The following is a 54,658-nucleotide window of genomic DNA, read 5'->3' as shown; positions in this document are numbered from 1 at the left end:
AAAGAAATGATCGACCAGACCAAGCGTGCGGAAGGTCGAAAGGCCCGAGACAAAGCAAGACATCAGCCCCGACAGGATCAGGCCGAACAGGATCGGGGCAAAGCGGGCAGGAATCATCACGGTCCTCTGTTGTTTGGGCTGACCCTGTTCATAGGCGCGCGCTTTCTGCACGCCAACCCCGATTCCCCCCTTGATTTCCCCTTGGGGCTGCCGTAACTCCCCCACAGGCCTTAGGAGTTTAGCTCAGTTGGTAGAGCATCGGTCTCCAAAACCGAGGGTCGTGGGTTCGAGTCCCCCAACTCCTGCCAGGTCTGTTTTCCTGATATGTTTCAGTGTCACACAAGCCTGCGATGGCAGTGGAAACTTGGCATCAGGCGCTCCATATTCCACATTGGATTAAAACGGAGTGCGCCATGACCACCTATACCAAATCCGCCGCCCGCATCGCCGCCCTGACGCCTGAGCAGTTCCGTGTGACCCAGCAGAATGGCACCGAGCGTCCGGGTACGGGGGAATATCTGGATAACCATGCGGCGGGGATCTATGTTGATATCGTCTCGGGCGAGCCGTTGTTTGCCTCGGCCGACAAGTTTGACAGCCATTGCGGCTGGCCCAGCTTTACCAAGCCCATTGAGCCTGCGCATGTGGCCGAATTGCGCGACACCACGCTTGGCATGGTGCGGGTCGAGGTGCGCTCGGCGCATGGCGACAGCCATTTGGGGCATGTGTTCCCCGATGGGCCGCGCGACCGTGGCGGGTTGCGCTATTGCATCAACTCGGCCAGCTTGCGCTTTGTGCCGCGCGATCAGATGCAGGCCGAAGGCTATGGGGACTATCTCGATCAAGTGGAGGATGTGAAATGACCCGTGAAACCGCAATTCTGGCTGGCGGCTGTTTCTGGGGGATGCAGGATCTGATCCGCAAGCGCCCCGGTGTGATCGCGTCGCGCGTGGGCTATTCGGGCGGCGATGTGGACAACGCCACCTACCGCAACCATGGCAGCCATGCCGAGGCGATCGAGATCACCTTTGACCCCGCCGTGATCAGCTATCGTGAGTTGCTGGAGTTTTTCTTCCAGATCCACGACCCCAGCACGCCGAACCGGCAGGGCAATGACCGTGGGCCGTCTTACCGTTCGGCGATCTATTATCTGTCGGAAGATCAGCGGCAGGTGGCACTGGATACGATTGCCGATGTCGATGCCTCGGCGCTGTGGCCGGGCAAGGTGGTGACGGAACTCGCCCCCGCCGGGCCGTTCTGGCAGGCCGAGCCCGAGCATCAGGATTATCTGGAGCGGTTGCCTACGGGCTATACCTGCCATTTCATCCGCCCGAACTGGCGGCTGCCGCGCAGGGCCGCTGAGTAACACTTGGCGGCGGAGTGGCGGCCCGCAAGGCTTGCCGCTTGAAATCCCGGCGTGATGCGCGTATCTCGCCGGGAACCTCTTAGAAAGCGCGGAATCCGAAAATGGCAACGATCAATCCCGTCCAGTTCATGCAGCAGGTCCGCGCCGAAGTGGCCAAGGTCGCATGGCCGTCGCGTCGCGAAGTGGTGCTGACCACGGTGATGGTGTTCATCATGGCCGCGCTGACCGCGACCTTCTTCAGCCTGGTGGATTACGTGATCCGGCTGGGTCTGACGATGATCGTCACCGGGTTCTGAAGCTGAACCGTCAAGTCCAGTTGTTGCGCCAAATCTGGCCGATGATGGCCGAATTTCCTTGAAATCAGCGGTCTGGGGCGGTATCCCGCCCCAATCCAAAGGACAAAGGCGCGCAGCGATTCGGGTTGCGCGCTGTTTTTTGTTCGGGGCCTGGAACAGGCGCGGCGGGATAACCGCTTGAAAAGACAAAACATTCGGGCGCATCGGCGGTCGGGCAGACAAGGTGGAAGTGGGCATGGCCAAGCGTTGGTATTCGGTGAGCGTTCTCTCGAACTTCGAGAAGAAAGTTGCCGAGCAGATCAGAACGGCCGTGCTGGAAGCCAATCTTGGTGACGAGATTGACGAAGTGCTGGTGCCGACCGAAGAAGTCATCGAGGTGCGTCGTGGCAAGAAAGTGACGTCAGAGCGTCGCTTCATGCCGGGTTACGTGCTGGTGCGGATGGAAATGTCGAGCCAAGGCTATCACCTGATTTCGTCGATCAACCGCGTCACCGGCTTTCTGGGCCCGCAAGGCAAGCCGATGCCGATGCGCGATGCCGAGGTGAACCAGATCCTCAACCGCGTTGAGGAAGGCATCGAAGCACCGCGCAACCTGATCCGCTTTGAAACCGGCGAAAAGGTGAAAGTCACCGACGGCCCGTTCGAAGGCTTTGACGGTATGGTCGAGGACGTGGATGAGGCGCACAGCCGCCTGAAGGTGTCGGTGTCGATCTTTGGTCGCGCCACCCCGGTGGAATTGGAATTCACTCAGGTGTCGAAAAACCTCTGAGTGCATCTGTGGGAGGGACGCGCCTGCAAAGGTGACAACCCGAACCACTAAACCGCATCGCTCAATTCCGGGTCGATGCAGTGATAAAGGAGAGGCCAGATGGCCAAGAAGATTATCGGCAGCCTGAAGCTGCAAGTGAAAGCGGGCCAAGCCAACCCGTCCCCGCCGGTTGGTCCGGCGCTGGGTCAGCGCGGCCTGAACATCATGGCTTTCGTGAAAGAATTCAACGCGAAGACCGCTGATATCGAGCCGGGTTCGCCCACGCCCGTGATCATCACCTACTATCAGGACAAGTCGTTCAGCCTGGAACTCAAGACCGCTCCGGCGTCTTACCTGCTGAAAAAGGCCGCTGGCCTGCCGCCCGTCGGCAAGCGCAACCGCGCCAAAGGCTCGGTCAAGCCGGGTCACGCTGTTGCTGGTTCGGTGTCGCTGGCACAGATCCGCAAGATCGCAGAAACCAAGATGAAAGACCTGAATGCAAACTCGGTAGAGGCTGCAATGCAGGTGATCATGGGTTCGGCGAAATCCTGCGGCATCGAAGTGAAAGGGTAAGTCATGGCCAAGATTGGTAAACGGACTGCCGTTGCGCAGAAGGCTTTCGAAGGCAAGAACCTGATCACCGTGGAAGACGCAGTGGCGCTGATCAAATCGGCAGCTTCGGCGAAATTCGACGAAACCCTGGAAATCGCGATGAACCTGGGCGTTGACCCGCGTCACGCTGACCAGATGGTGCGCGGTGTGGTGTCGCTGCCGAACGGCACCGGCAAAACCGTGCGCGTGGCTGTGTTCGCCCGTGGTGCCAAGGCTGATGAAGCCAAGGCCGCTGGTGCGGACATCGTTGGCGCAGAAGACCTGATGGAAACCATCCAGCAAGGCAAGATCGAGTTCGACCGTTGCATCGCAACGCCGGACATGATGCCGCTGGTCGGCCGTCTGGGCAAAATCCTCGGCCCGCGCAACCTGATGCCGAACCCGAAAGTGGGCACCGTGACGATGGACGTGAAAACGGCCGTTGAAGCAGCCAAGGGCGGCGAAGTGCAGTTCAAAGTCGAAAAAGCTGGCGTGATCCACGCTGGTATCGGCAAGATCAGCTTCTCGGATGACAAACTGGCCGAAAACGTCCGCGCTTTCGTGGATGCAGTTTCGCGCGCACGTCCGGCTGGCGCCAAGGGCACCTATCTGAAGAAAGTCTCGCTGGCTTCGACGATGGGTCCGGGCGTGGCTTTGGATCTGGCTTCGGCTTCGGCCAAGTAAGCGATTTGGGTGCGTGAGATCACGCACCCTACCGAAATTCCCAACCCCTCGGGGAAGGGATGGTGGGGCAAAGGGGAAACCCGATGGCCCATCCTGTCCGAGACGGCCGGTGGTGCGCAAACGCCTTAATCTCCGGCCTGAGATGGGGAACGAGATGATGTCGCCTTCGGGGGATTTTGGCTCGGGAACCAATGCGGACCCGATGCTCGTCATAAGACGGGCTTAATTGAGCCGGGGGGAAACCCCCAACCTTGGAGTGAAACTGTGGATAGAGCCCAGAAAGAGAAAGTGGTCGATGAACTCGGCCAAATCTTCGCAAGCTCTGGCGTTGTAGTGGTTGCCCACTACGCGGGTATGACGGTTGCACAGATGCAGGACCTGCGCGCGAAAATGCGCGAAGTTGGTGGGTCCGTACGCGTTGCCAAGAACACGCTCGCCAAGATCGCCCTTGGTGGCAAGCCCTCTGAAAAGATGGGCGCGCTGCTGTCGGGCATGACCATGTTGTCCTTCTCGGAAGACCCGGTGGCTGCGGCCAAGGTCTGCGAGGCATATGCCAAGACGAACGACAAGTTCGTCATCATTGGCGGTGCAATGGGTGACACGGTTCTGGACCAAGCTGGCGTCAAAGCCGTTGCTTCCATGCCGTCGCGCGAAGAGCTTATCGCTCAGATCGTGTCGATGATTGGCGCACCGGGTTCGGCGATTGCTGGGGCCATTGGCGCGCCTGCTTCGAACATCGCGAGCATCCTGTCGACCATCGAAGAAAAAGCAGCCGCTTGATCTTCGCCTCGCGTGGGGTTGAACCCTCACCTCGTTGGAACCATCTTAACTGAACGGAACATGAAATGTCTGATCTGAACAAATTGGCCGAGCAAATCGTTGGCCTGACCCTCTTGCAAGCGCAAGAACTGAAAACCATCCTGAAAGACACCTACGGCATCGAGCCGGCTGCTGGTGGCGCTGTCATGATGGCTGCTGGCCCGGCTGCTGCTGCAGCTCCGGCTGAAGAGCAAACCGAGTTTGACGTTGTTCTGACCGATGCCGGCCCGAACAAAATCAACGTCATCAAAGAAGTCCGCACCATCACCGGTCTGGGCCTGAAAGAAGCCAAAGACCTCGTTGAGGCTGGCGGCAAAGTCAAAGAAGCAGTTGGCAAAGCCGACGCTGAAGGCTTCAAGAAAACCCTGGAAGCCGCTGGCGCCAAGGTTGAACTGAAGTAATTTGCGCCGGGGTTCGCCTCGGATGTAAGTAGATAGCTGGGTCGGGGTTATCCCCGGCCCAGCTTATCGCGTCTCGGACTGTGCTTTTGCGAAAGCCCAATCCAAGGTGCGGTTGCGGTTCGGGAGCCACCCTAAGGGACGGGTGGCATGAATAGAACCAAGATCCCCTCTCGCCAATCGGCAGCCTTCCGTGGCCCGACGGAAAGCCTGCCGGCGAAATGAAAGGTTACGACGCAGATGGCGCAAGCTTACGTTGGCCAGAAACGAATCCGCCGTTATTTCGGCAAGATCCGTGAAGTTCTGGAAATGCCGAACCTAATCGAGGTTCAAAAATCTTCCTATGATCTGTTCCTGCGCTCTGGCGACAGTGACAAGCCGCTGGACGGCGAAGGCATCCAGGGCACGTTCCAATCGGTGTTCCCGATCAAGGACTTCAACGAAACCGCCGTGCTTGAATTCGTCAAGTACGAGCTGGAAAAGCCGAAATACGACGTGGACGAGTGCCAGTCGCGCGACATGACCTATGCGGCACCGTTGAAGGTGACGCTGCGTCTGATCGTGTTTGATGTCGACGAAACCACCGGGGCCCGGTCGGTCAAGGACATCAAGGAACAAGACGTCTACATGGGCGACATGCCCCTGATGACCTCGAACGGCACCTTCGTGGTGAACGGCACCGAGCGCGTGATCGTGTCGCAGATGCACCGCTCTCCGGGCGTGTTCTTCGACCACGACAAGGGCAAGACGCACTCCAGCGGCAAGCTGCTGTTTGCCTGCCGGATCATCCCGTATCGCGGCTCGTGGCTGGATTTCGAATTCGACGCCAAGGATATCGTGTTTGCCCGCATCGACCGTCGCCGCAAACTGCCGGTGACGACGCTGCTTTATGCGTTGGGCATGGATCAGGAAGGCATCATGGATGCCTATTACCAGACCGTGATGTTCAAGTATCAGAAGAACAAGGGCTGGGTCACGAAGTTCTTCCCGGACCGCATCCGCGGCACCCGTCCGACCTATGACATCGTCGACGCCGCCACTGGCGACGTGATCTGCAAGGCGGGCGAGAAAATGACGCCGCGCATGGCGAATGATCTGGTCAAGGCTGGCAAGGTTACCGACCTGCTGGTGCCCTATGATCACATCATCGGCCGCTATGTGTCGAAAGACATCATCAACGAAGAAACCGGCGAGATCTGGGTCGAAGCTGGCGACGAACTGACGATGGAATACGACCGCGACGGCGAGCCTAAGGGTGGCACGCTGAAGCTGTTGCTCGATCAAGGCATCACCGAGATTCCGGTGCTGGACATCGACAACGTCAACGTCGGCCCCTACATGCGCAACACCATGGCGGCAGACAAGAACATGGGCCGCGATACCGCACTCATGGACATCTACCGCGTGATGCGTCCGGGCGAGCCGCCGACTGTTGAGGCTGCAAGCCAACTGTTCGACACGCTGTTCTTCGATAGCGAGCGTTATGATCTCTCGGCTGTTGGCCGGGTCAAGATGAACATGCGTCTCGATCTGGGCAAGCCGGACACCCAGCGCACGCTGGACCGCGATGATATCGTGGCCTGCATCAAGGCGCTGACCGAACTGCGCGACGGCAAGGGCGAAATCGACGATATCGACCACCTCGGCAACCGCCGGGTGCGTTCGGTTGGTGAATTGATGGAGAACCAGTACCGCGTTGGTCTGCTGCGCATGGAGCGCGCGATCAAAGAGCGTATGTCGTCGGTCGAAATCGACACGATCATGCCGCAAGACCTGATCAACGCCAAACCGGCTGCGGCGGCGGTGCGTGAATTCTTCGGCAGCAGCCAGTTGTCGCAGTTCATGGACCAAACCAACCCGCTGTCGGAAGTCACCCACAAGCGCCGTCTGTCGGCACTGGGGCCAGGCGGTTTGACCCGCGAACGCGCAGGCTTTGAAGTGCGCGACGTTCACCCGACCCACTACGGCCGGATGTGCCCGATTGAAACGCCGGAAGGTCAGAACATCGGTCTGATCAACTCGCTGGCCACCTTCGCCCGCGTGAACAAGTATGGCTTCATCGAGACTCCGTATCGCAAGGTTGTCGACAACAAGGTGACGGATGACGTTGTCTATATGTCGGCGACCGAAGAGATGCGTCACACGGTCGCTCAGGCCAACGCGGCACAGGATGCGGAAGGCCGCTTTACCGACGATCTGATTTCGTCGCGCAAAGCCGGTGACTTCATGTTGAACCCGCCGGAAGCCATCGACCTGATCGACGTGTCGCCGAAGCAGTTGGTTTCGGTTGCGGCATCGTTGATCCCGTTCCTTGAGAATGACGACGCCAACCGCGCCTTGATGGGCTCGAACATGCAACGTCAGGCGGTTCCGCTGCTGCAAGCCGATGCGCCGTTCGTGGGCACCGGGATTGAAGCGGTTGTGGCGCGCGACAGTGGTGCTGCCATCATGGCCCGCCGCTCGGGCGTGATTGATCAGGTGGACGCAACCCGTATCGTTGTGCGCGCCACTGAGATGCTGGAACCGGGCGAGCCGGGCGTGGACATCTACCGTCTGCGCAAGTTCAAACGCTCGAACCAGTCGTCCTGCATCAACCAGCGTCCGCTGGTGAAGGTGGGCGACACTGTTCTGCGCGGCGAAGTCGTGGCCGACGGCCCCTGCACCGACTTGGGCGAACTGGCCTTGGGCCGGAACGTCGTCGTGGCCTTCATGCCGTGGAATGGCTACAACTACGAAGACTCGATCCTGATTTCGGAACGCATTCTGAAAGACGACGTGTTCACCTCGATCCACATCGAAGAATACGAAGTCGCAGCCCGCGATACGAAACTGGGGCCAGAGGAAATCACCCGCGATATCCCGAACGTCGGCGAGGAAGCCCTGCGCAACCTTGACGAAGCGGGCATCGTGTATATCGGCGCTGACGTGCTGCCGGGTGACATTCTGGTCGGCAAGATCACCCCCAAAGGTGAATCGCCGATGACCCCGGAAGAAAAGCTGCTGCGCGCCATCTTCGGCGAAAAAGCGTCTGACGTGCGCGATACCTCGCTGCGCCTGCCGCCGGGTGCGTTTGGCACGATCGTGGAAGTGCGCGTGTTCAACCGTCACGGTGTCGACAAAGACGAACGTGCTTTGCAGATCGAGCGTGAAGAAGTTGAACGTCTGGCGCGTGACCGCGACGACGAATTGGCGATCCTTGAGCGTAACATCTACTCGCGCCTGAAAACCCTGATCACCGGCAAAGTTGCGGTGAAAGGGCCGAAAGGCATCAAGGCTGGCTCGACCATTGACGCTGAATTGTTGGGCACGCTGTCCAAGGGTCAGTGGTGGCAGTTGGCGCTGGAAGGCGAGTCTGACGCGAAAGACGTGGAAGCCCTGCACGACCAGTTCGAAGCGCAGAAGCGTGCATTGGACAACCGTTTCGACGACAAGGTTGAAAAGGTCCGTCGCGGCGACGATTTGCCTCCGGGCGTGATGAAGATGGTCAAAGTGTTCGTGGCGGTGAAGCGCAAGCTGCAACCGGGCGACAAGATGGCTGGTCGTCACGGCAACAAAGGCGTGGTTTCCAAGGTTGTTCCGGTGGAAGACATGCCGTTCCTGGCTGATGGCACTGCAGTTGACCTCGTTCTGAACCCGCTCGGCGTGCCGTCGCGGATGAACGTTGGCCAGATCCTTGAGACGCATATGGGCTGGGCCGCGCGTGGCCTTGGCATCCGCATCGACGATGCTTTGAAAGAGTATCGCCGCTCGGGTGACATGACCCCGGTGCGTGACGCTGTGCGCTACGCTTATGGTGACGAAACCTACGAGTCCGAATTTGCTGACCGGTCCGAGGCCGATTTCCTCGAACTGGCGGGCAACGTGACCAAAGGTGTGCCGATTGCATCGCCGGTGTTCGACGGTGCGAAAGAGTCTGACGTGAACGACGCGCTGACCCGCGCGGGCTTTGATACGTCGGGCCAGTCGGTGGTGTTCGATGGCCGTTCGGGCGAGCAATTCGCGCGGAAAGTCACCGTGGGCGTCAAGTACATGCTGAAACTTCACCACTTGGTGGATGACAAGCTGCACGCACGCTCGACCGGGCCTTACAGCCTTGTCACGCAGCAACCTCTGGGCGGTAAAGCCCAGTTCGGTGGCCAGCGTCTGGGTGAGATGGAGGTCTGGGCACTGGAGGCTTACGGCGCCGCTTACACCTTGCAGGAAATGCTGACGGTGAAATCGGATGACGTTGCAGGCCGCACCAAGGTCTACGAGTCGATCGTCAAGGGCGAGGACAACTTCGAGGCTGGCGTGCCGGAATCGTTCAACGTTCTCGTCAAAGAGGTCCGCGGTTTGGGCCTCAACATGGAACTCCTGGATGCGGAGGAAGAGTGAGGGTTTTCGGGGGGTGCGTGAAATCACGCACCCTACCGCGACCCGTAGGGTGTGTGCTTGCACGCACCCCACTTTCCCCCGCCGCCCCCAATTCATAGGATTGAAATGAACCAGGAACTCTCGACCAACCCGTTCAACCCGGTTGCGCCCGTCAAGACGTTTGACGAGATCAAGATCAGCTTGGCCTCGCCGGAACGTATTCTGTCGTGGTCTTTCGGTGAGATCAAAAAGCCCGAAACCATCAACTATCGCACGTTCAAGCCCGAGCGTGACGGCCTGTTCTGCGCGCGTATCTTTGGCCCGATCAAGGATTACGAATGCCTCTGCGGCAAATACAAGCGCATGAAATATCGCGGCGTTGTCTGCGAAAAATGCGGTGTTGAAGTCACGCTGCAAAAGGTCCGCCGTGAGCGGATGGGCCATATCGAACTGGCCTCGCCGGTTGCACACATCTGGTTCCTGAAATCGCTGCCAAGCCGCATCGGCCTGATGCTGGACATGACGCTGCGGGATCTGGAACGCGTTCTGTATTTCGAAAACTATGTGGTGATCGAGCCGGGTCTGACCGACCTGACCTATCAGCAGCAGTTGACCGAAGAAGAATACCTCGACGCGCAAGACCAATATGGCGCTGACGCTTTCACCGCCAACATCGGCGCTGAAGCCATCCGCGAAATGCTGGCCGCGATTGATCTGGAAACCACGGCTGAACAACTCCGCGCTGACCTCAAAGAGGCCACCGGCGAGTTGAAGCCGAAGAAGATCATCAAGCGTCTGAAGATCGTGGAAAGCTTCCTCGAATCCGGCAACCGCCCGGAGTGGATGGTGCTGACCGTGCTTCCGGTCATTCCGCCGGAACTGCGTCCGCTGGTGCCGCTGGATGGTGGCCGCTTCGCGACCTCTGACCTGAACGACCTGTATCGTCGCGTCATCAACCGCAACAACCGTCTGAAGCGTCTGATCGAACTGCGTGCGCCCGATATCATCGTGCGCAACGAAAAGCGTATGCTTCAGGAAGCTGTGGACGCGCTGTTCGACAACGGCCGTCGTGGCCGTGTCATCACCGGCACCAACAAGCGCCCGCTGAAATCGCTGTCCGACATGCTGAAAGGCAAACAGGGCCGCTTCCGTCAGAACTTGCTGGGCAAGCGCGTCGACTTCTCGGGTCGTTCGGTTATCGTGACCGGGCCGGAGTTGAAGCTGCATCAGTGCGGTCTGCCGAAGAAGATGGCTTTGGAGTTGTTCAAGCCGTTCATCTATTCGCGTCTGGAGGCCAAAGGGCTTTCTTCGACCGTGAAGCAGGCGAAAAAGCTGGTCGAAAAAGAGCGTCCCGAGGTTTGGGATATCCTAGATGAAGTGATCCGCGAACACCCGGTTCTGCTGAACCGCGCGCCGACGCTGCACCGTCTGGGGATTCAGGCGTTTGAACCGATCCTGATCGAAGGTAAGGCTATTCAGCTGCACCCGCTGGTCTGCTCGGCCTTCAACGCTGACTTCGACGGCGACCAGATGGCTGTTCACGTGCCGCTGTCGCTGGAAGCCCAGTTGGAAGCCCGCGTGTTGATGATGTCGACCAACAACGTGCTGTCGCCTGCCAACGGCGCGCCGATCATCGTGCCGTCGCAGGATATGGTGCTTGGTCTGTATTACACCACCATGAACCGCAAGGGCATGGTTGGCGAAGGCATGATCTTCACCGACATCGACGAAGTCGAACATGCGCTGGCCGCAGGTTCGGTGCATCTGCACGCCAGCATCCAGGGCCGTCTGCGCCAAGTGGATGAGCACGGCAATATCGTCTGGAAGCGGTATGAAACCACCCCCGGCCGTCTGCGCTTGGGCAACCTTCTGCCGCTGAACGCGAAAGCGCCGTTCGATCTGGTGAACCGTCTGCTGCGCAAGAAAGACGTGCAAACCGTCATCGACACCGTCTACCGCTACTGCGGCCAGAAAGAGTCGGTGATCTTCTGCGATCAGATCATGGGTCTGGGCTTCCGTGAGGCGTTCAAGGCTGGCATTTCGTTCGGTAAAGACGACATGCTGATCCCCGACACCAAATGGCCGATCGTCAACGAAGTGCGCGATCAGGTGAAAGAGTTCGAACAGCAGTATATGGACGGCCTGATCACGCAGGGCGAGAAGTATAACAAGGTGGTCGACGCCTGGTCGAAATGCTCGGACAAAGTCGCGGGCGAGATGATGGCAGAGATTTCCGCCGTGCGTTATGACGACGCGGGCGCGGAAAAAGAGCCGAACTCGGTCTATATGATGTCGCACTCGGGTGCTCGGGGTTCGCCGGCGCAGATGAAGCAGTTGGGCGGTATGCGTGGTCTGATGGCCAAGCCGTCGGGCGAGATCATCGAAACGCCGATCATCTCGAACTTCAAAGAGGGTCTGACGGTTCTCGAATACTTCAACTCGACCCACGGCGCCCGGAAGGGCCTCGCGGATACCGCGTTGAAGACCGCGAACTCGGGCTATCTGACGCGCCGTCTGGTGGACGTGGCGCAGGACTGCATTGTGCGCGTGCATGATTGCGGCACCGACCGCGGCATCACCGCCGACGTGGCTGTGAACGATGGTGAAGTCGTGCAAAGCTTGGCCGAGCGCGTGCTGGGCCGTGTCGCTGCTGATGACATCGTCGTGCCGCTGACCGGTGAAGTGCTGGTGGCGCGTGGCGAGTTGATCGACGAGCGTCGTGCTGATGCGATCCACAACGCTGGCGTGGCTTCGGCCCGCATCCGTTCGCCGCTGACCTGTGACGCCGAAGAAGGCGTTTGCGCGATGTGCTACGGTCGTGACCTTGCACGCGGCACCTTGGTGAACCAGGGCGAAGCTGTCGGCATCATCGCCGCACAGTCGATTGGCGAACCGGGCACGCAGCTGACGATGCGGACCTTCCACATCGGCGGCATTGCACAGGGTGGCCAACAGTCGTTCCTCGAAGCCAGCCAAGAGGGCAAGATCGAGTTCCGCAACGCCAACCTGCTGTCGAACGTCAATGGCGAGCAGATCGTGATCGGCCGCAACATGTCGATCGCGATTGTGGACGAAGCGGGCCAAGACCGCGCCGTGCACAAGCTGACCTATGGCGCGAAACTGCACGCCAAAGACGGCGCGATGGTCAAGCGTGGCACCAAGCTGTTCGAATGGGACCCCTACACTCTGCCGATCATCGCCGAAAAGGCGGGGGTTGCACGGTTCAAGGATCTGATCGCGGGCATCTCGGTGCGCGAAGATACCGACGAAGCCACCGGTATGACGCAGAAGATCGTGTCCGACTGGCGCTCGGCCCCGAAAGGTGGCGATCTGAAGCCGGAAATCATCGTGATGGACCCGTCCACGGGCGAGCCTGTGCGCAATGATGGCGGCCATCCGATCAGCTATCCGATGTCGGTGGATGCGGTTCTGTCGGTCGAAGACGGCCAGGAACTGGTTCCGGGTGACGTGGTGGCGCGTATTCCGCGCGAAGGTGCCAAGACCAAGGACATCACCGGGGGTCTTCCCCGCGTGGCCGAATTGTTCGAAGCCCGTCGTCCGAAAGACCACGCGATCATCGCCGAGGCCGATGGCTATGTGCGCTTTGGCAAAGACTACAAGAACAAGCGCCGCATCACGGTCGAGCCGGTGGACGAAACCTTGCAGCCGCAGGAATACATGATCCCGAAAGGGAAGCATATTCCGGTGCAGGAAGGCGATTTCGTCCAGAAGGGCGATTACATAATGGACGGCAACCCCGCGCCGCATGACATCCTGCGTATTCTGGGTGTCGAAGCGCTGGCGAACTACATGATCGACGAAGTGCAGGACGTGTATCGCTTGCAGGGTGTGAAGATCAACGACAAGCACATCGAGGTGATCGTTCGCCAGATGCTGCAAAAGTTTGAGATCCTCGACTCGGGCGAGACCACGCTGCTGAAGGGCGAAAACGTCGACAAGCACGAGCTTGACGAGGCCAACGACAAGGCGGCTTTGCACGGTATGCGTCTGGCCACGGCAGAACCGATCCTTCTGGGGATCACCAAGGCCAGCTTGCAGACCCGCAGCTTCATCTCGGCGGCGTCGTTCCAGGAAACCACGCGGGTTCTCACCGAGGCTTCGGTGCAGGGCAAGCGCGACAAACTGGTCGGCCTGAAAGAGAACGTCATCGTCGGCCGTCTGATCCCGGCAGGCACTGGCGGGGCAACCCGTGTGGTGAAAGCTGTGGCCGCCGACCGCGACACCGTGGTGATCGACGCACGCCGCTCGGAAGCCGAAGTTGCCGCCGCTCTGGCAGCCCCGGCCCCGGTCGCAGCCCCGGCAGGCTTCGCCGAGCCGGTGGACAGCCGCGACGAGTGATCGTCTGACGAAAACAGCAAAGGCCCCTCGGGAAACCGGGGGGCCTTTTGCATTCTGGGCATGCGGATCAGGTCGGGTTGTCCAACACCGTTTTTGCCGCGGGAATATCGTAAGCTTGGGGCAAGCATCTGCAAATACCCCCTTACATACATACGTGAATGTTTGTAAGGGAGGGGGAACTGCAGGGGAACGGGATGCGCCGAAGCAAAGAAGATGCCGAACACACGCGCACTGCGATTCTGGATGCCGCAGAGTTGGTGTTTTGCGATCTGGGCGTTTCGGCGGCGACGCTGGAGGCTATTGCGCGCAAGGCGGGTGTCACCCGTGGCGCGGTGTATTGGCATTTCAAGAACAAGCTGGACCTGCTGCGCGCCCTGCATATCCGCAGCGAACCACCGCAAAAGATGCTGATCCGCAAGGCCGCGCAAGAAGGGCACAGTGATCCGTTGGGTCTGCTAGAGCAAGCGGCCGAAGAGGTGCTGCTCAGCTTTGAGCAGGATGCCCAACAGCAACGGCTGTTCATCATTCTGAATGCGCATATGTCTGATGCCGAGGCGCTGGCTTGGATGCAGGAAGTCAACAACGACATGTTTGAGACATTGTCGGCCCTGATCCGACTTTCTGCCGAGCAGGGCAAACTGCTGACCGATTTCACCCCCGATGAAATCGCGGGGATCCTGATGGCCACGATGAACGGTTTGCTGAGTGAATGGTTGCGCTCGGGCAGGTGTTTTTCGCTGTCTGACCTTGGCAACCGATTTCTGCGCAAGCAAATGGCGCTCTTTCGCGCGCCCGTTACCTGAATTACCCTTAACAATCTTGTCCCGATACCTCCTCAACTGCGAACAGGCCAATCCATGCAAAACTTCATTCGACCTGCACCGCTGCGTGCCTCTCTTCTTGCGCTGGCGTTTTGCGTGACGCCCGCTGCCCTGCTGGCCCAACAAGCGCCACCACCGCCTGCTGTCGGCGTCATGGCGGCAAAGGCTGGGGAATATACCCTGACCACCCGCTTGCCGGGCCGGATCAAGGCATCGACCGTGGCCGAAGTCAGGCCGCAGGTGTCTGGCATCATCCGCGAACGTCTGTTCGAGGAGGGCGCCTGGGTTGAAACCGGGCAGCCGCTTTACAAGATCGAGGACGAGATTTACGCCGCCAACGTTGCCGCGGCCAAAGCGGCGGTGGCGCAAGCGCAGGCAAACTATAACCTTGCGCTGTCGGATGGAAACCGGGCCGAGGAATTGCTGTCCACCAATGCCGGATCGAAGGCAAACCGTGACAAGGCCATTGCTGCCCGCGATGCGGCAGCGGCGGCGTTGCAAGCGGCCAAAGCACAGCAGACCAGCGCCGAGATTGACCTAGATCACACCACGATCCGCGCGCCAATCACTGGCGTGATCGGGTTGTCGCAGGCCGATCCCGGAACGTTGGTGGCTGCGCAACAAGCCGCGACCCTTGCAACCATCCGGGCGCTGGACCCGGTGTTTGTTGATGTCACCCAATCTGCCGGCGATCTGTTGCGCTGGAAAAGCCCCGGCGATGCGCGCGACTTTCTGAAAAGCGCGGAAGCCACGATGATTTTGCCGAACGGCACAACTTATGGCCAAAAGGGCAAGTTGCAGGCCGCCGAGCCGCAGGTAGAGCCTACCACGGGCATGATCACGCTGCGGATCAGCTTTGCGAACCCGGATTTTTACCTGCTGCCGGGCCTTTATGTTGAGGTTGAACTGCCGCAGGCCACCGAAAAGAACGCAATCCTTGTGCCGCAAAGTGCTGTGATGCGCGACACCACGGGCGGGGCGAATGTCTGGATCGTTGAGGGGGGCGCAGAGGGCGGCAAGGTTGCCGTGCGTCCGGTTACGATCATGGGAGCTTCGGGCAGCAACTGGGTGGTGACATCGGGGCTGAACACAGGCGATCAGATCGTGACCTCGGGCTTCCAAAAGGCCGGGCCGGGGGCTGATGTTGTCATCCTGCCGCCCGAGGGCGCGGCTGCGGCGGCAGCCCCGGCTGAGGGGAACTGATCCATGTCGCGTTTTTTCATCAACCGCCCGATCTTTGCCTGGGTGCTTGCGATCATCGTGATGGCGGTGGGCGTGCTTTCGGTGATGCGTTTGCCGATCTCGCAATATCCCGCCATTGCCGGACCTTCTATCGTGATCAGCGCCAGCTATCCCGGTGCCTCGGCAGAAACTGCTGCCGATACGGTGGTGCAGATCATCGAGAAAGAGATGACCGGGCTGGACGGGCTGCGCTATATCAACTCGTCGACCACATCGACCGGACAAATCTCGATCACGCTGACCTTCCGCATCGGCACCGATCCTGACATTGCGCAGGTGCAGGTGCAAAACAAACTGGCGCAGGCCGAAGCCGGTCTGCCCGAAACCGTGACCCGGCAGGGTGTCACGGTCGAGAAATCGGCCACCGGCTTTCTGATGATTGTGGGTCTGGTTTCGGACAATGGCGCGCAAAGAGACATCGACCTTGCGGATTATCTGGCCTCTAACCTTGTTGAGCCGGTGTCGCGGCTGGACGGCGTTGGCAAGGTGCAGGTGTTCGGCTCGGAATATGCGATGCGGATCTGGCTGGATCCGCTGAAGCTGAAATACTACGATCTGTCGCCTGCGACTGTGATAGCCGCGATCCGCGCGCAGAACGCGCAAATCTCGGCGGGTGCGTTTGGCGCGATGCCTGCACCCGAGGGGCAGGAGTTGAACGCCACCATCACCGCGCAGTCGCTGCTGAAAACGCCCGAAGATTTTGAACGCATCGTGCTGCGGGCTGATACCGACGGCGGTCTGGTGTTGCTGCGCGATGTGGCCCGTGCAGAGTTGGGGGCCGAAACCTATGAAATCTCGGGCTTTTACAACGGCAAACCGGCGGCTGCGATGGCAGTGCAATTGGCGTCAGGCGCGAATGCGTTGGAGACGGCAGATCTGGTGAAAGCCAAGATCGAAGAGTTGTCGCGCGATTTCCCGGCGGGGACAAGCTATGTCATCCCCTATGACACCACCCCTTTCGTGCTGCTGTCGATTGAGGCCGTGATCGAGACGTTGATCGAAGCCATTGCCTTGGTGGTGTTGGTGATCCTTGTGTTCTTGCACAATTTCCGCGCCACGCTGATCCCGACGCTGGCGGTTCCGGTGGTCTTGCTGGGCACGTTTGGCATCATGGCAAGCCTGGGCTTTACCATCAACACGCTGACCATGTTGGCCATGGTGTTGGCGATCGGCCTGCTGGTCGATGACGCCATCGTCGTGGTCGAGAACGTCGAACGGATCATGCAGGAAGAAGGCCTTGCGCCGAGAGCTGCGACCGAGAAGTCGATGGACGAAATCTCGGGCGCTTTGGTGGGGATCGCGCTGGTCGTGTCGGCGGTGTTCGTGCCGATGGCGTTCTTTGGCGGTGCCACGGGTGAGATGTACAAGCAATTCGCGGTCACAATCGTCTCGGCGATGGGGCTGTCGGTGCTGGTGGCGTTGATCTTTACCCCTGCCTTGTGTGCCACCATGCTGAAACCGCACGCGCATGGCGCAAAGCGGCAAGGTATTCTGGCCAAGCTGGGCGGTGGTTTTTCCAACTGGTTCGAACGCAATTTTGGCCGCATCACCAATGGCTATACCGGAATCGTGCGGCTTTCGACGGCACATCCCCTGAGCATGTTGGTGATCTACGCTGTGATCGTGGCTGGTATGGCTGCATTGTTTGTGCGCACACCGACCTCGTTCCTGCCGGATGAGGACCAAGGCGCGTTGATCACCATCGTGCAACTGCCTTCCGGCGGGACAGCCGGTGCCACGGAAAAAGTTCTGCGCAAGGTCGAGAACTATTGGCTGAAGGGCGAGGCTGCCAATGCCGAAGCCGTGTTCTCGGTGCGCGGTTTCTCGTTCGGCGGTCAGGGGCAGAATATGGGCCTGCTGTTCACCAAGCTGAAAGACTGGAGCCAGCGCACCAGCGCCGATGCCTCGGTTCAGGCGATTGTGGGCCGGGCGTTTGGTCCGCTGTTCTTTGGTATCAACGAAGCCATGGTGGTGCCGTTTGCGCCGCCATCGGTGCCAGAGTTGGGCTCTTCGAACGGGTTCAGCGCCTACCTGCAAGCCTCGAGTGGCAAGACCCATGACGAGTTGCTGCAAGCGCGCAACATGCTGCTTGGCATGGCGGCACAAGATCCGACCTTGACCGGGGTGCGGCCAAGCGGCGTGGAGGATGCCCCGCAGTTCCGCCTGAACATCGACTGGGCCAAGGCCGGGGCAGTTGGGGTGACGGCGGCGGATGTTGGCACCTTTCTGAACACGATCTGGTCCAGCGCCTATGTCAACGACTTCCTCTATCAGGGCCGCGTCAAGCGGGTGTTCGTGCAGGGTGAACCGGCGGCGCGATCCACGCCAGAAGATCTTGCGCTGTGGCGGGTGCAGAACGTGAACGGCGATTTCGTCGATTTCTCGACCTTTGCAACGCAGGAATGGGTCTATGGGCCGCAACAGGTGACACGCTATAACGCGATGCCGTCGATGGGCATTGATGGCACCGCGGCCGCTGGCTTTACCTCGGGCGATGCGATCACGGCGATGGAGGGGCTTGCCGCCAAACTGCCGCCGGGATTCAGCTTGCAATGGACGGGCATGTCGCTGGAGGAAAAAGAAGCCGGGGCTGGGGCGATGGCGCTCTATGGTCTGGCGCTTGCGGCGGTGTTCCTGTGTCTGGCGGCGCTGTATGAAAGCTGGACGATCCCGATCGTGGTGCTGCTGGCAATGCCGGTGGGCGTGCTAGGTGCCTTGATCGGCGCGTGGATCGGTGGGCAGTCGAATGGGGTGTACTTCCAGGTGGGCTTGCTGACCGTGGTGGGGCTGACGGGCAAGAACGGCATCATGATCGTGGAATTCGCCCGCGAGCGCATGGCCAACTTGGGCGAGTCGGCTGTTGAGGCCGTGACACAGGCGGCGCGGCAGCGCTTCCGCCCGATCCTGATGACATCGCTGGCGTTTGGCTTGGGCGTGGTGCCACTGGTGCTGTCGTCGGGCGCGGGTGCTGGCGCACGTGAGGCCATCGGTTACGCGACGCTGTTCGGCACCATCACTGGCACGACGCTGGCGATCATCTTCGTGCCGGTGTTCTTCGTGCTGATCAACCGGCTGTTTTCACGCAATCGGCGCAACGACCCGATGATGGCGGCTTCAACCTAAGGCGCCCCGAACCGCGGCTTTCGCGCCGCAGGCCCCGGTCGCAGCCCACAGCCTTCGCCGGGGCGGTAGACAGCCACCACGCGTGATCGTCTGACGAAAACAGCAAAGGCCCCTCGGGAAACCGGGGGGCCTGTCGCCCATACACCTTGATCAGATGCACCATCGGGCAGGCAGTTCTGATCAAATCCGGGGCGGCCAAGACGACCGTGACGGGGCGATTTTCGCCGTCGCATACCCGTCCGCAGCATCGCCACTGGAAACCTCTGCACAAAGCTGAGACACTCCGTCCCGTGACACAGGCTTGGCGCATCATGGCTGGCGTTTTGGGCCGTCTCAATCTGTGGATTGCGGCGTTGCTTTTGCTTGGCCTGCTGCAAGACCCGCAGGTGGCGCTGCAAAGTCGGCAAGCGCCGCAGTTTAGCGTCCAACATGTCAACCTGCTGGCGGTAACGCCGAAATTCGCGCTGGCCAAGCTGGTCTCGACAGAGGCGCGTGCCCGCCTGATCCCCCTGCTGGATCTCGCGCAAGCCGCAAGCCCGGTGCCGCCTTCTGGCTTTTACCTGCTGCGTCAGCGGTTGCTTGCGCCCGCGCAAAGCCTGTGGCCCAGCCATGGCTGGCAAGCCCGTGCGCCGCCCCCCTTGCCTGCAACAGCTTTGATCTGACCGAGCGCAGGCGCGCAGCTTTGCGCCCTTGCGCTCACGCCACGCAATGCAAGGATATCTCATGACGCCTGAAGGCAAACACCACCCCGGCACGCTGCCGGACCAAGACGCAATGCCACCGGATGTTCCGGTTGAAAGCGGCAAACAAATCTTGATCAACTGGATCATTGTCGTCCTCGGCCTTGGCGGCGTTGCCGCTATGGGCGCCCTCCTTCCCGAACTTTTGTGAGTCTCAAATGAAAAGCAATGGCCTGAAACTGACCATCGCCGCGCTGATCGCGCTGGCAATCCTTGGTGGCGATTTTATCTCGTCGCTGACGCTTTGAACCGGGCAGGGCGCAAGCAACCAAAGGCCTGCGCCCTGCGAAACCTCAGCCGCTTCACATTGGCAAAAATACTCCCCGCGGAGCGTTCAACATCGGCCAAGGCGCGCGGCAGCAGAATATGCGACGCGCCGCAGCGCGATCGCGCAAAACCAGCGCGCAAGGGCGAAATCCTTAACAAATCCTTAAATTGCCCACCCTATCGTTTTGATATAAAACCATAAAATATGGTCCCGAGTTGGGACCACCCCCGCCTGACGCCAAACGCGGCCCCTTTCCCCCGCCCGAAACCCCTGATACCCCTGCCTGCGGGGGAACAGATGGCCATTTCAGACAACCTGCGCGGCGCGCTTTACATGAACCTGTCGATGTTCGCCTTCACGGTGAATGACGCGATCATGAAATCACTGACCCAAAACCTGCCGCTGTATCAAACCATTGCCCTGCGCGGCGTGGTGGCGGTGCTGGGGTTGATCCTGCTGGCCCGCGCCACGGGTGGGTTGCGCCTGCCCGCCGCCCGCCATGACCGCGCCTTGATCGGCCTGCGCTCGGTGGTGGATGTGGCCGCCACCATCCTGTTTCTGACCGCGCTGAAGCACATGCCGCTCGCGACCCTGTCGGCGGTGATGCAGGTCACGCCGCTTGCCGTCACCCTAGGGGCGGCGCTGTATTTCAAGGATCAGATCGGCTGGCGGCGGATGCTGGCCATCATCATCGGGTTTCTGGGGGTGATGCTGATCATCCGACCGGGGATGGAGGGATTTTCGGCGTGGTCGATCCTGGGCCTTGCCTCGGTTGCGACGGTAGTGGTGCGTGATCTGTCGGTGCGCCGCCTAAGCGGCAGCGTGCCGTCGCTGGTGGTGGCGCTTGGGGCTGCGTCCTGCGTGCTGCTGATGGGGCTGGTGGGATCGGCCATTGAGGGTTGGCAGGCGATCACGCCGTTTCAGATCCTGCAGATCTGCGGCGCCGGGGGCATGGTGATCGTGGGCTACATCTGCTCGGTCACTGCAATGCGGGTGGGCGATATCGGCTTTGTCGCGCCTTTTCGCTACACCTCGCTTCTGTGGGCGATTGTGCTGGGCTGGGTGTTCTTTGCGACTTTCCCCGACGGCTATGCTTTGATCGGCGCGGCGATTGTGGTGGCTACAGGCATCTATACTCTGCTGCGCGAGCGAAAACTGCGCCAACGCGCCCGCGCCGCCGCGTGACAGTTTGCAAGGCCGCGGGCTCTGGCCTATAGACTCGGCAAAACCGCAGGCCTTCAAGGTCAGGAACCCGATGACCCGTATTTCCGTAGTGATCCCCGCTAAGAACGAGGCCGAAAACATCGTCGGCCTTGTCGAAGGCATCGACCTTGCCATGGCCGCTCTCGCGCCGTTTGAGATCATCGTCGTCGACGATTGCTCGACCGATAACTCGGTGGCGGTGCTGCAGGCGCGTGCGAAGACGATGCCGCATCTGCGGATCGTGCGGCATGATCGGTCCGGCGGGCAATCGGCGGCGGTGCATTCCGGGGTGCGGGCGGCACATGCGCCGGTGATCTGCACGCTGGACGGTGACGGCCAGAACCCGCCCGAGGAATTGCCGAAACTGGTAGCACCGATCCTGAACGACACCACCGGCCGGATCGGTCTGGTGGCGGGGCAGCGTGTGGGTCGGCAGGATACCTGGTCTAAGAAATGGGCGTCGAAATTCGCCAACGGCATTCGCGGCTGGATGCTGCAAGACGGCACGCGGGATACCGGCTGCGGGCTGAAAGCCTTCCGGCGTGAGGGGTTTCTCGATCTGCCCTATTTCGACCACATGCACCGCTATCTGCCTGCGCTGTTCAACCGCGATGGCTGGCAGGTGGCGCATGTCGATGTGTCGCACCGCGCGCGCGGGGCAGGGCGGTCGAACTATTCCAACATCCAGCGCGCCTTGGTTGGGGTGGTCGATCTGTTTGGCGTGGCGTGGCTGCTGCGGCGCAAGAAAAAGGCCCGCGTGTTAGGTGACGGCAAATGATGCACGATCTGTTGACCAAGCTGGGCGCAAGCTCGGCCTCGGACATTATCTGGCTGACGGTGGGGTTGCTGGGGCAGCTGATGTTCACCGGCCGCTTCATCGTGCAATGGATCGCATCCGAGCGCGCCGGCAAATCGGTGATGCCGGTGGCGTTCTGGTATTTCTCGATCATCGGCGGGCTGATCGTGCTGGCTTATGGCGTGCATAAGCTGGATCTGGTGATCATCCTTGGCCAGTTGCCGGGGGTGGTGGTTTACAGTCGGAATCTGTGGCTGATCCACAAGGGTAAAGATGCCCAGCTTGACTAAAGTCGAATGGTTCCGCCCGGCGCTGTTGATCGTCGGGGTGATCACGCTGTTGCGCTGGCTGTTGCTGGCGTTTGATCGCACCGATCTTTACGTGGACGAGTCGCAATACTGGCTGTGGGGCCAGCATTTTGCCTTTGGCTATTACTCGAAACCGCCGCTGATCGGCTGGCTGATTGGGGCTGTCACCACAGTGGCGGGCAGCGATAGCACGTTCTGGGTGCGGATGCCGGGGGCGTTTCTGCATGGCGCGACGGCGCTGATTTTGGGGGCTTGGGCGGCGCGGCTGTATGGGCCGCAGGCGGCGATCCTGACTGCGGCTGCCTATGCGACCGCGCCTTTCGCGGCGCTTGGCAGCCTGCTAATTTCCACCGATACCGTGATGGCACCGTTCTTTGCGGCAGCACTTTACGCGCATCATCGCCTGACCGAGACCCGCGCCGCGCGCTATGCGCTATATGCCGGGGCGGCGATTGGCACGGCCTTCATGGCAAAATATGCCGCGATTTATTTCCTGCTTGGCGTGGCTTTGGCCGCTCTGCGGCCTGAGGGACGGATTGGCTGGCGCAATGCCGCGTTGTTGCTGCTGGCCTTTGTGGTGGTGATTTCGGGAAATCTGATCTGGAACATCGCGCATCAGTTCACCACCCTGTCGCATACGGTGGATAACGTCGGCTGGGTGCGGCAGGACAATCCGCTGGCCGGATTGAATTTCGCCAGTGCTGCGGAGTTTCTGGTCAGCCAGTTTGCTGTTGCAGGCCCGGTGATCTTTGCCGCGGTGCTGCTGGCGATCCGCAAGCTGCCGGTGCAGGCCGCGTTTGTGATCCCGCCGCTGCTGGTGGTGACGGTGCAGGCTTTGCTGGGCACGGCGCAGGCGAATTGGGCGGTGGCCGCTTATTTCGCCGGGATTCCGCTGGCGATGGGCCTGCTGCAAGACCGCCCGCGCTGGCTGGGCGCATCCTTTGCTGTGAATGCGGTGTTCTGCATTGTGCTGCCGCTGCTGACCATCTTCACCGGGCTGCAATGGCAGGGCGCGCCGCTGATCGAGCGGCAGTTGGGCCGCGCCGCGATGAGCCGTCAGATCATTGCCATCGCCCATGCGCAGGGCAATCCGCCGATCCTGGCGGACAATCGCAGCGTTCTGGCCGATCTGTTCTACACTGGCCAGTCCGAGGGGTTGACCTATTACGCGCCGCGCCCGCAGGGTCGCCCGGATAACCATTACGAGCAAAGCTATCCGCTGCCCAACGGGATCACCGGGCCGCTGCTTTGGATCACCAAAACCGCCCCGGCCTGCGCCACGGCGACCTATCCGCTGGACCCGACCGGCGGGGCCTATCGCAAATCCGGGCTGGCGGCTTACCTTGTGCCTGCGGAATGTGCCGATGCCCAGCAATAAGACCATTGCGCTGCTGATCGGGCTGATCGGCCTGACCCTGCTGATCTTTGGCCTGTGGCCGGGGATTGATCTGGCGGTGTCGGGGTATTTCCATGATGCGAGCGGTTTTCCGATCCGGCAGAACGTGGTGGTCGAGTTCATCCGCAACCAGATCTGGAACGGCACGCTCGTGATGGCCTTTGTGGCGGCGGTTTTGCTGGCGATGTCCTATTGGCGCAAAACCGATGGCTGGTTCTGGGGCTATATCCTGGCGGTGTTTGTCGCTGGGCCGGGGCTGGTGGTGAACCAGGGTTTCAAATCCTACTGGGGCCGCGCCCGCCCGACGCAGGTACTCGAGTTCGGTGGCCAGGCGCATTTCAGCCCCGCATGGCAGATCAGCGACCAATGCGCGCGGAACTGCTCTTTCGTCTCGGGCGAGGGCGCGGGCACCACGGCGCTGACCATCGCGCTGCTGATGATCCTGTATCGGTTCCGGCATCGGATTGGCGCGTCGCTTTACCGGGTGGGGCAGGGGCTGGCACTGGCGATGCTGGGGTTTGTGGCCTGGCAGCGGGTGGCTGCGGGTGGGCATTTCACATCGGACGTGCTGCTGTCGATGCTGCTGGTCAGCCTGATCGCCGCCCTGCTGGCACGGCTGATGCTGCCCCGCGTTGCACCCGCCCGCTAAGCCTGCGGCTGTTGACATCCCATCCGACTCTGTCTATCAGCCCCGCTATCCAAGGCTCCCGCTCTCTATGGGGCCCGAAGATTCTATAGCTTGATGTGGTCATGATCCGGGTTCACACCTCGATCCTCTGGAATTCCACCGCAACGCCCCTTCTGGGTGTCGTTTGCGGTTTTATCTTTTTGTGATCTGCACAAAAAGGCGTCGAGAAGCAGTGTCCCGCACACCGGGGCGAGTATTGACAAGTCCCTAGCATGGGGCAACACGAGGTAGCTGAATGCCGACTATTCAACAGCTTATCCGCAAACCGCGGGAGCCGAACGTCCGCAAGTCCAAGTCGCAGCACTTGGAATCTTGCCCGCAAAAGCGTGGGGTTTGCACCCGCGTTTACACCACCACTCCGAAAAAGCCGAACTCGGCTATGCGGAAAGTCGCCAAGGTGCGTCTGACCAACTCGTTCGAAGTGATCTGCTATATCCCCGGTGAAAAGCACAACCTTCAGGAACACTCTGTGGTTCTGATCCGCGGCGGTCGTATCAAAGACTTGCCGGGTGTGCGTTACCACATCCTTCGCGGTGTTCTGGATACCCAGGGCGTCAAAGAACGTCGTCAACGCCGGTCGAAATACGGCGCCAAGCGTCCGAAGTGAGGAGATAAATAGATGTCACGTCGTCACGCCGCTGAAAAACGCGAGATTCTGCCTGATGCCAAGTATGGCGATCGGGTTCTGACCAAATTCATGAACAATCTGATGCTCGACGGCAAAAAGTCCGTCGCGGAATCGATTGTTTACGGCGCGCTGGATCGGGTTCAGACTCGTCTGAAGCGTCAGCCGATCGAGTGCTTCCATGAAGCGCTGGAAAATGTGAAACCCTCCGTCGAAGTGCGCTCGCGCCGCGTCGGTGGTGCAACCTACCAGGTTCCGGTTGAAGTCCGCACCGAGCGCCGCGAAGCGCTGGCAATCCGTTGGCTGATCATCGCTGCGCGCAAGCGTAACGAAAACACCATGGAAGAGCGTCTGGCTGCAGAATTGTCGGATGCTGTGAACAACCGTGGTACGGCTGTTAAGAAACGCGAAGATACCCACAAGATGGCGGATGCGAACAAAGCATTCAGCCACTACCGCTGGTAAGGGATTATCATGGCACGCGACTACCCACTCGAACGCTATCGGAACTTTGGTATCATTGCCCACATTGACGCGGGCAAAACCACCACGTCCGAGCGTATTCTTTACTACACCGGCAAGTCCCACAAGATCGGCGAAGTCCATGACGGCGCCGCCACGATGGACTGGATGGAGCAAGAACAAGAGCGCGGCATCACCATCACTTCGGCTGCCACGACCACGTTCTGGAACCGTCAGATCGATTCGTCTGCGGGTCTTGGCGACAAGGCTTCGAAATACCGTTTCAACATCATCGACACCCCCGGACACGTTGACTTCACCATTGAAGTTGAACGCTCGCTGGCCGTTCTCGATGGTGCTGTCGTTCTGCTGGACGGCAACGCAGGTGTTGAGCCGCAGACCGAAACCGTGTGGCGTCAGGCTGACCGCTACAAGGTTCCGCGTATCGTCTTCGTCAACAAGATGGACAAGACCGGCGCAGACTTCATGAACTGCGTCAAAATGATCAAAGACCGCACCGGCGCGAATGCGATGCCGATCGTTCTGCCGATTGGCGCTGAAGACAAGCTGGAAGGCATTGTCGATCTCGTGACCATGGAAGAATGGGTCTACGAGGGCGAAGATCTGGGCGCGTCCTGGCGTCGCCAACCGATCCGCGCAGAGCTGAAGGATGCCGCTGACGAATGGCGTCTGAACCTGATCGAAACCGCCGTGGGTCAAGACGACGCCGCGATGGAAGCCTATCTGGAAGGCAACGAGCCCGACGTTGACACGCTGCGCGCGCTGATCCGCAAGGGCACTCTGGCGATTGATTTCGTTCCGGTTATGGCTGGTTCGTCGTTCAAGAACAAAGGCGTGCAGCCTTTGCTGAACGCCGTGATCGACTATCTGCCTTCGCCTTTGGACGTGCCGCCCTATATGGGCTTCGCTCCGGGTGACGAGACCGAAACCCGTAACATCGCCCGTTCGGCCGATGATGCGCAGCCGTTCTCGGCGCTGGCGTTCAAGATCATGAACGACCCCTTCGTGGGTTCCTTGACCTTCACCCGGATTTATTCGGGCAAGCTGGCCAAGGGCGATGCGATGATGAACGCGACCAAAGAGCGCCGCGAGCGCGTTGGCCGTATGATGATGATGCACGCGATTGAACGGGAAGAAATTTCCGAAGCTTTCGCAGGCGACATCATCGCTCTGGGCGGCTTGAAAGAGACCACCACGGGCGACACGCTCTGCGATCCGGCAAACCCGGTTGTCTTGGAAACCATGACCTTCCCGGTCCCGGTTATCGAGATCGCGGTCGAGCCGAAAACCAAAGCTGACCAAGAGAAAATGGGCATCGCTTTGGCACGTCTGGCGGCTGAAGACCCGTCCTTCCGTGTGGAAACTGACCTTGAGTCCGGCCAGACCATCATGAAGGGCATGGGCGAACTTCACCTCGACATCCTCGTCGACCGTATGCGTCGCGAGTTCAAGGTCGAGGCGAACATCGGTGCGCCGCAGGTGGCTTACCGCGAGACCATCTCGCGCGAGCATGAGATCGACTACACGCACAAGAAACAGACCGGTGGTACGGGTCAGTTCGCGCGCGTGAAACTGGTGATCTCGCCGACGGAACCGGGCGAAGGCTATTCGTTCGAATCCAAGATCGTGGGCGGTGCTGTTCCGAAGGAATACATCCCCGGCGTTGAAAAAGGCATCAAATCCGTGATGGATTCGGGCCCGCTGGCAGGCTTCCCGGTTATCGACTTCAAAGTCGCTCTGATCGACGGTGCTTTCCACGACGTCGACTCCTCGGTTCTGGCCTTTGAAATCGCCTCGCGCGCAGCAATGCGTGACGGTCTGAAGAAAGCCGGCGCGAAACTGCTGGAACCGATCATGAAAGTCGAAGTCGTCACCCCGGAAGAATACACCGGCGGCGTCATCGGCGACCTGACCTCGCGTCGGGGCATGATCAACGGCCAAGACAGCCGCGGCAACGCGAACGTCATCGCCGCCATGGTTCCGCTGGCCAACATGTTCGGCTACATCAACACCCTGCGCTCGATGACCTCGGGTCGCGCTGTGTTCTCGATGGAGTTCGACCACTACGACGCCGTTCCGCAGAACATCTCGGACGAGATCCAGAAGAAATACGCATAACCGGTGCGGCGGGCCTAAGGCTCGGGTTTTGCTCGCAAAACCCGAGTGGCCCGCCCTACCACTCGTAGGGTGGGGTTTTGCCCCACCGCATCCGACCTGAACAGGAGGCCATCATGGCAAAGGCAAAGTTTGAACGGAACAAACCGCACGTCAACATCGGCACGATTGGCCACGTTGACCACGGCAAGACCACTCTGACGGCAGCGATCACCAAGTATTTTGGTGAATTCCGCGCCTACGACCAAATCGACGGCGCGCCGGAAGAGCGTGCACGTGGGATCACGATTTCGACCGCGCACGTCGAATATGAAACCGAAAACCGCCACTACGCCCACGTCGACTGCCCCGGCCACGCTGACTATGTGAAGAACATGATCACCGGTGCGGCACAGATGGACGGCGCTATTCTGGTTTGCGCCGCTTCGGACGGCCCGATGCCGCAGACCCGCGAGCACATCCTGCTCGGCCGCCAGGTGGGTATCCCCTACATGGTCTGCTACATGAACAAGGTCGATCTGGTGGACGACGAAGAGCTGATCGAACTGGTGGAAATGGAACTGCGCGAGCTGTTCTCGTCCTACGAATACCCGGGCGACGACATTCCGATCATCAAGGGCTCGGCCCACCAAGCCATGATCGGCGAGCGTAAAGACATCGGCGAGGATTCTATCCGCGCGCTGATGGCTGCCGTTGACAGCTACATCCCGACCCCGGCACGCGCTGTGGACCAGCCGTTCCTGATGCCGATCGAAGACGTGTTCTCGATCTCGGGCCGTGGCACGGTTGTGACCGGTCGTATCGAGCGCGGCGTGATCAACGTCGGCGACGAAGTTGAAATCGTTGGCATCCGTGACACCAAGAAGTCGGTCTGCACCGGCGTCGAGATGTTCCGCAAGCTGCTGGATCGTGGTGAAGCAGGCGACAACGTCGGCGTGCTGCTGCGCGGTATCGACCGTGAAGGCGTTGAGCGCGGCCAAGTGCTGTGCAAGCCGAAATCGGTGAACCCGCACACCAAGTTCGAGGCAGAAGCCTACATTCTGACCAAGGAAGAAGGCGGTCGTCACACCCCGTTCTTCGCGAACTACCGTCCGCAATTCTACTTCCGCACCACCGACGTGACCGGCACGGTTGAGCTGCCGGCTGGCACCGAAATGGTGATGCCGGGCGACAACCTGAAGTTCAACGTCGAACTGATCGCCCCGATCGCAATGGAAGAAAAACTGCGCTTCGCCATCCGCGAAGGCGGCCGCACCGTCGGCGCAGGCGTCGTGTCGAAAATCATCAAGTAAATAGTGCGCGAATCCCCTTTTCAAAGGGGACCGCGCCCTATAAGGGACCACCCAGCGGCGCACCTTTCGGGGTGCGCCGCTGACTTTCAAGACCAGACTACCCACGACCAGACTACCCAAACAACGTGAACCTATGGGCCGGGCCTTTTGCCCCGCCTACGTTCAGAAGGAAGAACATATGCAAGGTCAAACCATCCGTATTCGGTTGAAAGCCTTCGATTACCGCGTGCTGGACGCCAGCACCGCAGAAATCGTAAGCACCGCGAAACGCACCGGCGCCACTGTGCGCGGTCCGATTCCGCTGCCGAACAAAATTGAGAAATTCACGGTTCTCCGTGGTCCGCACATCGACAAAAAGTCGCGCGACCAGTGGGAAATCCGCACGCACAAGCGTCTTCTCGACATAGTTGATCCGACCCCCCAGACCGTTGACGCGCTGATGAAGCTCGACCTCGCCGCTGGCGTGGACGTCGAGATCAAAGTGTAAGGGGAGATAGATAACATGCGTTCTGGCGTTATCGCTAAAAAGCTGGGCATGACCCGGCTGTTCCTCGAGAATGGCACCCAAGTTCCGGTGACCGTTCTGCAACTCGACAACCTGCAAGTTGTCGCTCAGCGCACCGTTGACAAGGATGGCTACACCGCCGTTCAGCTCGGTGCAGGTTTGGCGAAAGCCAAGCGCACCACTGCTGCCATGCGCGGCCACTTCGCCAAGGCCTCGGTCGAGCCGAAGCGCAAGATCGCGGAATTCCGCGTCTCGCCCGCCAATCTGATCGAAGTCGGCGCTGAAATCACCGCTGATCACTATCTGGCAGGCCAGTTCGTCGATATCGCTGGGACGACCAACGGTAAAGGCTTTCAGGGTGCCATGAAGCGTCACAACTTCGGCGGTCTGCGGGCTTCGCACGGTGTGTCGGTTTCGCACCGTTCGCACGGCTCCACCGGCCAGTGCCAGGATCCGGGCAAAGTGTTCAAAGGCAAGAAAATGGCTGGTCACATGGGCGCTGTGCGCTGCACCACCCAGAACCTGCAGGTCGTCCGCACGGATGCCGAGCGTGGTATCCTGATGATCAAAGGCTCGGTCCCCGGCACCAAAGGCGGTTGGGTCACCATCAAGGACGCCGTGAAGAAAGCGGCTCCGGCTGGTCTGCCTCTGCCTGCTGCCATTCGTTCGGCTGCTGCGGCTGCACCTGCTGCTGTTGAAGGAGGTGAAGCATGAAACTTGACGTGATCAAACTTGATGGCGGCAAAGCTGGCACCATCGACCTCGACGAAGCCCTGTTCGGCCTCGACCCGCGCGCAGACGTTCTGCACCGTGTCGTCCGTTGGCAGCGCGCCCGTATGCAGGCAGGCACCCACTCGACGCTGACCCGCGCCGAAGTGTCCTACTCGACCAAGAAGATCTATAAGCAAAAAGGCACCGGCGGCGCCCGTCACGGTTCCAAGAAAGCCCCGATCTTCCGTCACGGTGGCGTGGTCAAAGGCCCGATCTCGCGTTCGCACGCACATGATCTGCCGAAGAAGTTCCGCGCGCTGGGTCTGCGTCATGCTTTGTCTGCAAAGGCAAAAGCAGGCGAGCTGGTGATCCTGGATGCGGCCACGATGGCCGAAGCCAAGACCGCAACCCTGGCCAAGCACGCTTCGGAACTCGGCTGGAAACGCGTTCTGATCATCGACGGCGCAAGCGTTGACGCGAATTTCGCGCTGGCTGCTCGCAACCTCGAAGGCGTGGACGTGCTGCCGACGATGGGCGCAAACGTCTATGACATCCTGAAACGTGACACCCTGGTGATCACCAAAGCAGGTGTCGAAGCTTTGGAGGCTCGTCTGAAATGAGCATTAAACCCCAGCACTACGACCTGATCAAAAAGCCTGTGATCACTGAAAAAGCCACCATGGCTCAGGAAAACAACGCTTTCGTGTTCCAGGTCGCCATGGATGCAACCAAGCCTCAGATCAAAGAAGCTGTCGAGAACATCTTCTCGGTCAAGGTGAAAGCGGTCAACACCACGATCACCAAGGGCAAGGCCAAGAAGTTCCGCGGTCGCGCAGGCGAGCGTTCGGACAAGAAGAAAGCCTATGTCACGCTGGAAGCCGGAAACTCTATCGACGTTTCCACCGGCCTCTGATATTGGCGACGAATCTCGCGGCCCCGGTTCTCCGGGGCCGTGGATTTTTGACGAATCGGCCTGCGGCGATCCTACCAATGCTGGCCATACCTCGGGGATCTACGGAGCCCTATAACCTTGGGTCTTGCATAAGACCCATTAGCTGACGGAAGACAGAAAGCATGGCACTTAAGTCGTATAAGCCGACGACGCCTGGCCAACGCGGGTTGGTTCTGATCGACCGTTCGGAGCTGTGGAAAGGCCGTCCGGTCAAATCTCTCACTGAGGGTTTGACCAAGACTGGTGGCCGGAACAACACCGGACGTGTTACGATGTGGCACAAGGGCGGGGGCGCAAAGCGTCTTTACCGCGTTGTGGATTTCAAACGTCGTAAATTCGATATTGCAGCGGTCGTTGAGCGGATCGAATACGATCCGAACCGTACCGCCTTCATCGCTTTGATCCGCTATGCGGATGGCGAACTCTCCTACATCCTGGCGCCGCAGCGCTTGGCCATCGGCGACTCGGTTGTCGCAGGTGCCAAGACCGACGTGAAGCCGGGCAACGCCATGCCGTTCTCGGGCATGCCGATCGGGACGATCGTTCACAACGTCGAGCTGAAAGCCGGCAAGGGCGGCCAGTTGGCCCGCGCTGCAGGCACCTACGCTCAGTTCGTGGGTCGTGACGGTGGTTATGCGCAGATCCGTTTGTCTTCGGGTGAACTGCGTCTGGTGCGTCAGGAATGCATGGCGACCATCGGTGCCGTGTCGAACCCCGACAACTCGAACCAGAACTTCGGTAAAGCAGGCCGTATGCGTCACAAGGGCGTTCGCCCGACCGTGCGCGGTGTGGCTATGAACCCGATCGACCACCCGCATGGTGGTGGTGAAGGTCGGACCTCGGGCGGCCGTCACCCGGTGACGCCGTGGGGTAAAGGCACCAAGGGTAACAAGACCCGTAAGGCCAAGGCTTCGGACAAGCTGATTGTCCGGTCGCGTAACGCGAAGAAAGGGCGCTGATAAATGGCACGTTCTATTTGGAAGGGCCCGTTCGTCGACGGTTATGTCTTGAAAAAGGCAGAGACCGCGAAAGCCTCGGGCAAGAACGAAGTGATCAAGATCTGGTCGCGTCGTTCCACGATTCTGCCGCAGTTCGTCGGGCTGACTTTTGCTGTCTATAACGGCAAAAAGCACATCCCGGTTGCTGTGACCGAAGAAATGATTGGTCAGAAGTTTGGTGAATATTCGCCGACCCGGACCTATTACGGCCATGCTGCCGACAAAAAAGCCAAGAGGAAATAAGCCATGAGCACGGAAAAGAACCCCCGTCGCGTGGCGGACAACGAAGCGATGGCGATCAGCCGGATGCTGCGTACCTCGCCGCAAAAACTGAACCTCGTCGCCGGTCTGATCCGCGGCAAGAAAGTTGAAAAGGCTCTGGCCGATTTGACCTTCTCGAAGCGCCGCATCGCGGGTGACGTGAAGAAGTGCCTGCAGTCGGCCATCGCCAACGCAGAAAACAACCACAACCTCGACGTGGACAGCCTGATCGTGGCCGAAGCATGGGTTGGCAAGAACCTCGTGATGAAGCGTGGCCGTCCGCGGGCACGTGGACGTTTCGGCAAGATCATGAAGCCGTTCTCTGAGATCACCATCAAGGTCCGCACCACCGGGGAGTCCGCATAATGGGTCAGAAGGTCAATCCGATCGGTATGCGTCTTCAGGTCAACCGCACCTGGGACAGCCGCTGGTTTGCAGAGTCGAAAGACTACGGCAACCTGCTGCTGGAAGACCTCAAGATGCGCGCTTTCGTGCATGAAGAGTGCAAGCAGGCTGGCGTGTCGCGCGTGATCATCGAGCGTCCGCACAAGAAATGCCGTGTGACCATTCACACTGCACGTCCGGGTGTGATCATCGGCAAAAAAGGCGCTGATATCGAAACCCTGCGCAAGAAACTGACGGCGTTCACCAAGTCGGATGTTCACCTGAACATCGTCGAAGTGCGCAAGCCCGAAGTTGATGCGCAACTGGTTGCTGAATCGATCGCTCAGCAAATGGAACGTCGCGTTTCCTTCCGTCGCGCCATGAAGCGTGGCGTGCAGAACGCAATGCGTCTGGGTGCCTTGGGTATCCGTGTCAACGTCGGCGGCCGTCTGGGCGGTGCCGAGATTGCACGCACCGAATGGTATCGTGAAGGCCGTGTGCCGTTGCACACCCTGCGCGCTGACATCGACTATGCTCTGTCCGAAGCCTCGACCGCCTATGGCATCATCGGGGTGAAGGTCTGGATCTTCAAAGGCGAAATCCTCGAGCATGATCCGCAAGCCCATGATCGCCGTCTTGCCGAAGCGCAAGAAGGTGCAGCACCGCGTTCGCCTCGCCGCGACCGCGAACGCGCGTAAGGGAGAAGACAGATGTTGCAACCAAAACGGACTAAGTTCCGCAAGCAGCACAAAGGCCGTATCCACGGCGAAGCGAAGGGCGGCTTCCTGCTGAACTTCGGCTCCTTTGCGCTGAAAGCCACCGAGCCAGAGCGTGTGACGGCCCGTCAGATCGAAGCGGCCCGCCGCGCGATCACCCGCCACATGAAACGCCAGGGCCGCGTCTGGATCCGGATTTTCCCGGATGTTCCGGTCTCGTCCAAGCCGACCGAAGTTCGGATGGGTAAAGGTAAAGGCTCGACCGACTACTGGGCAGCCAAGGTCAAACCGGGCCGCATCATGTTCGAGATCGACGGCGTGTCCGAGATCATCGCCCGTGAAGCCCTGCGTCTGGGCGCGATGAAACTTCCGGTCACGACCCGCGTCGTAGCCCGCGAAGACTGGTAAGGTTTTGCGCTTAGGCGCAAAACAAGTGCGGTGTAGCGGGTTTCGCTAGAAACACGCGGGTCGCCACCCGGTTCAGAATAAAGAAACCCCCGCTGGAAACAGCGGGGGTTTTGCTTTTTTGACATGAAGTGCCAACATAGTGTGGATCGGTTGGAGTAAGAGGCGATGCATCCAAGATGTGGATTGCCGAGCAGTTGCGGTGAACGGCCAGAAACTGTCTCAAAATTTGTAGAGGTTTCGCCAATGGTTCTCGCACAATATGAAATGATATTAGGCGGTGCTTATCGCCTGCATCGTCCTGAGGACATTGAACCATTCACCGCCCTTGCAGCGGAGGCCTTCCCGCAACTAGCGGCCCGAATAAGATGCTTCGCTTCTGATTGGCTCGGGCGTCAATTTGCGCAGGACAATGCAAGAATCATAGACGGCGAGCCCCAGATATTGCTGTTAGAACCTGGGACGGGGGAAGCAGTTGAAATTCCTTGCGACTATACGGCTTTTCATAAGCAAGAACTCGTCGAGTTTCCGGATGCCGCTGTCAGCTATGGCTTCTTCCAAGATTGGCTGGCATCAGGCGGAACGGTGCCTGACCGGGTGCAATGCGTAGGATACAGAATACCTCTGTATCTGGGCGGCGCTGATGATCTAAGCAACTTAGCCTTGCAAGACTTAGCGGTGTATTGGACGGTCTGTGGTCAAATCTTGGCGCAGATACGCGACCATGCGGTTGGAACTGTGATCGGCAACGTGTCAATAAGTTAAGGCAACAATCCCCCTTGCCCTATCTCCCCCCATCCCCTATACGCAGCCATCCACGGCTCCGAGGCGACTCGGAATCGGTGGTTTTACATTGATCCACCGGGTTCAGCGTGACCTTGCCACAAGGCTGGGGCGCTCTGGTGATTGAGAAAAGGATAGGCGCATGACCGCCAAGGAACTTCTGGGCAAATCGCCCGAGCAGCTGCGCGAGCAGCTGGTGTCGCTGAAGAAAGAAGCGTTCAACCTGCGCTTCCAGGCTGCGACCAACCAACTGGAAAACACCTCGCGTATGCGTGCCGTCCGTCGTGACGTCGCCCGTATCATGACCGTGCTGAACCAGAAAGCCGCGCAAGCGGCTGCGAACTGAGGAGTAGACCCATGCCGAAACGTATCCTGCAAGGCGTCGTGACCTCGGACAAGAACGAGCAAACCATCACCGTTCTGGTGGAACGCCGCTTCAAGCACCCGCTGCTGCAAAAGACCGTGCGCAAATCGAAAAAGTACCGCGCACATGACGAACACAACACCTACAAGACCGGCGATACCGTTCGCATCGAAGAATGTGCGCCGATCTCGAAGACCAAACGCTGGACGGTGGTTGTCGCTGCATAAGCGGCAACCTTTGTCTTTTTACTGAATACGAAACCCTGGGCAATGATGCCCAAAGGTCGGGAGAAACCAAATGATCCAGATGCAGACCAATCTGGATGTTGCTGATAACTCCGGCGCTCGCCGGGTTCAGTGCATCAAGGTTCTGGGCGGCTCGCATCGCCGCTATGCATCCGTGGGCGACATCATCGTGGTGTCGGTCAAGGAAGCGATTCCGAAAGGCCGTGTCAAAAAGGGCGACGTGCGTAAAGCCGTTGTCGTGCGCACTGCCAAAGAAGTTTTCCGTGAAGATGGCACCGCCATCCGTTTTGACCGCAATGCGGCCGTCATCCTGAACAACCAGGGCGAACCGGTCGGCACGCGTATCTTCGGGCCGGTTGTGCGTGAACTGCGCGCGAAGAACTTCATGAAAATCATCTCGCTGGCTCCGGAGGTGCTCTGATGGCTGCTAAGCTGAAAAAGGGCGACACCGTCGTCGTGCTTGCTGGCAAGGACAAAGGGCAGAAGGGCGAGATTTCGTCCGTGAACCCGACCGCCAACAAAGCCGTGGTTGATGGCGTGAACGTCGCAACCCGTCACACCAAACAGTCGCAAACCTCGCAGGGTGGCCGTATTGCCAAGGCAATGCCGATCGACCTGTCGAACCTCGCGCTGCTGGACAAGAACGGCAAAGCAACCCGCGTTGGCTTCCGCATGGAAGGCGACAAGAAGGTTCGTTTCGCCAAAACCACCGGGGAGGCGATCTGATGCTCGACCAAGCCACCTATACCCCGCGTCTGAAGGCCGAATACGCCTCCAAGATCCGCGCCGCTCTGAAGGCCGAATTCGGCTACAAGAACGACATGCAGATCCCCAAGCTTGACAAGATCGTGTTGAACATGGGTGTTGGCGAAGCTGTGAAAGACACCAAAAAAGTCAAGAAAGCCGCCGAAGAGATGACTCTCATCGCTGGTCAGAAGGCTGTCATCACCCACGCAAAGAACAGCATCGCTGGCTTCCGCGTGCGTGAAGAAATGCCGCTTGGCTGCAAAGTGACCCTGCGCGGCGACCGGATGTATGAATTCCTCGACCGTCTGATCACCATCGCTCTGCCGCGCGTCCGCGACTTCCGCGGCGTGAAGCCGACTTCGTTCGATGGCCGTGGCAACTACGCCATGGGCCTGAAAGAGCAACTGGTGTTCCCGGAAATCGAATTCGACAAAGTCGATGAAGTGCTGGGCATGGACATCATCATCTGCACCACCGCTAAAACCGACGCCGAAGCCAAGAGCCTGTTGAAGAATTTCAACATGCCCTTCACGTCGTAAGCGCGAGGAACCTGACAATGGCAAAAAAATCCATGGTGAACCGCGAAGTGAAGCGCGAAAAGCTGGTGAAGCAACACGCTTCCAAGCGCGCAGCACTGAAAGCGGTGATCAACGATCAAGCGAAACCGGTTGAAGAGCGCTTCAAGGCGACCATCAAACTGGCAGAGCTGCCCCGCAACTCGTCCGCCGTCCGTTTGCACAACCGTTGCCAACTGACCGGCCGTCCGCATGCGTATTATCGCAAGCTCAAACTCTCGCGCATCATGCTGCGTGATCTCGCCTCGTTCGGCCAGATCCCCGGCATGGTCAAGTCGAGCTGGTAAGGAGGTCGCCAAATGATGATGAACGATCCTATCGGCGACATGCTTACCCGTATCCGTAACGCGCAAATGCGTGGCAAATCGACCGTGTCGACCCCTGCCTCGAAACTGCGCGCCTGGGTTCTGGACGTGCTCGTAAGCGAAGGCTACATCCGCGGTTTCGAGCGCACCAAGACCGACAACGGTCAAGGCGAGCTGGTTATCAGCCTGAAGTATTTCGAAGGCGTGCCTGTGATCCGCGAAGTCAAGCGCGTGTCCAAGCCCGGCCGTCGTGTGTACATGTCGGTCAAGGAAATCCCGTCGGTCCGCAACGGCCTCGGTATCTCCATCGTCTCCACGCCGAAAGGCGTGATGTCAGATGCAAATGCGCGCGCAGCCAATGTTGGCGGCGAAGTGCTTTGCACCGTGTTCTGAGGAGGGTGGCATGTCTCGTATCGGCAAAAAACCCGTAGGCTTGGTGAAGGGCGTTTCTGCGACCATCTCTGGCCAGACCATCGAAGTCAAAGGTCCGAAAGGCACCCGCAGCTTCACCGCAACCGACGACGTGACGCTCACGATCGACGAAGGCGCTGTCAAAGTGACCCCGCGTGGCACTTCCAAGCGCGCACGTCAGCAGTGGGGCATGGCGCGGTCCATGGTTGAAAACCTGGTGATCGGCGTCAGCGAAGGCTTCAAGAAAGAGCTGGAAATTCAAGGTGTGGGTTACCGCGCTGCGATGGCCGGCAATGTCTTGAAACTGTCGCTGGGCTACAGCCATGAAGTCAACTTCGACGTTCCGAAGGGGGTCACCGTGACCTCGCCGAAGAACACTGAAATCGTTGTGGAAGGCATTGACCAACAGCTCGTTGGTCAGGTCGCTGCGAACATCCGCGAATGGCGCAAGCCCGAGCCCTACAAAGGCAAAGGCATCCGCTATAAGGGCGAGTTCGTGTTCCGCAAAGAAGGCAAGAAGAAGTAAGGGACACAATCATGGCAAACACCAAGAGAGACCTGTTCCTGAAGCGCCGTCAGCGCGTTCGGAACAAAATCAAAGCGACTTCGCATGGGCGCCTGCGTCTGTCCGTTCACCGCTCGAACAAGAACATCAGCGTGCAGCTGATCGACGATGCGAAAGGCGTCACCATCGCCTCGGCCTCCACGTTGGAGAAAGAGTTCGGTGTGGTCGGCAAGAACAACGTCGAAGCAGCGACCAAAATCGGTTCGGCAATCGCCGAGCGGGCCAAAAAGGCCGGTGTTGAAGTGTGCTACTTCGACCGCGGCGGTTTCCTCTTTCACGGTAAGATCAAGGCTTTGGCCGACGCTGCCCGTGAAGGTGGATTGCAGTTCTGAGGAGTTGAAAAATGGCAGAACGTGAAAACCGTCGGGACAATCGTGGTGGCAATGACCGTCGCGATAACCGGCCGGAAGAAACCCCGGAATTCGCTGACCGTCTGGTCGCGATCAACCGGGTGTCGAAAACCGTCAAGGGCGGCAAACGCTTTGGCTTTGCTGCACTCGTCGTAGTTGGCGATCAGAAAGGCCGTGTCGGCTTCGGCAAGGGCAAGGCAAAGGAAGTTCCGGAAGCGATTCGCAAGGCGACCGAGCAGGCCAAGCGCCAGCTTATCCGCGTGCCGCTGAAAGACGCACGCACCCTGCACCACGACATGGAAGGCCGTCATGGCGCCGGTAAAGTCGTGATGCGGACGGCTGTTGCCGGGACCGGGATCATCGCCGGTGGTCCGATGCGCGCTGTGTTCGAGATGTTGGGCCTGCAAGACGTGGTGGCAAAGTCCATCGGTTCGCAGAACCCCTACAACATGATCCGCGCCACCATTGACGGGCTGAAGTCCGAGACCTCGCCCCGCCAGGTTGCTGCTCGTCGCGGCAAGAAAGTGGCCGAGATCCTGAACAAGCCCGCTGCTGAAGTCGTGGAGGCCTGATCATGACCGCAAAGAAAACCATCGTGGTCAAGCAGGTGGCTTCGGCTGCCCGCCGCCCGGCCATCCAGACCGCGACCCTGAAAGGTCTTGGCCTGAACAAAATGAACCGCACCCGCGAGCTGGAAGATACCCCTTCCGTGCGCGGCATGGTCAACAAGATCTCGCATCTTGTGCAGATCATCGAAGAGCGCGGCTGATCGCTGCACCCTTCGGGTTAAATAAAAACGCCCCGCCGAAAGGTGGGGCGTTTTGCTTTTGTAACATCGCGAGCCATCTTGCCCGATTTGGCCGCAGACAAATCGGGCCGCGCCTGCCTGCCCCCGGCAGGCGCGTTTCCGCGCCCGCCCAGTCAGGCGCGTCCCGATTTTCAAACGCTAGGATTCGCACACACCCCCTTGCTCGACCGCTTCCAGCCTTACGAGCAACTCACCGGAAAACGCTGCCCCGCAGCGTTTTCATTCGGCTCGGGCCAAATGGCAGCGGTTCCGTCCTATTGCGTAAACCGAAACGCCTCACAAAACCGTACCATCCGCGCGTTGGCTTTATCCTTCAAAGCCCAGCCCCAGGCCTCATCCAGCACTGCCTGAGCCGCCTCGATCCGTTCTCCATCCCGCTCGCCATGCACCTTTGCATCGCCGTGGAACAAACCACCCTGCACATCCTGCGCCACCGCAAACAGATCAACGACCGAATTCACCGCCCGTGGCTTTTTCCAAGACACCGCGCGATCCCGGTCGACCTTCAACAACCGGGGCGGCGCGTTGAACAGCACCTGCACCTCGGCCAACCCCCGGCAATGCGCCAGAAACTCATCGCCGAGATCACTGGCAAAGCCAGCCCAACCCGCCTCGGCCGAGGCACCGGGCTTTTCATACTTGAGATACCCCGCCAGCTTCAGCGCATATTCAAACCGCGCAAAAGTCGCGACCAAGCTGCCCCATTCATTCTTGAACAGCAGCTTGATCCCCGCCCGGTAATTCGTATCCACCGCCATGACAGCCCCCAGAGCAAAACAGCTCGCAGATACGCAGGATTTGGGATCTATGTCGAGCCAATCATAGATAACGATGCGATAAGCGGCACGTATCCTTGACAGGCGTCGCAAGCTTCATAACCATAAGGCAATGAAGTTATGGAGTTACGAGTAATGCGCGACTTGAAATTTGCTTTAACGCTTGCAACCTGCGCCATCCTTGCTGGCTGTGTCAGCAGTCCTGCGGGGAACAAGCTGAGCATTGACAATGATGGCGGCGGCAAGTTCAGCGGCCATGCTGGCATGGATTGGACGCAGGATGAGCTTAAAAAGATGGTTGGCGCTCAGGTCTGTGGCGGTTCGGCTCCGCGCAACTTTGACTTGAAAGTCATGAGTGGGTTCTGGTTGTTCCATGGAACGTGCTGAACGCAGTGCAGCGACACTGTAGCTTGATAATCGCTACCAAGTCTGCACTTGCTCCGCACCCCCATCCCCTCTATACGCCCCCAGTGCCCCACCTATCGGCACAAGAATCAACAAACAGCCGCGTTGCTCCTCCCCGTCGCAGGGTGGGGCTTTCCGGCATAGGAGTATGCGACATGAAATTGAATGAACTGCACGACAACCCCGGTGCAACCAAGAAGCAAAAGCGCGTCGCGCGTGGTCCGGGTTCGGGCAAGGGTAAAACCGCTGGCCGTGGTATCAAGGGTCAGAAATCGCGTTCGGGCGTGGCTATCGGTGGTTACGAAGGCGGCCAGATGCCGCTGTATCGCCGCTTGCCGAAGCGCGGCTTCAACAAGCCGAACCAGGACCGTTTCGCGGTGATCAACCTCGGCCTGATCGAGAAATTCATCGGCCTGGGCAAGCTGGACGCGAAAGTCGAGATCACCGAAGACATGCTGGTTGACGCAGGCCTGACCGGCCACAAGCGCGACGGTATCCGCATCCTGAACAAGGGCGCGATCACCACTGCCGTCAAACTGAGCGTGACCGGCGCTTCCGCTGCTGCTGTTGAAGCCGTGGCAGCCGCTGGTGGCACCCTGACTGTGGCGCCGACCTTGGCTCCGCATGGCAAGTCGGTGCGTAAAGCGCAATAAGAGGTTGTGAGCGGTCCCCGGACCGCTTACATAGCTTCAAGTTTCCCGCGCCGCCGACCGGAAACGGTTTGGCGGCGCTTCCCATATCGGGCTTACGCAGAAAGAACTGGGCATGGCTTCAGCTGCCGAACAGATGGCCGCGAACCTCAGCTGGGGTACGCTGGGCAAGGCGACGGATCTCCGTAGCCGGATTTTCTTCACCATTGGTCTTTTGATGGTCTACCGCCTCGGCACCTATGTGCCGGTTCCGGGGATTGACGGCACCGCGCTGCGCAATTTCATGGATAACGCGGGGCAGGGCATCGGTGGCATGTTGTCGATGTTTACCGGTGGTGCGATCAAGCGGATGGGCATCTTCGCGCTTGGCATCATGCCCTACATTTCGGCCTCGATCATTATTCAGTTGCTGGCGTCGATGATCCCGGCGCTGGAGCAGATGAAGAAAGAGGGCGAGCAGGGCCGCAAGAAGATGAACCAGTGGACGCGCTACGGCACCGTCGGGCTGGCCGTCCTGCAAGGCTTCGGCATCGCTAAATCCATCGAGGCGGGCGGTCTGGCCCATACCCCCGGCATGTATTTCGTGATCTCCTGCGTGATCACTCTGGTCGCGGGCACCATGTTCCTGATGTGGCTGGGTGAGCAGATCACCGCACGCGGCATCGGTAACGGCACCTCGCTGATCATCTTCACCGGCATCGTCGCTGAAATCCCGCATGCATTGGCGCAGTTCTTCAGCCAAGGCCGCGCCGGTGTGATCTCGACCCCGGTGATCCTGGGCGTGCTGGTGATGGTTGTGGCCGTCATCGCCTTTGTGGTGTTCATGGAGCGCGCCCTGCGCAAGATCCATATCCAATACCCCCGCCGTCAGGTCGGCATGAAGATCTACGATGGCGGCTCGTCGCATTTGCCGATCAAGGTCAACCCTGCTGGCGTGATCCCGGCGATCTTCGCCTCGTCGCTGCTGTTGTTGCCGACCACCATCGCCACCTTCTCGGGCGCCAACACTGGCCCGGTGATGTCAACCATTCTGGCGCTGTTCGGTCATGGCCAGCCGCTGTATCTGGCGTTCTTCATCGTGATGATCGTGTTCTTTGCGTATTTTTACACCGCAAACGTCGCCTTCAAAACCGATGAGGTTGCTGACAACCTCAAGAACCAGAACGGCTTTATCCCCGGCATCCGCCCCGGCAAAAAGACCGAGGAATATCTGGATTATGTGGTCAACCGCATCCTGGTGCTGGGGGCTGCCTATCTCGCCCTCGTGTGCATGCTGCCAGAGATCCTGATCAGCCAGTTCTCGATCCCGTTCTACTTCGGCGGCACCTCGGTGCTGATCGTGGTGTCGGTGACGATGGATACGATCAACCAGATCCAATCGCATCTGTTGGCGCATCAATACGAAGGCCTGATCGAGAAATCGCAACTGCGTGGCAAGAAGCGCAGCACGGCAAACCGTCCGCCCGCGCGGCGCTGAACGGGACTATGACGATAGGCCCGGCGCGTTCCGCCGGGCCTTTTCTTTGACAGAAAGGTGCAGCATGGCAAATATCATCCTCCTCGGCCCGCCCGGCGCTGGTAAAGGCACCCAAGCCAAGCGCTTGGTGGATGAACGCGCCATGGTGCAACTGTCGACCGGCGACATGCTGCGCGAGGCCAAGACCTCGGGCACCGAAATGGGCAAGCGCGTGGCCGAAGTGATGGACAAGGGCCAACTTGTCACCGATGAGATCGTCATCGGTCTGATCGAGGAAAAACTGGCCGGTCCGGCGGGCGGCGGCTTTATCTTTGATGGCTTTCCGCGCACGCTGAAACAGGCCGATGCCCTGGCCGCACTGCTGCAAAAGACAGGGCAGGGCCTGGATGCCGTGATCGAGATGCAGGTCGATGATGAAGCCTTGGTCGGCCGCATCGTGCGCCGCGCTGAGGAGGCCCGCGCGCAAGGTCTGCCGGTGCGCCGCGATGACACACCCGAGGTGTTCGAACTCCGCCTGCGCGAGTATTACAAGAACACAGCCCCCCTCATTGGCTATTACTGGGCCAAGCAGCAGTTGCGCCAGATTGACGGCATGGCGGAAATGGACGCGGTTGCGGCCTCAATTGCATCCGTTCTTGACAAAGCGTGAAATCTGCGCCCGCTACCCTTGACGCTCTGGTCAAAAGCCCATAAAGCACGGCGTCCCGCAGCGGAATCGCTTGCGGGTCTCCCCATTTGTGGGATTCGAATCGCTCCATCCGGGGCGGTGTTGTGAAAAAAGGTTCTGGCACTACGGAACCGCAACCATGAAGGAATACACGTTTGGCACGTATTGCTGGCGTCAACATCCCGACCGCGAAACGGGTTCCCATCGCGCTAACCTATATCACCGGCGTTGGCCCGCATATCGCAGAGCAAATCTGCGCAGCGGTGAACATCGACCGCGCCCGTCGCGTCAACCAGCTTTCGGATGCCGAAGTGCTGGCAATCCGCGAATACATCGACGCAAACGTCACCGTGGAAGGCGACCTGCGTCGCGAAACCTCGATGAACATCAAGCGTCTGATGGATCTCGGTTGCTACCGTGGCCTGCGTCACCGTAAGGGCCTGCCGGTCCGCGGTCAGCGCACGCACACCAACGCTCGCACCCGCAAGGGCCCCGCAAAAGCCATCGCTGGCAAGAAGAAATAAGGGGTAGGGCACAATGGCACGCGATACCAAATCGACCCGCACGAAGAAAAAAGAACGCAAGAACATCGCCGCTGGCGTGGTTCACGTGAACTCTTCGTTCAACAACACCAAAATCCTGATCTCCGACGTTCAGGGCAACGCGATTTCCTGGTCGTCCTCGGGCACCATGGGCTTCAAAGGCTCGCGGAAATCCACGCCTTACGCCGCGCAGATGGCCGCAGAAGATGCAGCCCGCAAAGCGCAGGAACACGGCATGAAAACCGTTGAAGTCGAAGTGCAAGGCCCCGGCTCGGGCCGTGAATCGGCTCTGCGCGCTTTGGCTGCTGTCGGCCTGAACGTCACCTCGATCCGTGACGTGACGCCGCTGGCCCACAACGGCTGCCGTCCGCCGAAGCGCCGCCGCGTCTAAGGCAAAACCATTGGTCGGGTCGCGCGCATTCCGCGCGGCCCGATTTCGTCATTTCTGAACCTCGGGCGTCCCTTGCTACCCGGACATGAGCAAGAGACAAGTATGGAGGCGGCCACATGATCCACAAAAATTGGCTTGAACTGATTAAACCGACGCAACTGGTCGTCAAGCCGGGGGCTGATGCACAACGCACCGCCACCGTCTATGCCGAACCGCTGGAGCGTGGTTTCGGTCTGACCCTCGGCAACGCGCTGCGCCGCGTGCTGATGTCGTCGCTGCAAGGCGGCGCGATCACCTCGGTGCAAATCGACAACGTCCTGCACGAGTTTTCTTCCGTTGCAGGCGTGCGCGAAGATGTCACCGACATCATCCTGAACCTGAAGGGCGTTTCGCTGAAGATGGATGTCGAAGGCCCGAAACGCCTGTCGATTTCCGCCAAAGGTCCGGGCGTTGTCACCGCTGGCGACATCTCGGAAACCAACGGCATCGAAGTGCTGAACAAGGAACACGTCATCTGCCACCTCGACGATGGTGCGGATGTGTTCATGGAACTGACTGTCAACACCGGCAAGGGCTATGTTGCCGCTGACAAGAACCGCCCGGAAGATGCGCCGATTGGCCTGATCCCGATCGACGCGATCTATTCGCCGGTCAAGAAAGTCTCGTATGAAGTCACCCCGACCCGCGAAGGTCAGGTGCTGGACTATGACAAGCTGACCATGCGCATCGAAACCGATGGCTCGTTGACCCCGGAAGACGCTGTGGCCTATGCCGCGCGCATTCTGCAAGATCAGCTGGCAGTGTTCGTCAACTTCGACGAGCCGGAAGCCGCAGGCAAAGGCGTCGAAGATGCCGGCCTCGAATTCAACCCGCTTCTGCTGAAGAAAGTGGACGAGTTGGAATTGTCGGTGCGTTCGGCAAACTGCCTGAAGAACGACAACATCGTCTACATCGGCGATCTGATCCAGAAAACCGAAGCCGAGATGCTGCGCACCCCGAACTTCGGCCGCAAGTCCTTGAACGAAATCAAGGAAGTGCTGTCGGGCATGGGCCTGCATCTGGGCATGGAAGTCGAAGACTGGCCGCCGGAGAATATCGAAGACCTGGCCAAGCGTTTCGAAGACCAGTTCTAAGAATAAGGGAGGTGGCAACACCCCCCGAAATGCCCGGACCGCCGGGGAAAACACGGGTCGCAAGACCCCAAGGTGAGCGGGGGCAGAAGTAGCCCCTGCCGGACAAAGCAAAACACGCGAATAGGAGATTTCCATGCGTCACTCACACGGCTACCGCAAGCTGAACCGCACCCACGAACACCGCAAAGCGATGTTCGCCAACATGGCCGGTTCGCTGATTGAACACGAGCAGATCAAGACCACTCTGCCGAAAGCCAAAGAACTGCGCCCGATCATCGAAAAGCTGATCACCTTGGCGAAACGCGGCGACCTGCACGCCCGTCGTCAGGCTCATGCGCAACTGAAGCAAGACATCCACACCGCGCGCCTGTTTGAAATCCTCGGCCCGCGCTACGCCACCCGTCAGGGCGGCTATGTCCGTGTGCTGAAGGCTGGCTTCCGCTATGGCGACATGGCCCCGATGGCGATCATCGAATTCGTTGATCGTGACCCGAACGCGAAAGGTGCAGCAGACCACGCCCGCACCGCCGCCGAGGACGCCTACGAGGCGTAAGCCAGCGCGACAAGATCCTGAAAAACCCGCCCTGATCGGCGGGTTTTTTCATATCCACCGCCAAGGTTGACGCAGCGTCAATCGTGATAGCTGTGGGTAACGCCCGATCTGGACTTTCCTTTGGTGGCTTTCTTCTCATTGATAGCATTCAGGAAACGCGCTGTTGCTGATCCCGTTATAGTAGCCACCCTGTGAACTGCCTAAAGTTGTAAATGAATCGAGAGATCGAAAAAACATGTCAGTAAAGCTAGGTATAGATGTCGAGTTGCACCAACTTTCGCTTATGGCTCCGGCGGGTTACTTCGTCGGTCTCCATATTCGTTTCACCGCGCCCTTGGTCACGTATCAGACCTATGACCAGCGCTGGCTCGACTACTACACCGAAAAAGGCTACGTTTTGCGTGATCCAATGGTAGCCTGGGGCTTCAGTGCCACGGGCACCATCCGTTGGAGCGATCCTGCCCTGCCAGACCCGTTTGGCCTGTTCACCGAGGCCGCGCGTTATGGCCTCAACTATGGGGCCACAGTCGCCTGTGGTCCGGTCAAATCCCGATCCATCGCCTCATTCGCGCGCTCTGACCGCGAATTTGAGGACCATGAAATTGCAGCCATCGCGACCATCGTGCATCGGCTGCATGACGTGACAGAGCCGCCAGAAGAGCTGACCAAGGCTCAGATCGAGGCTCTGCGCTGTATCGCTGGGGGGGACCGGTTTACTGCCGCTGCGGCGAAACTGGGCATATCAGAAAGCGCGCTCAAGGCGCGCGTCACATCGGCGCGTATTCGTTTGATGGCGCGCACCACAGCCGAAGCCATTCAACGCGCGAAGGATTATCGGCTGATCTGACAACCCCCTCCGCGATGTTCCGACTGCCATCTGAACATAACGGAGACCACCATGCTCACCACCACACTTTCGTTTGCCAACCTCCACAACCATGGAGAACTGTTCGCGAATATGCTTCGCGCACGGCGCGAGCTGTTTATCGTGCATAACAAATGGGACCTGCCCGAGGCCTTGGGGATGGAATACGACCAGTATGACACTCCGGCCAGCCGCTGGGTTGTCGTCCATGATGATCAGGGCCGGGTGCTAGCGGGCAACCGCCTGACCCCCACGACCGCGAAATGCGGCATCTATTCCTACATGATCCGCGACGCGCAGCGCGGCCTGCTGGATACGATTCCGGCCAACCTGCTGACCGATGAAGCCCCGGTCGGCGATCACATCTGGGAATCGAGCCGCCTGTTCGTTGCCCATGACGTGCCCGCCGCCATCCGCCGCCGCGTGCATGCGCAACTGATCCAGCAGCTTGGCGAAACCGTGCGTAGCCTCGGCGCCACCCACTGCCTGACCCTGCTCGCCGCCACCTGGCCCCGCTGGGCCGACCGCGTCGGCGTGAAAATGCGCGCCATGGGCCCGGTGATGGATATCGACGCTATCGACAACCAAGTGGTCGAGATGGATTTCAGCCTGACCAAGCACTGACCGAAAACTGCGGCGGCCTATGGGGAGCAGGGCCGCCCGCAGAACTGCTCGAAGTCGAGCGCTTAATGGGACGCGGTGACGGGGTTGCCGCGATAATGCAAGATATGATGCTGGCTGAGGCGGGGTAGCTCAACTACGCGAGACAATAGGGATGGTAGGCCTTGGGATGGATTGCAGGCCCTTCGGCAACTTCACTATTTTCGTTTTATCGTTGCCAACACAGGGGGGCGAAAAAGATACTTCAATCACCTGCGACGAGCCAAGTTTCACAAACGCCCGAGGAAGCCTTTTTCCTTTTTCTAGTCTTCTTTCTGAGCCTCTTGTGCAAGCCGTTCCCAATCGTCTGCGTCCCCAGGGAGCAATTTAGAGTTTTCCAGTATTCGACCTTCGTCATCGTATATTGAAAAGCGTCGTGAGACTTCGTCTAGCAGAAACACAGCAAGAGAAGGCCAACGTGCGCCGATCAGGTTGAACCTTGCATTGAACATCTCAACCCCACCACTTGAGGTCAGATAGAGATGCCCCTGCGAGAACCAAGGGCCATTGATCGCCCCAATTCCCAAGTGGCCGTTCGGAATGTAATCTGGGCGCCCATGGACATTTTGATACCGAAGGCTAACTGGGTTCCCGATGCCTATAACTGATCTGTCTACAAAGCCCCCAATTCCTCCATGTAATGAGATACCCAGCAGCCGCGCCCCATTCATGTGGCCGAGCAACTCGCGATATGGCTCAGAAATGTATCGCTCACATTCGCGTTCTGCGTTGCCGATTCCAACCTCGTCCAATCCTGCATAGCGAATGCATAAATAGGCAAGCGGAGCAACATGTGGCACGTGTCCAGTTTTGTAGGCACCATTCTGTGCTTCTATGAAGCCCAAGTGATCGTATTTATCTCTTATAAGCTGCTCTAGATGGGCGATGGTTTCAGCAACTGATTTGGTCATTAAGCAAACTCATCTAACATTTGCGCCGCAGGTTACACGGCTTCTGCGCCACTAGCTAGGTTGCCGTTCTCACCGTTCCACCATGCAATCCGCCTTCCCCCTTCTGCCCAGCCAGCGTAAACTCCCCCCATGTCAGACCTTTTCGACACCCCCGGCAAACCGCAGCCAGAGCCCCCGCGCCCCTTGGCTGATCGTTTGCGGCCGCAGAACCTCTCGCAGGTCATCGGCCAATCCCACGTCCTCGGCCCCGATGGCCCCCTCGGCGCGATGCTCGCCGCGCACTCCCTCTCATCCCTGATCCTCTGGGGCCCGCCCGGCGTCGGCAAAACCACCATCGCCCGCCTTCTGGCCGACCAATCCGACCTTGCCTTCGTGCAAATCTCGGCGATCTTCACCGGCGTCCCAGACCTGCGCAAAGTCTTCGAATCCGCCAAGATCCGCCGCCAGAACGGAAGCCAAGGCAGTCGGGGCACCCTGCTGTTCGTCGATGAAATCCACCGCTTCAACAAAGCCCAGCAAGACGGCTTCCTGCCCTATATGGAAGACGGCACCATCCTTCTGGTCGGCGCCACCACCGAAAACCCCAGTTTCGAGCTGAACGCCGCGCTGCTCTCCCGCGCGCAAGTCATTGTTCTGGAACGGCTTGACCTCACCGACCTCGAACGCCTCACCCAACGCGCAGAGAAAGAACTCAACCGCGCGCTGCCGCTGACCGGCGATGCGCGTGAGGCGCTGATCGAAATGGCCGACGGCGATGGACGCGCCCTGCTGAACCTGATCGAACAAATCGCCGCGTGGAAGCTCGACAAACCGCTCGACCGCGCGCAACTCTCCACCCGCCTGATGCGCCGCGCCAGCAAATACGACAAATCAGGCGAAGAGCATTACAACCTGATCTCGGCCCTGCACAAATCGGTGCGCGGCTCTGATCCCGACGCTGCCCTTTACTGGTTCGCAAGGATGCTGGAAGGCGGCGAAGACCCACGCTTTCTCGCCCGCCGCATCACCCGCATGGCGGTCGAAGACATCGGCCTCGCCGACCCACAAGCCCAAGCGATCTGCCTCGAATCCTGGAACACCTACGAACGCCTCGGCTCGCCCGAGGGCGAACTGGCACTGGCGCAAGCGCTGGTCTACCTCGCCCTCGCCCCCAAATCCAACGCGGTCTATACCGCCTACAAAGCCGCCCGCGTCGCCGCGCGCGAAACCGGCAGCCACCCGCCACCGCTGCACATCCGCAACGCGCCGACGCGGCTGATGAAAGACATCGGCTACGGCGCGGGCTATGCCTATGACCACGACGCCGAAGACAGCTTTTCGGGGCAAAACTACTTCCCCGACGGCATGAAGCGCCCGATCTACTACAATCCGCCCGAACGTGGGTTTGAGCGCGATCTGAAAAAGCGCATCGACTATTTCGCCAAACTCCGCGCCAAACGCAACGATCCCTGACCCGCCGCTTCATCTTGGCCGAAATACTCCGGGGGTGCGGGGGCTGGCCCCCGCTCTGCCGTTGACAAATCCGCCCCCTCGGCCCAATGAAACCTGATGTTCACCACACTCACCCAAGTCGCCCTCGGCGGCGCAATCGGCGCGTCCCTGCGCTATCTCTCGAATGTCGGCGCGATGCGGCTGTTCGGGCCGGGCTTTCCCTACGCTACCTTGTTCGTCAACATCCTCGGCTCTTTTGTCATGGGGCTGCTGGTGGTCACGCTGGCGAAAAAGGGCGGCACAGCCCTTGCCCCGTTTCTGATGACCGGCATTCTTGGCGGCTTCACCACCTTCTCGGCGTTCTCGCTTGACACATTTACCCTGTGGGAACGCGGCCAGACCCTTACCGCGCTTGCCTATGTCGCGGCCAGCATCCTGCTTTCCCTCGCGGCCCTCGCTGCCGGAATTTATCTAGCCCGTGGAGCCCTCGCATGAGCGACGTTCAACTGATCACCGTTTCCGAAGCTGATGGCGAACAGCGCCTCGACCGCTGGTTCAAAAAGCGCTTTCCGCAAGTCACCCAAGGCCATGTCGAAAAGATGTGCCGCACGGGGCAGGTCCGCATCGATTCCAGCCGCTGCAAAGCGTCCGATCATGTCGTGCCCGGTCAGACCATCCGCATCCCACCCTTGCCCGAGGCCGCAGCCCCGGTTCAGCGCCGCGCCGGCAGCTATTCGGCGGCGGATGAAAAGATGATCCAGAACGCCGTGCTGTGGAAGGATGAGCATATGATCATCCTCAACAAACCCCCGGGCTTGCCCAGCCAAGGCGGTTCCGGCCAAGGCGACCGCCATGTCGATGGCCTGACCGAGGCGTTGAAATTCGGCTACAAAGACCGCCCCAAACTGGTGCATCGCCTTGATAAAGACACCTCGGGCCTGCTGATGCTGGCCCGCACCGACCGCGTTGCGCGTGCGCTTTCCGAAGCCCTGCGCCACCGCCTGACCCGCAAGATCTACTGGGCTGCCGTTGCAGGCGTGCCGCACCCCCGGCAAGGCTCGATCAAATACGGGCTGCAGAAATCCGCCGGCGGCAAGTATGGCGACGAGAAGATGATCTGCATCCATCCCGCCAAAATGGCCGATTACCCCGATGCCAAACGCGCGCAGAGCGATTATTTCACCCTCTGGTTCCTTGGCACCCGGCTGTCGTGGATGGCGCTGGAGCCTGTCACCGGTCGCACCCACCAACTCCGCGCCCACATGGCCGAAATCGGCCATCCGATCTTGGGCGACAGCAAATATGGCCCGACAGGCACCGAGAATATGGGCGACGGTTGGGGGGCCAGCATCGGCGGCGACATCAGCCGCAAGCTGCACCTGCACGCCCGCATGCTGACCATCGAACATCCGATTCTGAAGAAGATGATGACCTTCACCGCCCCCTTGCCCGAACATATGGCGCGCACCTGGAAAACCCTCGATTGGGGCGAAAACGATGTGCCCGCCGATCCGTTCTCGGGGCGCGCTGAATGAGTTCTTGGACGGCCAAACGCTTTTGGAAACAAGCCCTTGCCGAACCCTGCACGGGAGGCTTCACCGTCAGCCTTGATGGCCGTGCGGTGAAAACCCCGGCCAAGCGCGCCCTCGTATTGCCGACTATGGCGATGGCCGAAGTCATCGCCGCCGAGTGGGACGCGCAGCAGGGCAGGGTGCGCCCTGAAACCATGCCCGCCACCCGCGCGGCCAATTCCGCCATCGACAATGTGGCGGTAAATTTTGCCGAAGTGGCGGGCGATCTTGCCCGTTATGGCGAAACCGATCTGCTCTGCTACCGCGCCACAAGCCCGCAGGAACTGATCGACCGCCAAGCCGACGCATGGGATCCTTTGCTGGCTTGGTCCGCTGCCGCCCTGCGAGCGCCGCTGATCGCCACCGCAGGCGTCATGCACATCCGCCAACCCGAAGCTTCCATCGCCAAACTGGCCGCGCAGGTTCACGCCTTCACGCCGTTCCAACTGGCCGCCGTGCATGATTTGATTGCAATTTCCGGCTCGCTTGTCCTTGCCCTTGCCGTCACGCGCGGGCGTCTGTCGCTGGACGAAGCCTGGCGCCTTAGCCGAATCGACGAGACCTGGCAGGCCGAACTCTGGGGTGTCGATGAAGAGGCCGAGGCATTAGAATCGCTTAAACGGCAGGCAATGTCCGAAGCGGCACGTTTTTTCGCATTGTGCGGGTAACAATCTTCTCCCACATCGCCCCATCTTTGCGCATTCTGTCTGTCTGACCGCCCCAAAGCGGTGTGATAGCGGTAAAATCCGCTATATTGGCAGTTTTGCTTGACCGATTGCACAGCTATGTCCGAGTATCACTGACACTGGCGACGCTTGTCGTCACATGGGAGAGCACCTGCAACACCTGCAGGGCATATAACCTTCGCCCGAAAAACGGGCGGAAACAGCAAGAGGTAAGAATGAAAAAATCCGTATTCTTCGGCGCACTCGCGGCCACCACGGTCTTGGCGGGCTCGGCATTTGCCGGCACGCTGGATGACGTGAAAGCCCGTGGCGAGCTGATCTGCGGCGCGAACGTCGGTTTGACCGGCTTCGGTGCCCCGGATGCAACCGGCGCCTACAAAGGCTTCGACGTTGACCTGTGCAAAGCCATCGCCGCTGCCGTTCTGGGCGATGCTGCCAAAGTGAAATACGTGCCGACCACCGGCGAAACCCGCTTCACCGCGCTGGCTTCGGGCGAAGTCGACGTGCTGATCCGCAACTCGACCTGGACCTATTCGCGCGACACCGACCTCAAGTTCGATTTCGTCGCCGTGAACTACTATGACGGCCAAGGCTTCATGGTGAAAAAAGAGCTGGGCGTTTCCTCGGCGAAAGAACTCGATGGCGCCACCGTCTGCATCCAGACTGGTACGACGACCGAGCTGAACTTGGCTGACTTCTTCAAAGCCAACAACATCAGCTACACCCCCGTCACCGTCGGCGACGATTCGGAAGCTCTGCGCCAGTATGACGCCGGTGCTTGCGACGCGTACACCACGGACGCTTCGGGTCTGGCTGCTTCGCGCGCTTCGCTGGCAAACCCGGCTGATCACATCATCCTGCCGGAAATCATCTCGAAAGAGCCGCTCGGTCCGGTCGTGCGCCATGGCGACAACAACTGGGGCGATATCGTGCGTTGGACCTATTACGCACTGCTCGAAGCTGAAGAGAAAGGCATCACCAAAGCCAACATCGATACCGTCGGCACCTCGACCACCGACCCGGAAGTCAAGCGTCTGCTGGGCCTCGAAGGTGATCTGGGCGCGATGATGGGTCTCGACAAAGAATGGGCCAAGCGCGCAATCGCCGCTTCGGGCAACTATGGCGAGATCTTTGAAGCCAACATCGGCACCTCGACCCCGATCGGTTTGGCCCGTGGCCTGAACGCTCTGTGGACCCAGGGCGGTCTGCAATACGCTCCGCCGTTCCGGTAATATCTACGCCATCGGGCGCGGCGAAAGCCGCGCCCGATGTTCACAAGATCACTTCATCTTGATCCGGCACATCACCTGACCGCAGGGGACCACCCCAAACGACCGGCAAAAGTCCGGCAGCGGCAGGGCAGGGGGAATATATATGACGCTCGCGACCGAGCCACCGAAAGCAAACTTTCGGTTGGGCATGTTGATTTACGACACCCGCTACCGCAGTTACACCATTCAAGTGATCGTTCTGATCCTGTTCGCGCTGGGTGTGGCATGGTTGGCCAACAACACCATCGAGAATCTTGCCGCCAAGGACAAAGACATCAACTTTGGCTTCCTGTGGAACCGTGCCGGCTATGACATCGACCAGCACCTGATCCCCTACACCAACGACGACACCCATTTCCGCGCGCTGCTGGTTGGTCTGTGCAACACCCTCGTCGTCGCCTTCGTCGGCTGTGTGCTGGCCACCGTGCTGGGGGTGATCATTGGTGTGCTGCGGCTGTCGAAAAACTGGCTCGTCGCCCGGCTGATGACCGTCTACATCGAGATTTTCCGCAACGTGCCGCTGCTCTTGTGGATCATCCTCGTCTACGTGGTGTTTTCCGAAACCCGGCCCGAGCCGAAAGCCTTCAAGATCGTTGACGGCACCTCGCAAGCCCAGATGAATTTCTTCGACACCGTCGCCATCACCAACCGCGGCATGAACGTGCCCTATCCGATGCTGACGCATCCGCTGCCCACGTTCAACATCGGCTTCATGCCGATCAGCCTGTCTTTGCTGGCGGTGATCGCCGTGGTGATTGCCTCGATCTACGCCAATATCCTGCTGCGCCGCCGCACCAAGGCCACGCAAGAGGCCACCGGCATCCGCCCGACGATCTGGTGGAAATCGCTGCTGATCCTGATCGTCCCCGTCACAGCGCTGCTGTTCGCCATGGGCCTGCATTGGGATTACCCGGTGTTCAAGGGCTTCAACTTCAAGGGCGGGCTGAACATCGCCCATTCCTTCACCGCCCTCACCATCGCGCTGACCCTCTACTACGCCTCGGTGATCGCCGAGACCGTCCGCGCCGGTATCCAAGCCATTGCCAAAGGCCAGTCCGAGGCTTCTGCCGCCCTTGGCCTGCGCCCCGGTCGCACCATGAGCCTCGTGATCCTGCCGCAAGCCCTGCGGGTGATCATCCCGCCGCTGATCTCGCAATATCTGTCGCTGACCAAGGACACCTCGCTTGGCATCGCCGTCAGCTATCTTGACCTGCGCGGCACCCTTGGCGGCATCACCCTGAACCAAACCGGGCGCGAGTTGGAATGTATGACCCTGATGATGTTGATCTATCTGATCATCAGCCTGATCATCTCTGCGGTGATGAACGCCTATAACGCCTCTGTCAAACTGAAGGAGCGTTAAGATGGCTCTGCTTTATGTCCGCAAAGACATGGTTGCCCCGCAAGCCCCGCCCGCCTCGCAAAGCGGCGCAATCCGCTGGGTGCGCGACAATCTGTTCAAAGGCCCGTTCAACACCATCCTGACGCTGCTAGCCGCTTGGGTGCTGTTCGAGCTGGTCAGCCTCTCCTGGCCGTGGCTCGCCAATGGCGTCTGGAGCGGCGCAAATTCGATGGCCGATTGCCGCGCCGCCGTCGCCGCCAAAGCTGGCCCCGATGCCTCGGGCGCCTGTTGGGCGATGATCCGCGAGCGTTGGCCGCAGTTCATCTTCGGCTTCTACCCGCCCGAGTTGTGGTGGCGCCCGATCCTGACCTTCGGCCTGCTGTTCGTGGCCCTCGCGCCGGTGCTTTACGCCGACAACAAATCCGCGATGTCGAAACTCTGCGGCGTGGTCGGCGTGCTGACTGTGATATGTGTAAGCCTTACGGCTGAAGAATTGTTCACCGACCCCGCGATCCTACTTACCAAACC

Annotated in this window: 65 protein-coding genes and 1 tRNA gene (2 of these 66 only partly in view); 63 read left to right on the top strand and 3 right to left on the bottom strand. The window is 59.7% G+C overall.

Features of this window, described 5'->3' with window-relative positions:
• A protein-coding gene (locus ACFOGH_RS11495) for a DUF2798 domain-containing protein (protein WP_380073205.1) crosses the window boundary here: on the bottom strand, positions 1-117 show its 5' portion. 105 nt of this gene lie to the left of the window's left edge; the window shows 117 of its 222 coding nt (coding positions 1-117); it begins with the start codon at positions 115-117; its stop codon lies beyond the left edge, outside the window.
• Between the two features lie 115 nt (positions 118-232).
• On the opposite strand from ACFOGH_RS11495, the gene ACFOGH_RS11490 reads away from it, so the two are divergent.
• From ACFOGH_RS11490 to rpmD, 46 genes are all read left to right on the top strand, one after another.
• Positions 233-308: transfer RNA gene (locus ACFOGH_RS11490), tRNA-Trp, on the top strand.
• 105 nt (positions 309-413) lie between these two features.
• On the top strand, positions 414-863 hold the full coding sequence (gene msrB, locus ACFOGH_RS11485) for a peptide-methionine (R)-S-oxide reductase MsrB (RefSeq protein ID WP_380073204.1): 450 nt from the start codon (positions 414-416) through the stop codon (positions 861-863).
• The gene (gene msrA / locus ACFOGH_RS11480) at positions 860-1,366 is read left to right on the top strand and encodes a peptide-methionine (S)-S-oxide reductase MsrA (RefSeq protein WP_380073203.1); all 507 of its coding nucleotides are present in this window, start codon (positions 860-862) and stop codon (positions 1,364-1,366) included. The genes msrB and msrA overlap by 4 nt, the downstream gene beginning before the upstream one ends.
• A gap of 101 nt (positions 1,367-1,467) precedes the next feature.
• Positions 1,468-1,662: a preprotein translocase subunit SecE gene (gene secE / locus ACFOGH_RS11475; protein ID WP_380073202.1), complete on the top strand. Its 195-nt coding sequence runs from the start codon at positions 1,468-1,470 to the stop codon at positions 1,660-1,662.
• A gap of 235 nt (positions 1,663-1,897) precedes the next feature.
• Positions 1,898-2,431, top strand: coding sequence for a transcription termination/antitermination protein NusG (nusG, locus tag ACFOGH_RS11470; protein WP_380073201.1), 534 nt, complete (start codon positions 1,898-1,900; stop codon positions 2,429-2,431).
• 99 nt (positions 2,432-2,530) lie between these two features.
• Complete coding sequence (rplK, locus tag ACFOGH_RS11465; RefSeq protein WP_380073199.1) at positions 2,531-2,983, top strand: 50S ribosomal protein L11; 453 nt, start codon at positions 2,531-2,533, stop codon at positions 2,981-2,983.
• 3 nt (positions 2,984-2,986) lie between these two features.
• The gene (gene rplA / locus ACFOGH_RS11460; RefSeq protein WP_380073198.1) at positions 2,987-3,685 is read left to right on the top strand and encodes a 50S ribosomal protein L1; all 699 of its coding nucleotides are present in this window, start codon (positions 2,987-2,989) and stop codon (positions 3,683-3,685) included.
• Between the two features lie 264 nt (positions 3,686-3,949).
• The gene (rplJ, locus tag ACFOGH_RS11455) at positions 3,950-4,465 is read left to right on the top strand and encodes a 50S ribosomal protein L10 (RefSeq protein WP_380073197.1); all 516 of its coding nucleotides are present in this window, start codon (positions 3,950-3,952) and stop codon (positions 4,463-4,465) included.
• A 65-nt stretch (positions 4,466-4,530) separates the two neighbouring features.
• A complete protein-coding gene (rplL, locus tag ACFOGH_RS11450) occupies positions 4,531-4,905 on the top strand; it encodes a 50S ribosomal protein L7/L12 (protein WP_380073196.1) in 375 nt (124 codons plus the stop codon).
• A 237-nt stretch (positions 4,906-5,142) separates the two neighbouring features.
• Positions 5,143-9,276: a DNA-directed RNA polymerase subunit beta gene (rpoB, locus tag ACFOGH_RS11445; protein ID WP_380073195.1), complete on the top strand. Its 4,134-nt coding sequence runs from the start codon at positions 5,143-5,145 to the stop codon at positions 9,274-9,276.
• Between the two features lie 105 nt (positions 9,277-9,381).
• On the top strand, positions 9,382-13,614 hold the full coding sequence (gene rpoC, locus ACFOGH_RS11440) for a DNA-directed RNA polymerase subunit beta' (RefSeq protein WP_380073194.1): 4,233 nt from the start codon (positions 9,382-9,384) through the stop codon (positions 13,612-13,614).
• A gap of 194 nt (positions 13,615-13,808) precedes the next feature.
• The gene (locus tag ACFOGH_RS11435; RefSeq protein ID WP_380073193.1) at positions 13,809-14,417 is read left to right on the top strand and encodes a TetR family transcriptional regulator; all 609 of its coding nucleotides are present in this window, start codon (positions 13,809-13,811) and stop codon (positions 14,415-14,417) included.
• A 54-nt stretch (positions 14,418-14,471) separates the two neighbouring features.
• Positions 14,472-15,638 carry an efflux RND transporter periplasmic adaptor subunit gene (locus ACFOGH_RS11430; protein WP_380073192.1) on the top strand — a complete coding sequence of 389 codons (1,167 nt, stop codon included), beginning with the start codon at positions 14,472-14,474 and terminating at the stop codon, positions 15,636-15,638.
• A 3-nt stretch (positions 15,639-15,641) separates the two neighbouring features.
• A complete protein-coding gene (locus ACFOGH_RS11425; protein WP_380073191.1) occupies positions 15,642-18,800 on the top strand; it encodes an efflux RND transporter permease subunit in 3,159 nt (1,052 codons plus the stop codon).
• A gap of 311 nt (positions 18,801-19,111) precedes the next feature.
• Positions 19,112-19,462, top strand: a complete 351-nt coding sequence (locus tag ACFOGH_RS11420) for a hypothetical protein (protein ID WP_380073190.1) — start codon at positions 19,112-19,114, stop codon at positions 19,460-19,462.
• A 61-nt stretch (positions 19,463-19,523) separates the two neighbouring features.
• Complete coding sequence (locus ACFOGH_RS11415; RefSeq protein WP_380073189.1) at positions 19,524-19,691, top strand: hypothetical protein; 168 nt, start codon at positions 19,524-19,526, stop codon at positions 19,689-19,691.
• A gap of 414 nt (positions 19,692-20,105) precedes the next feature.
• The gene (locus tag ACFOGH_RS11410) at positions 20,106-20,993 is read left to right on the top strand and encodes a DMT family transporter (RefSeq protein WP_380073188.1); all 888 of its coding nucleotides are present in this window, start codon (positions 20,106-20,108) and stop codon (positions 20,991-20,993) included.
• A 70-nt stretch (positions 20,994-21,063) separates the two neighbouring features.
• Positions 21,064-21,789, top strand: a complete 726-nt coding sequence (locus ACFOGH_RS11405; protein WP_380073187.1) for a glycosyltransferase family 2 protein — start codon at positions 21,064-21,066, stop codon at positions 21,787-21,789.
• On the top strand, positions 21,789-22,097 hold the full coding sequence (locus tag ACFOGH_RS11400) for a lipid-A-disaccharide synthase N-terminal domain-containing protein (protein ID WP_380073186.1): 309 nt from the start codon (positions 21,789-21,791) through the stop codon (positions 22,095-22,097). The genes ACFOGH_RS11405 and ACFOGH_RS11400 overlap by 1 nt, the downstream gene beginning before the upstream one ends.
• On the top strand, positions 22,081-23,493 hold the full coding sequence (locus ACFOGH_RS11395) for an ArnT family glycosyltransferase (protein WP_380073185.1): 1,413 nt from the start codon (positions 22,081-22,083) through the stop codon (positions 23,491-23,493). The genes ACFOGH_RS11400 and ACFOGH_RS11395 overlap by 17 nt, the downstream gene beginning before the upstream one ends.
• Positions 23,480-24,160, top strand: coding sequence for a phosphatase PAP2 family protein (locus ACFOGH_RS11390; RefSeq protein ID WP_380073184.1), 681 nt, complete (start codon positions 23,480-23,482; stop codon positions 24,158-24,160). Before ACFOGH_RS11395 ends, ACFOGH_RS11390 begins: the two co-directional genes overlap by 14 nt.
• A 274-nt stretch (positions 24,161-24,434) precedes the next feature.
• Positions 24,435-24,806 carry a 30S ribosomal protein S12 gene (gene rpsL / locus ACFOGH_RS11385; protein ID WP_054008058.1) on the top strand — a complete coding sequence of 124 codons (372 nt, stop codon included), beginning with the start codon at positions 24,435-24,437 and terminating at the stop codon, positions 24,804-24,806.
• Between the two features lie 12 nt (positions 24,807-24,818).
• Positions 24,819-25,289 (top strand): 30S ribosomal protein S7, encoded by a 471-nt coding sequence (gene rpsG, locus ACFOGH_RS11380; protein ID WP_380073183.1) that lies wholly within the window; start codon positions 24,819-24,821, stop codon positions 25,287-25,289.
• 9 nt (positions 25,290-25,298) lie between these two features.
• On the top strand, positions 25,299-27,425 hold the full coding sequence (gene fusA, locus ACFOGH_RS11375; RefSeq protein ID WP_380073182.1) for an elongation factor G: 2,127 nt from the start codon (positions 25,299-25,301) through the stop codon (positions 27,423-27,425).
• 113 nt (positions 27,426-27,538) lie between these two features.
• Positions 27,539-28,714: an elongation factor Tu gene (tuf, locus tag ACFOGH_RS11370; protein ID WP_380073181.1), complete on the top strand. Its 1,176-nt coding sequence runs from the start codon at positions 27,539-27,541 to the stop codon at positions 28,712-28,714.
• A 178-nt stretch (positions 28,715-28,892) separates the two neighbouring features.
• Positions 28,893-29,201 carry a 30S ribosomal protein S10 gene (gene rpsJ, locus ACFOGH_RS11365; RefSeq protein ID WP_054006329.1) on the top strand — a complete coding sequence of 103 codons (309 nt, stop codon included), beginning with the start codon at positions 28,893-28,895 and terminating at the stop codon, positions 29,199-29,201.
• A 15-nt stretch (positions 29,202-29,216) separates the two neighbouring features.
• Positions 29,217-29,933 carry a 50S ribosomal protein L3 gene (gene rplC / locus ACFOGH_RS11360; RefSeq protein WP_380073180.1) on the top strand — a complete coding sequence of 239 codons (717 nt, stop codon included), beginning with the start codon at positions 29,217-29,219 and terminating at the stop codon, positions 29,931-29,933.
• The gene (gene rplD, locus ACFOGH_RS11355; protein WP_380073179.1) at positions 29,930-30,550 is read left to right on the top strand and encodes a 50S ribosomal protein L4; all 621 of its coding nucleotides are present in this window, start codon (positions 29,930-29,932) and stop codon (positions 30,548-30,550) included. The genes rplC and rplD overlap by 4 nt, the downstream gene beginning before the upstream one ends.
• A complete protein-coding gene (locus ACFOGH_RS11350) occupies positions 30,547-30,843 on the top strand; it encodes a 50S ribosomal protein L23 (protein WP_380073178.1) in 297 nt (98 codons plus the stop codon). The genes rplD and ACFOGH_RS11350 overlap by 4 nt, the downstream gene beginning before the upstream one ends.
• Before the next feature lie 161 nt (positions 30,844-31,004).
• Positions 31,005-31,841, top strand: coding sequence for a 50S ribosomal protein L2 (gene rplB, locus ACFOGH_RS11345; RefSeq protein ID WP_380073177.1), 837 nt, complete (start codon positions 31,005-31,007; stop codon positions 31,839-31,841).
• 3 nt (positions 31,842-31,844) lie between these two features.
• Positions 31,845-32,123: a 30S ribosomal protein S19 gene (gene rpsS / locus ACFOGH_RS11340; protein ID WP_322325199.1), complete on the top strand. Its 279-nt coding sequence runs from the start codon at positions 31,845-31,847 to the stop codon at positions 32,121-32,123.
• A 3-nt stretch (positions 32,124-32,126) separates the two neighbouring features.
• Positions 32,127-32,507 carry a 50S ribosomal protein L22 gene (gene rplV / locus ACFOGH_RS11335; RefSeq protein WP_380073176.1) on the top strand — a complete coding sequence of 127 codons (381 nt, stop codon included), beginning with the start codon at positions 32,127-32,129 and terminating at the stop codon, positions 32,505-32,507.
• The gene (gene rpsC, locus ACFOGH_RS11330; protein WP_380073175.1) at positions 32,507-33,223 is read left to right on the top strand and encodes a 30S ribosomal protein S3; all 717 of its coding nucleotides are present in this window, start codon (positions 32,507-32,509) and stop codon (positions 33,221-33,223) included. Before rplV ends, rpsC begins: the two co-directional genes overlap by 1 nt.
• Positions 33,224-33,235: 12 nt before the next feature.
• Positions 33,236-33,649 (top strand): 50S ribosomal protein L16, encoded by a 414-nt coding sequence (gene rplP, locus ACFOGH_RS11325; RefSeq protein WP_054006322.1) that lies wholly within the window; start codon positions 33,236-33,238, stop codon positions 33,647-33,649.
• Between the two features lie 243 nt (positions 33,650-33,892).
• Entirely contained in the window at positions 33,893-34,411 is a 519-nt protein-coding gene (locus ACFOGH_RS11320) for a hypothetical protein (protein WP_380073174.1), read from the top strand.
• Positions 34,412-34,571: 160 nt separating this feature from the next.
• Entirely contained in the window at positions 34,572-34,775 is a 204-nt protein-coding gene (gene rpmC, locus ACFOGH_RS11315; RefSeq protein ID WP_380073173.1) for a 50S ribosomal protein L29, read from the top strand.
• An 11-nt stretch (positions 34,776-34,786) separates the two neighbouring features.
• Entirely contained in the window at positions 34,787-35,020 is a 234-nt protein-coding gene (gene rpsQ / locus ACFOGH_RS11310; RefSeq protein ID WP_380073172.1) for a 30S ribosomal protein S17, read from the top strand.
• 70 nt (positions 35,021-35,090) lie between these two features.
• Positions 35,091-35,459, top strand: a complete 369-nt coding sequence (gene rplN / locus ACFOGH_RS11305; RefSeq protein WP_112311938.1) for a 50S ribosomal protein L14 — start codon at positions 35,091-35,093, stop codon at positions 35,457-35,459.
• The gene (rplX, locus tag ACFOGH_RS11300; RefSeq protein ID WP_380073171.1) at positions 35,459-35,764 is read left to right on the top strand and encodes a 50S ribosomal protein L24; all 306 of its coding nucleotides are present in this window, start codon (positions 35,459-35,461) and stop codon (positions 35,762-35,764) included. Before rplN ends, rplX begins: the two co-directional genes overlap by 1 nt.
• Positions 35,764-36,324: a 50S ribosomal protein L5 gene (rplE, locus tag ACFOGH_RS11295; protein ID WP_380073170.1), complete on the top strand. Its 561-nt coding sequence runs from the start codon at positions 35,764-35,766 to the stop codon at positions 36,322-36,324. Before rplX ends, rplE begins: the two co-directional genes overlap by 1 nt.
• Positions 36,325-36,341: 17 nt before the next feature.
• A complete protein-coding gene (gene rpsN / locus ACFOGH_RS11290) occupies positions 36,342-36,647 on the top strand; it encodes a 30S ribosomal protein S14 (RefSeq protein WP_322320306.1) in 306 nt (101 codons plus the stop codon).
• 12 nt (positions 36,648-36,659) lie between these two features.
• Complete coding sequence (rpsH, locus tag ACFOGH_RS11285) at positions 36,660-37,058, top strand: 30S ribosomal protein S8 (RefSeq protein WP_380073169.1); 399 nt, start codon at positions 36,660-36,662, stop codon at positions 37,056-37,058.
• Positions 37,059-37,068: 10 nt separating this feature from the next.
• Positions 37,069-37,602 (top strand): 50S ribosomal protein L6, encoded by a 534-nt coding sequence (gene rplF, locus ACFOGH_RS11280; protein ID WP_380073168.1) that lies wholly within the window; start codon positions 37,069-37,071, stop codon positions 37,600-37,602.
• 11 nt (positions 37,603-37,613) lie between these two features.
• Positions 37,614-37,973: a 50S ribosomal protein L18 gene (gene rplR, locus ACFOGH_RS11275; RefSeq protein ID WP_380073167.1), complete on the top strand. Its 360-nt coding sequence runs from the start codon at positions 37,614-37,616 to the stop codon at positions 37,971-37,973.
• Between the two features lie 11 nt (positions 37,974-37,984).
• The gene (rpsE, locus tag ACFOGH_RS11270) at positions 37,985-38,563 is read left to right on the top strand and encodes a 30S ribosomal protein S5 (RefSeq protein WP_284326650.1); all 579 of its coding nucleotides are present in this window, start codon (positions 37,985-37,987) and stop codon (positions 38,561-38,563) included.
• Between the two features lie 2 nt (positions 38,564-38,565).
• Positions 38,566-38,760 carry a 50S ribosomal protein L30 gene (gene rpmD / locus ACFOGH_RS11265; RefSeq protein WP_380073166.1) on the top strand — a complete coding sequence of 65 codons (195 nt, stop codon included), beginning with the start codon at positions 38,566-38,568 and terminating at the stop codon, positions 38,758-38,760.
• 293 nt (positions 38,761-39,053) lie between these two features.
• On the opposite strand, the gene ACFOGH_RS11260 is transcribed toward rpmD, so the two are convergent.
• Entirely contained in the window at positions 39,054-39,557 is a 504-nt protein-coding gene (locus tag ACFOGH_RS11260) for a hypothetical protein (protein WP_380073165.1), read from the bottom strand.
• Positions 39,558-39,710: 153 nt separating this feature from the next.
• On the opposite strand from ACFOGH_RS11260, the gene ACFOGH_RS11255 reads away from it, so the two are divergent.
• The 10 genes from ACFOGH_RS11255 (at position 39,711) to ACFOGH_RS11210 (ending at position 46,882) form a co-directional block, all read left to right on the top strand.
• Positions 39,711-39,962 carry a hypothetical protein gene (locus ACFOGH_RS11255; RefSeq protein ID WP_380073164.1) on the top strand — a complete coding sequence of 84 codons (252 nt, stop codon included), beginning with the start codon at positions 39,711-39,713 and terminating at the stop codon, positions 39,960-39,962.
• Positions 39,963-40,135: 173 nt separating this feature from the next.
• Positions 40,136-40,633 carry a 50S ribosomal protein L15 gene (gene rplO / locus ACFOGH_RS11250; protein ID WP_380073163.1) on the top strand — a complete coding sequence of 166 codons (498 nt, stop codon included), beginning with the start codon at positions 40,136-40,138 and terminating at the stop codon, positions 40,631-40,633.
• Between the two features lie 112 nt (positions 40,634-40,745).
• Positions 40,746-42,107, top strand: coding sequence for a preprotein translocase subunit SecY (gene secY / locus ACFOGH_RS11245; protein WP_380073162.1), 1,362 nt, complete (start codon positions 40,746-40,748; stop codon positions 42,105-42,107).
• A 64-nt stretch (positions 42,108-42,171) separates the two neighbouring features.
• Positions 42,172-42,756, top strand: a complete 585-nt coding sequence (locus ACFOGH_RS11240) for an adenylate kinase (protein ID WP_380073161.1) — start codon at positions 42,172-42,174, stop codon at positions 42,754-42,756.
• A gap of 173 nt (positions 42,757-42,929) precedes the next feature.
• Positions 42,930-43,298, top strand: a complete 369-nt coding sequence (gene rpsM, locus ACFOGH_RS11235) for a 30S ribosomal protein S13 (RefSeq protein ID WP_380073160.1) — start codon at positions 42,930-42,932, stop codon at positions 43,296-43,298.
• Between the two features lie 13 nt (positions 43,299-43,311).
• The gene (rpsK, locus tag ACFOGH_RS11230; RefSeq protein WP_284326643.1) at positions 43,312-43,707 is read left to right on the top strand and encodes a 30S ribosomal protein S11; all 396 of its coding nucleotides are present in this window, start codon (positions 43,312-43,314) and stop codon (positions 43,705-43,707) included.
• A 116-nt stretch (positions 43,708-43,823) separates the two neighbouring features.
• On the top strand, positions 43,824-44,840 hold the full coding sequence (locus ACFOGH_RS11225; RefSeq protein WP_380073159.1) for a DNA-directed RNA polymerase subunit alpha: 1,017 nt from the start codon (positions 43,824-43,826) through the stop codon (positions 44,838-44,840).
• Positions 44,841-44,973: 133 nt separating this feature from the next.
• The gene (rplQ, locus tag ACFOGH_RS11220) at positions 44,974-45,393 is read left to right on the top strand and encodes a 50S ribosomal protein L17 (RefSeq protein WP_380073158.1); all 420 of its coding nucleotides are present in this window, start codon (positions 44,974-44,976) and stop codon (positions 45,391-45,393) included.
• Positions 45,394-45,628: 235 nt separating this feature from the next.
• Positions 45,629-46,240, top strand: coding sequence for an autoinducer binding domain-containing protein (locus ACFOGH_RS11215; RefSeq protein WP_380073157.1), 612 nt, complete (start codon positions 45,629-45,631; stop codon positions 46,238-46,240).
• A 51-nt stretch (positions 46,241-46,291) separates the two neighbouring features.
• Entirely contained in the window at positions 46,292-46,882 is a 591-nt protein-coding gene (locus ACFOGH_RS11210; protein WP_380073156.1) for an acyl-homoserine-lactone synthase, read from the top strand.
• Positions 46,883-47,181: 299 nt separating this feature from the next.
• Here the strand turns inward: ACFOGH_RS11210 and ACFOGH_RS11205 are convergent, their stop codons facing one another.
• Positions 47,182-47,829: a hypothetical protein gene (locus ACFOGH_RS11205; RefSeq protein WP_380073155.1), complete on the bottom strand. Its 648-nt coding sequence runs from the start codon at positions 47,827-47,829 to the stop codon at positions 47,182-47,184.
• Between the two features lie 129 nt (positions 47,830-47,958).
• Here ACFOGH_RS11205 and ACFOGH_RS11200 point away from each other — a divergent pair, with 129 nt between their 5' ends.
• The 7 genes from ACFOGH_RS11200 to ACFOGH_RS11170 all read left to right on the top strand — a co-directional run.
• Entirely contained in the window at positions 47,959-49,281 is a 1,323-nt protein-coding gene (locus tag ACFOGH_RS11200; RefSeq protein ID WP_380073154.1) for a replication-associated recombination protein A, read from the top strand.
• 96 nt (positions 49,282-49,377) lie between these two features.
• Positions 49,378-49,755 (top strand): fluoride efflux transporter CrcB, encoded by a 378-nt coding sequence (crcB, locus tag ACFOGH_RS11195; protein ID WP_380073153.1) that lies wholly within the window; start codon positions 49,378-49,380, stop codon positions 49,753-49,755.
• On the top strand, positions 49,752-50,795 hold the full coding sequence (locus tag ACFOGH_RS11190; RefSeq protein ID WP_380073152.1) for an RluA family pseudouridine synthase: 1,044 nt from the start codon (positions 49,752-49,754) through the stop codon (positions 50,793-50,795). Before crcB ends, ACFOGH_RS11190 begins: the two co-directional genes overlap by 4 nt.
• On the top strand, positions 50,792-51,499 hold the full coding sequence (locus ACFOGH_RS11185) for an ATP12 family chaperone protein (RefSeq protein ID WP_380073151.1): 708 nt from the start codon (positions 50,792-50,794) through the stop codon (positions 51,497-51,499). The genes ACFOGH_RS11190 and ACFOGH_RS11185 overlap by 4 nt, the downstream gene beginning before the upstream one ends.
• Positions 51,500-51,732: 233 nt before the next feature.
• Complete coding sequence (locus tag ACFOGH_RS11180; protein ID WP_380073150.1) at positions 51,733-52,749, top strand: amino acid ABC transporter substrate-binding protein; 1,017 nt, start codon at positions 51,733-51,735, stop codon at positions 52,747-52,749.
• A gap of 142 nt (positions 52,750-52,891) precedes the next feature.
• Positions 52,892-54,151, top strand: coding sequence for an amino acid ABC transporter permease (locus tag ACFOGH_RS11175; protein WP_380073149.1), 1,260 nt, complete (start codon positions 52,892-52,894; stop codon positions 54,149-54,151).
• 1 nt (position 54,152) lies between these two features.
• Positions 54,153-54,658, top strand: partial view of an amino acid ABC transporter permease gene (locus ACFOGH_RS11170; RefSeq protein WP_380073148.1) — the 5' portion only. 1,009 nt of this gene lie beyond the right edge of the window; 506 of the gene's 1,515 nt are visible here — the first part of the coding sequence; it begins with the start codon at positions 54,153-54,155; the stop codon falls past the right edge of the window.

It is taken from the genome of Cypionkella sinensis (assembly GCF_042646385.1).
Taxonomy (GTDB): domain Bacteria; phylum Pseudomonadota; class Alphaproteobacteria; order Rhodobacterales; family Rhodobacteraceae; genus Cypionkella; species Cypionkella sinensis.
Note: the sequence above shows the minus strand (reverse complement) of the source record. Positions and strands in the feature narration are given on the sequence as shown.

Coding starts and splice junctions, on each gene's coding strand:
- msrB (WP_380073204.1), top strand. CDS start 414: ATGACCACCTATACCAAATCCGCCGCCCGCATCGCCGCCCTGACGCCT.
- msrA (WP_380073203.1), top strand. CDS start 860: ATGACCCGTGAAACCGCAATTCTGGCTGGCGGCTGTTTCTGGGGGATG.
- secE (WP_380073202.1), top strand. CDS start 1,468: ATGGCAACGATCAATCCCGTCCAGTTCATGCAGCAGGTCCGCGCCGAA.
- nusG (WP_380073201.1), top strand. CDS start 1,898: ATGGCCAAGCGTTGGTATTCGGTGAGCGTTCTCTCGAACTTCGAGAAG.
- rplK (WP_380073199.1), top strand. CDS start 2,531: ATGGCCAAGAAGATTATCGGCAGCCTGAAGCTGCAAGTGAAAGCGGGC.
- rplA (WP_380073198.1), top strand. CDS start 2,987: ATGGCCAAGATTGGTAAACGGACTGCCGTTGCGCAGAAGGCTTTCGAA.
- rplL (WP_380073196.1), top strand. CDS start 4,531: ATGTCTGATCTGAACAAATTGGCCGAGCAAATCGTTGGCCTGACCCTC.
- rpoB (WP_380073195.1), top strand. CDS start 5,143: ATGGCGCAAGCTTACGTTGGCCAGAAACGAATCCGCCGTTATTTCGGC.
- rpoC (WP_380073194.1), top strand. CDS start 9,382: ATGAACCAGGAACTCTCGACCAACCCGTTCAACCCGGTTGCGCCCGTC.
- ACFOGH_RS11435 (WP_380073193.1), top strand. CDS start 13,809: ATGCGCCGAAGCAAAGAAGATGCCGAACACACGCGCACTGCGATTCTG.
- ACFOGH_RS11430 (WP_380073192.1), top strand. CDS start 14,472: ATGCAAAACTTCATTCGACCTGCACCGCTGCGTGCCTCTCTTCTTGCG.
- ACFOGH_RS11425 (WP_380073191.1), top strand. CDS start 15,642: ATGTCGCGTTTTTTCATCAACCGCCCGATCTTTGCCTGGGTGCTTGCG.
- ACFOGH_RS11420 (WP_380073190.1), top strand. CDS start 19,112: ATGGCTGGCGTTTTGGGCCGTCTCAATCTGTGGATTGCGGCGTTGCTT.
- ACFOGH_RS11415 (WP_380073189.1), top strand. CDS start 19,524: ATGACGCCTGAAGGCAAACACCACCCCGGCACGCTGCCGGACCAAGAC.
- ACFOGH_RS11410 (WP_380073188.1), top strand. CDS start 20,106: ATGGCCATTTCAGACAACCTGCGCGGCGCGCTTTACATGAACCTGTCG.
- ACFOGH_RS11405 (WP_380073187.1), top strand. CDS start 21,064: ATGACCCGTATTTCCGTAGTGATCCCCGCTAAGAACGAGGCCGAAAAC.
- ACFOGH_RS11400 (WP_380073186.1), top strand. CDS start 21,789: ATGCACGATCTGTTGACCAAGCTGGGCGCAAGCTCGGCCTCGGACATT.
- ACFOGH_RS11395 (WP_380073185.1), top strand. CDS start 22,081: ATGCCCAGCTTGACTAAAGTCGAATGGTTCCGCCCGGCGCTGTTGATC.
- ACFOGH_RS11390 (WP_380073184.1), top strand. CDS start 23,480: ATGCCCAGCAATAAGACCATTGCGCTGCTGATCGGGCTGATCGGCCTG.
- rpsL (WP_054008058.1), top strand. CDS start 24,435: ATGCCGACTATTCAACAGCTTATCCGCAAACCGCGGGAGCCGAACGTC.
- rpsG (WP_380073183.1), top strand. CDS start 24,819: ATGTCACGTCGTCACGCCGCTGAAAAACGCGAGATTCTGCCTGATGCC.
- fusA (WP_380073182.1), top strand. CDS start 25,299: ATGGCACGCGACTACCCACTCGAACGCTATCGGAACTTTGGTATCATT.
- tuf (WP_380073181.1), top strand. CDS start 27,539: ATGGCAAAGGCAAAGTTTGAACGGAACAAACCGCACGTCAACATCGGC.
- rpsJ (WP_054006329.1), top strand. CDS start 28,893: ATGCAAGGTCAAACCATCCGTATTCGGTTGAAAGCCTTCGATTACCGC.
- rplC (WP_380073180.1), top strand. CDS start 29,217: ATGCGTTCTGGCGTTATCGCTAAAAAGCTGGGCATGACCCGGCTGTTC.
- rplD (WP_380073179.1), top strand. CDS start 29,930: ATGAAACTTGACGTGATCAAACTTGATGGCGGCAAAGCTGGCACCATC.
- ACFOGH_RS11350 (WP_380073178.1), top strand. CDS start 30,547: ATGAGCATTAAACCCCAGCACTACGACCTGATCAAAAAGCCTGTGATC.
- rplB (WP_380073177.1), top strand. CDS start 31,005: ATGGCACTTAAGTCGTATAAGCCGACGACGCCTGGCCAACGCGGGTTG.
- rpsS (WP_322325199.1), top strand. CDS start 31,845: ATGGCACGTTCTATTTGGAAGGGCCCGTTCGTCGACGGTTATGTCTTG.
- rplV (WP_380073176.1), top strand. CDS start 32,127: ATGAGCACGGAAAAGAACCCCCGTCGCGTGGCGGACAACGAAGCGATG.
- rpsC (WP_380073175.1), top strand. CDS start 32,507: ATGGGTCAGAAGGTCAATCCGATCGGTATGCGTCTTCAGGTCAACCGC.
- rplP (WP_054006322.1), top strand. CDS start 33,236: ATGTTGCAACCAAAACGGACTAAGTTCCGCAAGCAGCACAAAGGCCGT.
- ACFOGH_RS11320 (WP_380073174.1), top strand. CDS start 33,893: ATGGTTCTCGCACAATATGAAATGATATTAGGCGGTGCTTATCGCCTG.
- rpmC (WP_380073173.1), top strand. CDS start 34,572: ATGACCGCCAAGGAACTTCTGGGCAAATCGCCCGAGCAGCTGCGCGAG.
- rpsQ (WP_380073172.1), top strand. CDS start 34,787: ATGCCGAAACGTATCCTGCAAGGCGTCGTGACCTCGGACAAGAACGAG.
- rplN (WP_112311938.1), top strand. CDS start 35,091: ATGATCCAGATGCAGACCAATCTGGATGTTGCTGATAACTCCGGCGCT.
- rplX (WP_380073171.1), top strand. CDS start 35,459: ATGGCTGCTAAGCTGAAAAAGGGCGACACCGTCGTCGTGCTTGCTGGC.
- rplE (WP_380073170.1), top strand. CDS start 35,764: ATGCTCGACCAAGCCACCTATACCCCGCGTCTGAAGGCCGAATACGCC.
- rpsN (WP_322320306.1), top strand. CDS start 36,342: ATGGCAAAAAAATCCATGGTGAACCGCGAAGTGAAGCGCGAAAAGCTG.
- rpsH (WP_380073169.1), top strand. CDS start 36,660: ATGATGATGAACGATCCTATCGGCGACATGCTTACCCGTATCCGTAAC.
- rplF (WP_380073168.1), top strand. CDS start 37,069: ATGTCTCGTATCGGCAAAAAACCCGTAGGCTTGGTGAAGGGCGTTTCT.
- rplR (WP_380073167.1), top strand. CDS start 37,614: ATGGCAAACACCAAGAGAGACCTGTTCCTGAAGCGCCGTCAGCGCGTT.
- rpsE (WP_284326650.1), top strand. CDS start 37,985: ATGGCAGAACGTGAAAACCGTCGGGACAATCGTGGTGGCAATGACCGT.
- rpmD (WP_380073166.1), top strand. CDS start 38,566: ATGACCGCAAAGAAAACCATCGTGGTCAAGCAGGTGGCTTCGGCTGCC.
- ACFOGH_RS11260 (WP_380073165.1), bottom strand. CDS start 39,557: ATGGCGGTGGATACGAATTACCGGGCGGGGATCAAGCTGCTGTTCAAG.
- ACFOGH_RS11255 (WP_380073164.1), top strand. CDS start 39,711: ATGCGCGACTTGAAATTTGCTTTAACGCTTGCAACCTGCGCCATCCTT.
- rplO (WP_380073163.1), top strand. CDS start 40,136: ATGAAATTGAATGAACTGCACGACAACCCCGGTGCAACCAAGAAGCAA.
- secY (WP_380073162.1), top strand. CDS start 40,746: ATGGCTTCAGCTGCCGAACAGATGGCCGCGAACCTCAGCTGGGGTACG.
- ACFOGH_RS11240 (WP_380073161.1), top strand. CDS start 42,172: ATGGCAAATATCATCCTCCTCGGCCCGCCCGGCGCTGGTAAAGGCACC.
- rpsK (WP_284326643.1), top strand. CDS start 43,312: ATGGCACGCGATACCAAATCGACCCGCACGAAGAAAAAAGAACGCAAG.
- ACFOGH_RS11225 (WP_380073159.1), top strand. CDS start 43,824: ATGATCCACAAAAATTGGCTTGAACTGATTAAACCGACGCAACTGGTC.
- rplQ (WP_380073158.1), top strand. CDS start 44,974: ATGCGTCACTCACACGGCTACCGCAAGCTGAACCGCACCCACGAACAC.
- ACFOGH_RS11215 (WP_380073157.1), top strand. CDS start 45,629: ATGTCAGTAAAGCTAGGTATAGATGTCGAGTTGCACCAACTTTCGCTT.
- ACFOGH_RS11210 (WP_380073156.1), top strand. CDS start 46,292: ATGCTCACCACCACACTTTCGTTTGCCAACCTCCACAACCATGGAGAA.
- ACFOGH_RS11205 (WP_380073155.1), bottom strand. CDS start 47,829: ATGACCAAATCAGTTGCTGAAACCATCGCCCATCTAGAGCAGCTTATA.
- ACFOGH_RS11200 (WP_380073154.1), top strand. CDS start 47,959: ATGTCAGACCTTTTCGACACCCCCGGCAAACCGCAGCCAGAGCCCCCG.
- crcB (WP_380073153.1), top strand. CDS start 49,378: ATGTTCACCACACTCACCCAAGTCGCCCTCGGCGGCGCAATCGGCGCG.
- ACFOGH_RS11190 (WP_380073152.1), top strand. CDS start 49,752: ATGAGCGACGTTCAACTGATCACCGTTTCCGAAGCTGATGGCGAACAG.
- ACFOGH_RS11185 (WP_380073151.1), top strand. CDS start 50,792: ATGAGTTCTTGGACGGCCAAACGCTTTTGGAAACAAGCCCTTGCCGAA.
- ACFOGH_RS11180 (WP_380073150.1), top strand. CDS start 51,733: ATGAAAAAATCCGTATTCTTCGGCGCACTCGCGGCCACCACGGTCTTG.
- ACFOGH_RS11175 (WP_380073149.1), top strand. CDS start 52,892: ATGACGCTCGCGACCGAGCCACCGAAAGCAAACTTTCGGTTGGGCATG.